Annotated in this window: 55 protein-coding genes and 1 pseudogene (1 of these 56 only partly in view); 32 read left to right on the plus strand and 24 right to left on the minus strand. The window is 71.2% G+C overall.

The genetic code is table 11. The features are described 5' to 3' along the window. From ACILSK_RS16250 to ACILSK_RS16270, 5 genes and pseudogenes are all read left to right on the plus strand, one after another. Window positions 1-219, plus strand: a pseudogene (locus ACILSK_RS16250) (hypothetical protein); the annotation flags it as partial. Beyond that, window positions 216-797: a hypothetical protein gene (locus ACILSK_RS16255; RefSeq protein WP_395728221.1), complete on the plus strand. Its 582-nt coding sequence runs from the start codon at window positions 216-218 to the stop codon at window positions 795-797. The pseudogene ACILSK_RS16250 and the gene ACILSK_RS16255, both read left to right, overlap by 4 nt. Beyond that, window positions 794-1,741: an NAD-dependent epimerase/dehydratase family protein gene (locus ACILSK_RS16260; RefSeq protein WP_395728222.1), complete on the plus strand. Its 948-nt coding sequence runs from the start codon at window positions 794-796 to the stop codon at window positions 1,739-1,741. Before ACILSK_RS16255 ends, ACILSK_RS16260 begins: the two co-directional genes overlap by 4 nt. A gap of 54 nt (window positions 1,742-1,795) precedes the next feature. Continuing rightward, window positions 1,796-2,500, plus strand: a complete 705-nt coding sequence (locus ACILSK_RS16265) for a DUF4386 domain-containing protein (RefSeq protein ID WP_395728223.1) — start codon at window positions 1,796-1,798, stop codon at window positions 2,498-2,500. Window positions 2,501-2,509: 9 nt separating this feature from the next. Next, window positions 2,510-5,068 carry a DEAD/DEAH box helicase gene (locus ACILSK_RS16270; protein ID WP_395728224.1) on the plus strand — a complete coding sequence of 853 codons (2,559 nt, stop codon included), beginning with the start codon at window positions 2,510-2,512 and terminating at the stop codon, window positions 5,066-5,068. 236 nt (window positions 5,069-5,304) lie between these two features. On the opposite strand, the gene ACILSK_RS16275 is transcribed toward ACILSK_RS16270, so the two are convergent. Beyond that, entirely contained in the window at window positions 5,305-6,276 is a 972-nt protein-coding gene (locus ACILSK_RS16275; RefSeq protein ID WP_395728225.1) for an aldo/keto reductase, read from the minus strand. 101 nt (window positions 6,277-6,377) lie between these two features. On the opposite strand from ACILSK_RS16275, the gene ACILSK_RS16280 reads away from it, so the two are divergent. After that, window positions 6,378-7,085, plus strand: coding sequence for a hypothetical protein (locus tag ACILSK_RS16280; protein WP_395728226.1), 708 nt, complete (start codon window positions 6,378-6,380; stop codon window positions 7,083-7,085). A 57-nt stretch (window positions 7,086-7,142) separates the two neighbouring features. Next, window positions 7,143-8,519 carry an amidase gene (locus tag ACILSK_RS16285; RefSeq protein WP_395728227.1) on the plus strand — a complete coding sequence of 459 codons (1,377 nt, stop codon included), beginning with the start codon at window positions 7,143-7,145 and terminating at the stop codon, window positions 8,517-8,519. Between the two features lie 35 nt (window positions 8,520-8,554). Here ACILSK_RS16285 and ACILSK_RS16290 read toward each other — a convergent pair whose 3' ends face one another. Then, window positions 8,555-8,929 carry an MmcQ/YjbR family DNA-binding protein gene (locus ACILSK_RS16290; RefSeq protein WP_395728228.1) on the minus strand — a complete coding sequence of 125 codons (375 nt, stop codon included), beginning with the start codon at window positions 8,927-8,929 and terminating at the stop codon, window positions 8,555-8,557. Then, window positions 8,929-11,241, minus strand: coding sequence for a helicase-associated domain-containing protein (locus ACILSK_RS16295; RefSeq protein WP_395728229.1), 2,313 nt, complete (start codon window positions 11,239-11,241; stop codon window positions 8,929-8,931). Before ACILSK_RS16295 ends, ACILSK_RS16290 begins: the two co-directional genes overlap by 1 nt. Before the next feature lie 95 nt (window positions 11,242-11,336). Here ACILSK_RS16295 and ACILSK_RS16300 point away from each other — a divergent pair, with 95 nt between their 5' ends. The 3 genes from ACILSK_RS16300 (at window position 11,337) to ACILSK_RS16310 (ending at window position 12,970) form a co-directional block, all read left to right on the plus strand. Continuing rightward, on the plus strand, window positions 11,337-12,095 hold the full coding sequence (locus ACILSK_RS16300; protein WP_395728230.1) for a peptidylprolyl isomerase: 759 nt from the start codon (window positions 11,337-11,339) through the stop codon (window positions 12,093-12,095). Window positions 12,096-12,233: 138 nt separating this feature from the next. Continuing rightward, the gene (locus ACILSK_RS16305; RefSeq protein WP_395728231.1) at window positions 12,234-12,410 is read left to right on the plus strand and encodes a hypothetical protein; all 177 of its coding nucleotides are present in this window, start codon (window positions 12,234-12,236) and stop codon (window positions 12,408-12,410) included. Continuing rightward, window positions 12,407-12,970 carry an NTP transferase domain-containing protein gene (locus ACILSK_RS16310; RefSeq protein ID WP_395728329.1) on the plus strand — a complete coding sequence of 188 codons (564 nt, stop codon included), beginning with the start codon at window positions 12,407-12,409 and terminating at the stop codon, window positions 12,968-12,970. The genes ACILSK_RS16305 and ACILSK_RS16310 overlap by 4 nt, the downstream gene beginning before the upstream one ends. A gap of 36 nt (window positions 12,971-13,006) precedes the next feature. Here the strand turns inward: ACILSK_RS16310 and ACILSK_RS16315 are convergent, their stop codons facing one another. Together ACILSK_RS16315 and ACILSK_RS16320 are read right to left on the minus strand one after the other, a co-directional pair. Continuing rightward, a complete protein-coding gene (locus tag ACILSK_RS16315; RefSeq protein WP_395728232.1) occupies window positions 13,007-13,198 on the minus strand; it encodes a PTS sugar transporter subunit IIA in 192 nt (63 codons plus the stop codon). Between the two features lie 225 nt (window positions 13,199-13,423). Further along, entirely contained in the window at window positions 13,424-14,950 is a 1,527-nt protein-coding gene (locus ACILSK_RS16320) for a PTS mannitol transporter subunit IICB (RefSeq protein ID WP_395728233.1), read from the minus strand. A 566-nt stretch (window positions 14,951-15,516) separates the two neighbouring features. Between ACILSK_RS16320 and ACILSK_RS16325 the strand changes: the two genes are divergently transcribed. From ACILSK_RS16325 to ACILSK_RS16345, 5 genes are all read left to right on the plus strand, one after another. Further along, the gene (locus ACILSK_RS16325) at window positions 15,517-16,500 is read left to right on the plus strand and encodes a LacI family DNA-binding transcriptional regulator (protein WP_395728330.1); all 984 of its coding nucleotides are present in this window, start codon (window positions 15,517-15,519) and stop codon (window positions 16,498-16,500) included. 101 nt (window positions 16,501-16,601) lie between these two features. Continuing rightward, the gene (gene moaC / locus ACILSK_RS16330; RefSeq protein WP_395728331.1) at window positions 16,602-17,039 is read left to right on the plus strand and encodes a cyclic pyranopterin monophosphate synthase MoaC; all 438 of its coding nucleotides are present in this window, start codon (window positions 16,602-16,604) and stop codon (window positions 17,037-17,039) included. A 2-nt stretch (window positions 17,040-17,041) separates the two neighbouring features. Continuing rightward, window positions 17,042-17,512 (plus strand): molybdenum cofactor biosynthesis protein B, encoded by a 471-nt coding sequence (locus ACILSK_RS16335; protein WP_395728332.1) that lies wholly within the window; start codon window positions 17,042-17,044, stop codon window positions 17,510-17,512. 22 nt (window positions 17,513-17,534) lie between these two features. After that, window positions 17,535-17,960, plus strand: a complete 426-nt coding sequence (locus ACILSK_RS16340) for a molybdenum cofactor biosynthesis protein MoaE (RefSeq protein WP_395728234.1) — start codon at window positions 17,535-17,537, stop codon at window positions 17,958-17,960. 25 nt (window positions 17,961-17,985) lie between these two features. Next, window positions 17,986-18,318 (plus strand): GNAT family N-acetyltransferase, encoded by a 333-nt coding sequence (locus ACILSK_RS16345; protein ID WP_395728235.1) that lies wholly within the window; start codon window positions 17,986-17,988, stop codon window positions 18,316-18,318. Between the two features lie 15 nt (window positions 18,319-18,333). Here ACILSK_RS16345 and ACILSK_RS16350 read toward each other — a convergent pair whose 3' ends face one another. Then, on the minus strand, window positions 18,334-19,185 hold the full coding sequence (locus tag ACILSK_RS16350; protein WP_395728236.1) for an alpha/beta fold hydrolase: 852 nt from the start codon (window positions 19,183-19,185) through the stop codon (window positions 18,334-18,336). Then, a complete protein-coding gene (locus ACILSK_RS16355) occupies window positions 19,182-19,334 on the minus strand; it encodes a hypothetical protein (protein ID WP_395728237.1) in 153 nt (50 codons plus the stop codon). Before ACILSK_RS16355 ends, ACILSK_RS16350 begins: the two co-directional genes overlap by 4 nt. 104 nt (window positions 19,335-19,438) lie before the next feature. On the opposite strand from ACILSK_RS16355, the gene ACILSK_RS16360 reads away from it, so the two are divergent. From ACILSK_RS16360 to ACILSK_RS16380, 5 genes are all read left to right on the plus strand, one after another. Continuing rightward, complete coding sequence (locus tag ACILSK_RS16360; protein WP_395728238.1) at window positions 19,439-21,343, plus strand: ABC transporter ATP-binding protein; 1,905 nt, start codon at window positions 19,439-19,441, stop codon at window positions 21,341-21,343. 528 nt (window positions 21,344-21,871) lie between these two features. Then, on the plus strand, window positions 21,872-24,169 hold the full coding sequence (locus ACILSK_RS16365; protein ID WP_395728239.1) for a TIM-barrel domain-containing protein: 2,298 nt from the start codon (window positions 21,872-21,874) through the stop codon (window positions 24,167-24,169). 251 nt (window positions 24,170-24,420) lie between these two features. Further along, complete coding sequence (locus tag ACILSK_RS16370) at window positions 24,421-24,825, plus strand: GntR family transcriptional regulator (RefSeq protein WP_395728333.1); 405 nt, start codon at window positions 24,421-24,423, stop codon at window positions 24,823-24,825. Continuing rightward, complete coding sequence (locus ACILSK_RS16375) at window positions 24,822-25,721, plus strand: ABC transporter ATP-binding protein (RefSeq protein ID WP_395728240.1); 900 nt, start codon at window positions 24,822-24,824, stop codon at window positions 25,719-25,721. The genes ACILSK_RS16370 and ACILSK_RS16375 overlap by 4 nt, the downstream gene beginning before the upstream one ends. A gap of 109 nt (window positions 25,722-25,830) precedes the next feature. Next, on the plus strand, window positions 25,831-26,637 hold the full coding sequence (locus tag ACILSK_RS16380; RefSeq protein ID WP_395728241.1) for an ABC transporter permease: 807 nt from the start codon (window positions 25,831-25,833) through the stop codon (window positions 26,635-26,637). Here the strand turns inward: ACILSK_RS16380 and ACILSK_RS16385 are convergent. The 3 genes from ACILSK_RS16385 to moaA all read right to left on the minus strand — a co-directional run bounded on the left by ACILSK_RS16385 (window position 26,615) and on the right by moaA (window position 29,282). Then, a complete protein-coding gene (locus tag ACILSK_RS16385) occupies window positions 26,615-27,076 on the minus strand; it encodes a hypothetical protein (RefSeq protein ID WP_395728242.1) in 462 nt (153 codons plus the stop codon). The genes ACILSK_RS16380 and ACILSK_RS16385 overlap by 23 nt on opposite strands. 840 nt (window positions 27,077-27,916) lie before the next feature. Beyond that, entirely contained in the window at window positions 27,917-28,216 is a 300-nt protein-coding gene (locus ACILSK_RS16390) for a MoaD/ThiS family protein (RefSeq protein ID WP_395728243.1), read from the minus strand. Then, window positions 28,209-29,282, minus strand: coding sequence for a GTP 3',8-cyclase MoaA (moaA, locus tag ACILSK_RS16395; RefSeq protein ID WP_395728244.1), 1,074 nt, complete (start codon window positions 29,280-29,282; stop codon window positions 28,209-28,211). The genes ACILSK_RS16390 and moaA overlap by 8 nt, the downstream gene beginning before the upstream one ends. A gap of 74 nt (window positions 29,283-29,356) precedes the next feature. Between moaA and ACILSK_RS16400 the strand changes: the two genes are divergently transcribed. Beyond that, a complete protein-coding gene (locus ACILSK_RS16400) occupies window positions 29,357-30,505 on the plus strand; it encodes an XdhC family protein (RefSeq protein ID WP_395728245.1) in 1,149 nt (382 codons plus the stop codon). Window positions 30,506-30,602: 97 nt separating this feature from the next. Here the strand turns inward: ACILSK_RS16400 and ACILSK_RS16405 are convergent, their stop codons facing one another. Next, window positions 30,603-31,109 carry a DUF1269 domain-containing protein gene (locus ACILSK_RS16405; RefSeq protein WP_395728246.1) on the minus strand — a complete coding sequence of 169 codons (507 nt, stop codon included), beginning with the start codon at window positions 31,107-31,109 and terminating at the stop codon, window positions 30,603-30,605. Window positions 31,110-31,404: 295 nt separating this feature from the next. Between ACILSK_RS16405 and ACILSK_RS16410 the strand changes: the two genes are divergently transcribed. Next, window positions 31,405-32,055 (plus strand): response regulator transcription factor, encoded by a 651-nt coding sequence (locus ACILSK_RS16410; protein WP_395728247.1) that lies wholly within the window; start codon window positions 31,405-31,407, stop codon window positions 32,053-32,055. Window positions 32,056-32,177: 122 nt separating this feature from the next. Next, entirely contained in the window at window positions 32,178-32,651 is a 474-nt protein-coding gene (locus tag ACILSK_RS16415; RefSeq protein WP_395728248.1) for a hypothetical protein, read from the plus strand. On the opposite strand, the gene ACILSK_RS16420 is transcribed toward ACILSK_RS16415, so the two are convergent. Together ACILSK_RS16420 and ACILSK_RS16425 are read right to left on the minus strand one after the other, a co-directional pair. Beyond that, a complete protein-coding gene (locus tag ACILSK_RS16420) occupies window positions 32,635-33,177 on the minus strand; it encodes a hypothetical protein (protein ID WP_395728249.1) in 543 nt (180 codons plus the stop codon). The genes ACILSK_RS16415 and ACILSK_RS16420 overlap by 17 nt on opposite strands. Beyond that, entirely contained in the window at window positions 33,174-34,169 is a 996-nt protein-coding gene (locus ACILSK_RS16425) for an LLM class F420-dependent oxidoreductase (RefSeq protein WP_395728334.1), read from the minus strand. Before ACILSK_RS16425 ends, ACILSK_RS16420 begins: the two co-directional genes overlap by 4 nt. A 158-nt stretch (window positions 34,170-34,327) precedes the next feature. Between ACILSK_RS16425 and ACILSK_RS16430 the strand changes: the two genes are divergently transcribed. Next, entirely contained in the window at window positions 34,328-34,903 is a 576-nt protein-coding gene (locus ACILSK_RS16430) for a hypothetical protein (protein ID WP_395728250.1), read from the plus strand. Window positions 34,904-34,998: 95 nt separating this feature from the next. Beyond that, a complete protein-coding gene (locus tag ACILSK_RS16435; RefSeq protein WP_395728251.1) occupies window positions 34,999-35,685 on the plus strand; it encodes a response regulator in 687 nt (228 codons plus the stop codon). 39 nt (window positions 35,686-35,724) lie between these two features. Here the strand turns inward: ACILSK_RS16435 and ACILSK_RS16440 are convergent, their stop codons facing one another. After that, entirely contained in the window at window positions 35,725-37,362 is a 1,638-nt protein-coding gene (locus tag ACILSK_RS16440; RefSeq protein WP_395728252.1) for a GAF domain-containing protein, read from the minus strand. 318 nt (window positions 37,363-37,680) lie between these two features. Here ACILSK_RS16440 and ACILSK_RS16445 point away from each other — a divergent pair, with 318 nt between their 5' ends. Next, entirely contained in the window at window positions 37,681-38,508 is an 828-nt protein-coding gene (locus tag ACILSK_RS16445; protein ID WP_395728253.1) for an HAD-IIA family hydrolase, read from the plus strand. A 7-nt stretch (window positions 38,509-38,515) separates the two neighbouring features. Here ACILSK_RS16445 and ACILSK_RS16450 read toward each other — a convergent pair whose 3' ends face one another. Further along, window positions 38,516-39,013, minus strand: coding sequence for a VanZ family protein (locus tag ACILSK_RS16450; RefSeq protein WP_395728254.1), 498 nt, complete (start codon window positions 39,011-39,013; stop codon window positions 38,516-38,518). A gap of 175 nt (window positions 39,014-39,188) precedes the next feature. Here ACILSK_RS16450 and ACILSK_RS16455 point away from each other — a divergent pair, with 175 nt between their 5' ends. Further along, window positions 39,189-39,809, plus strand: coding sequence for an HAD family hydrolase (locus tag ACILSK_RS16455; protein WP_395728255.1), 621 nt, complete (start codon window positions 39,189-39,191; stop codon window positions 39,807-39,809). Window positions 39,810-39,836: 27 nt separating this feature from the next. Here ACILSK_RS16455 and ACILSK_RS16460 read toward each other — a convergent pair whose 3' ends face one another. Continuing rightward, complete coding sequence (locus tag ACILSK_RS16460) at window positions 39,837-40,211, minus strand: VOC family protein (RefSeq protein ID WP_395728256.1); 375 nt, start codon at window positions 40,209-40,211, stop codon at window positions 39,837-39,839. Window positions 40,212-40,400: 189 nt separating this feature from the next. Next, complete coding sequence (locus tag ACILSK_RS16465; RefSeq protein ID WP_395728257.1) at window positions 40,401-40,658, minus strand: hypothetical protein; 258 nt, start codon at window positions 40,656-40,658, stop codon at window positions 40,401-40,403. 155 nt (window positions 40,659-40,813) lie between these two features. Here ACILSK_RS16465 and ACILSK_RS16470 point away from each other — a divergent pair, with 155 nt between their 5' ends. Continuing rightward, complete coding sequence (locus ACILSK_RS16470) at window positions 40,814-41,203, plus strand: cold-shock protein (RefSeq protein WP_395728258.1); 390 nt, start codon at window positions 40,814-40,816, stop codon at window positions 41,201-41,203. A 117-nt stretch (window positions 41,204-41,320) separates the two neighbouring features. Here ACILSK_RS16470 and ACILSK_RS16475 read toward each other — a convergent pair whose 3' ends face one another. Beyond that, window positions 41,321-41,908 (minus strand): DUF2771 family protein, encoded by a 588-nt coding sequence (locus tag ACILSK_RS16475; protein WP_395728259.1) that lies wholly within the window; start codon window positions 41,906-41,908, stop codon window positions 41,321-41,323. Next, window positions 41,905-43,623 carry an MFS transporter gene (locus ACILSK_RS16480; RefSeq protein WP_395728260.1) on the minus strand — a complete coding sequence of 573 codons (1,719 nt, stop codon included), beginning with the start codon at window positions 43,621-43,623 and terminating at the stop codon, window positions 41,905-41,907. Before ACILSK_RS16480 ends, ACILSK_RS16475 begins: the two co-directional genes overlap by 4 nt. Window positions 43,624-44,316: 693 nt before the next feature. Here ACILSK_RS16480 and ACILSK_RS16485 point away from each other — a divergent pair. Further along, entirely contained in the window at window positions 44,317-45,546 is a 1,230-nt protein-coding gene (locus tag ACILSK_RS16485) for a DUF3027 domain-containing protein (RefSeq protein WP_395728261.1), read from the plus strand. An 8-nt stretch (window positions 45,547-45,554) separates the two neighbouring features. After that, on the plus strand, window positions 45,555-48,563 hold the full coding sequence (locus tag ACILSK_RS16490; RefSeq protein WP_395728262.1) for a sacsin N-terminal ATP-binding-like domain-containing protein: 3,009 nt from the start codon (window positions 45,555-45,557) through the stop codon (window positions 48,561-48,563). Between the two features lie 13 nt (window positions 48,564-48,576). Here the strand turns inward: ACILSK_RS16490 and ACILSK_RS16495 are convergent, their stop codons facing one another. Continuing rightward, on the minus strand, window positions 48,577-48,873 hold the full coding sequence (locus tag ACILSK_RS16495) for a DUF2530 domain-containing protein (RefSeq protein ID WP_395728263.1): 297 nt from the start codon (window positions 48,871-48,873) through the stop codon (window positions 48,577-48,579). An 88-nt stretch (window positions 48,874-48,961) separates the two neighbouring features. Here ACILSK_RS16495 and ACILSK_RS16500 point away from each other — a divergent pair, with 88 nt between their 5' ends. Continuing rightward, window positions 48,962-49,429 carry a MarR family winged helix-turn-helix transcriptional regulator gene (locus ACILSK_RS16500; RefSeq protein WP_395728264.1) on the plus strand — a complete coding sequence of 156 codons (468 nt, stop codon included), beginning with the start codon at window positions 48,962-48,964 and terminating at the stop codon, window positions 49,427-49,429. Window positions 49,430-49,615: 186 nt separating this feature from the next. Here ACILSK_RS16500 and fabG (ACILSK_RS16505) read toward each other — a convergent pair whose 3' ends face one another. Continuing rightward, window positions 49,616-50,434, minus strand: a complete 819-nt coding sequence (gene fabG, locus ACILSK_RS16505; protein WP_395728265.1) for a 3-oxoacyl-ACP reductase FabG — start codon at window positions 50,432-50,434, stop codon at window positions 49,616-49,618. Between the two features lie 227 nt (window positions 50,435-50,661). Here fabG (ACILSK_RS16505) and ACILSK_RS16510 point away from each other — a divergent pair, with 227 nt between their 5' ends. Further along, window positions 50,662-52,623, plus strand: a complete 1,962-nt coding sequence (locus ACILSK_RS16510) for a 3-oxoacyl-[acyl-carrier-protein] synthase III C-terminal domain-containing protein (protein ID WP_395728266.1) — start codon at window positions 50,662-50,664, stop codon at window positions 52,621-52,623. A gap of 173 nt (window positions 52,624-52,796) precedes the next feature. Here the strand turns inward: ACILSK_RS16510 and ACILSK_RS16515 are convergent, their stop codons facing one another. The 3 genes from ACILSK_RS16515 to ACILSK_RS16525 all read right to left on the minus strand — a co-directional run. Then, on the minus strand, window positions 52,797-53,753 hold the full coding sequence (locus ACILSK_RS16515; protein ID WP_395728267.1) for an endonuclease domain-containing protein: 957 nt from the start codon (window positions 53,751-53,753) through the stop codon (window positions 52,797-52,799). Window positions 53,754-54,150: 397 nt separating this feature from the next. Next, window positions 54,151-54,897 (minus strand): 3-oxoacyl-ACP reductase FabG, encoded by a 747-nt coding sequence (gene fabG, locus ACILSK_RS16520; protein ID WP_395728268.1) that lies wholly within the window; start codon window positions 54,895-54,897, stop codon window positions 54,151-54,153. A 114-nt stretch (window positions 54,898-55,011) separates the two neighbouring features. Further along, window positions 55,012-55,932: the 3' portion of a PHA/PHB synthase family protein gene (locus ACILSK_RS16525; protein ID WP_395728269.1), read on the minus strand. The gene runs 891 nt beyond the window's last position; only the last 921 of its 1,812 coding nucleotides appear in the window; the start codon falls outside the window, past its right edge; it ends in the stop codon at window positions 55,012-55,014.

Here is a 55,932-nt window from a genome sequence, read left to right on the forward strand (position 1 = left end):
GCCGCGATCCTGGCCGGCCGGACAACTCCGGCGCTCGACCGGGCGCAGCGATGCGCCACCACCACCCGCGACCGCCAACTGGTCGCGCTGGCTGCCGCCCGCCTCGGCGGCGACGCCGAGTTGCTCGATGCCCTGGCCCGGGACCACCTGGCCGACTACCCCGACCACGAGCTGGCCGCCTGGATCGCGGATCCTGCGGCCACCGAGGAGCGTGCATGATGGATACTCGCGAACACCCCGATCAGGTCCGGTCCAATCGATGGATCGTCGCGGCCCGGTGGATGATCAGCTTCGTCGGCTTCCCGCTCGGCGGCCTGGCCGCCATGCTCACCGTCGGCCGGGTGGACAGCCTCACCGCCGCCCTCGCCGGCGGGCTGATCACCGGTGCGGTGCTGGGTACCGCCCAGGTCCTCGGCCTCGGCCGGCTGATGCCGAACCCGGCCGGATGGATCGCGGCCACCGCCGGTGGTCTGGCCGTTGGCCTTGGTATCGGCGCGACCGCCGTCGGTTTCGCCACCGATCTGCCATCCCTGATGATTGAGGGGGCGCTGTCCGGGCTGGCCGTCGGCGCGGCGCAGGGTGTCGTGCTCCGCCGTCGTCGACCCCGGTTCGCCCTGGTCTGGCCGCTCTACCTGGCCGTCTGCTGGGCGCTCGCCTGGGCCCTGATCACCGTCGCCGGCGTGCAGGTCGACAACCAGTTCACCGTGTTCGGCGCGATCGGCGCCGTCAGCGTCACTGCCGCCACTCTTGTCCTCCCGCTCACCCTTGTTCGCACGTCCGTCAGGAGCGCGTCATGAGCCGCCACATCGTCTTCGGCACCGGGCAGATCGGCCGGCTCGTTGTCGAGCAACTCGTTGCCGACGGTCACGACGTGATCGCCGTGAATCGCAGCGGGCGCGGCCGGATCCGCGGCGCCACGGTCGTGGGCGGGGACGCCACCGATGCCGAGTTCACCACCCGCATCACGGCCGCCGCCGATGCGGTGTACTTCTGCCTCAACGCCTCCCACTACGACCGGTGGCCGCAGGAGTTCCCGCCCATGCAGCACGGCGTGCTGGCCGGGGCCCGCGCCGCCGGTGCTCGACTGGTCGTGCTGGACAACCTGTACACCTACGGCCCGGCCAATGGCCGGGACCTGGTGGAAACCATGGCCGTGCAGCCGACCTCGGCCAAGGCAGCCACCCGGGCGGCGATGACGACCGAGTTGCTCGACGCGCACCGGGCGGGTGAGCTGCCGGTCGTCATCGGTCGGGCCTCGGACTACTTCGGTCCGGGCGCCACCCAGTCGGCCCTGGGCGACACGGTGTTCGGCACCGCGGTGACCGGACGCACGGCGCAGGTGATGGGTGACCCCGACACCTTGCACAGCTACTCCTACACCCCGGATGTGGCTGCCGCTCTGGTCACGCTCGGCACGGAACCGGCGGCGCTGGGCCACATCTGGCACCTGCCGGTGGCACCCGCGTGGACCACCCGGCAGATCGTCGATCACGTCTACGGTCTGGCCGGGCACCGGCCGAAGCTGTTTGCGGCGGGCCGTCCCACGCTCCGCGCGATCGGCGTCGTCAAGCCGATGATGCGCGAGTACCTGCACACCCTCTACCAGTTCACCGACCGGTGGGTGGTCGACGACTCGGCGTTCCGCAGCACATTCGGCGAGCCGGCTACCCCGCTGGAGTCCGCGCTGGCCAGCACCTTTGGCTGGTACGCCGATCGAGCCGCCGCGCCGGTCCCGGCCTGACCGGCCACCACCGCCACCCCGAGCCGCACCAAAGCCGAACCGAGAGAGGGAATCATGTCCGACCGCACCATTCGCCGCACCACCGCCGCGCTGCTGTTCACGGCCGCCGCCTTGGCCATCGCCGGATTCACCGCCCTCGGCTCGATCTTCGACTACCCGGCCGTGCTGAAGCATCCGGCCGCCGAGATCCTCGCCTCGTTCCGGGACCACCAGTCCGGCGTCACCACCTGGTTCGGTGTCCTGGCGGTCAGCGCCGCGCTGCTCGCCCCGGCCGGGATCCTGCTCGGCCGGCTCGCCGGCGGGTCGCTCGGCCGGATGATCGCGATCGTCGGCGTCGCCGCCGCCGTGGTGCAGGTCGTCGGCCTGTCCCGTTGGGTGCTGCTGATCCCCGGCGTCAGCGCGGACGCACTGGACCCCGCGACGGCCGCGGCCGCGGTGCAGCGATTCGAGGGGCTGCACTTCTGGCTGGGCACCATCGTCGGCGAGACGATCGGCTATGCGCTGACCGCGACCTTCACCGTGCTGGTCGTCCGGGCCGTCGCGGCACCGATCTGGGTGCGGATCCTGGGCTACGCCTCGGCGGCCCTGATCGCGACCGGCGTTCTCATCCCGCTCGAGGTCGGCATCGCGAGCCTGAGCAACTTCGCCGGCTACGTGCTGTGGTGCCTGTGGCTGATCGTGATGGCCGTGGTGCTGTGGCGAGCGGCCGCGCCGGCCCTGGCCCGGACAGCGGCCCCGGCCGTCGCCGCTCGTGGTTAGCTGAACGTCATGACCCGAGCCGCCGCCTCCGCTCCGGGGGCGGCGGCTCTGCTGGAACCGCCGCCCGGTGCCGACGCCGACCAGCTATACGACGTGTTCGCCACCTGGGCCGCGGCGCGCGGGCTGCCGCTGTACACCCACCAGGAGGAGTCACTCCTGGAGATCGTCGCCGATTCCAATGTCATCCTGGGCACCCCGACCGGCTCCGGGAAGAGCCTCGTCGCCACCGCCGCGCTGTTCAACGGACTCGCCACCGGCCGGCGTGCCTACTACACGGCGCCGATCAAGGCGCTGGTCTCGGAGAAGTTCTTCGACCTGGTCGACATCTTCGGCGCATCCGCGGTCGGCATGATCACCGGTGACTCAGCGGTCAACGCCGCCGCCCCGATCATCTGCTGCACGGCGGAGATCCTGGCCTCGGTCGCGCTGCGCGGGGGTGCGGACGCCGACGCCGGCGTCGTGGTGATGGACGAGTTCCACTACTACGGCGACCCGCAACGCGGCTGGGCCTGGCAGGTGCCGCTGCTGGAGCTTCGGCACGCCCAGTTCGTGCTGATGTCCGCGACCCTGGGTGACGTCAGGTTCTTCGCCGACGACCTGACCACGCGCACCGGCCGGTCCACCGCGGTGATCACCGACGTGCCCCGCCCGGTCCCGTTGCATTACTCCTACACGCTGGTGCCGCTCACCGAGACCCTGCAGGACCTGCTGGAGACCAAACGGGCGCCGGTCTACATCGTTCATTTCACCCAGGCCGCCGCCCTGGAACGGGCCCAGGCGCTGTCCAGCATCGCCGTCGCGTCCCGGGCGGAACGGGACGAGATCGCCGACGTCATCGGTGAATTCCGCTTCTCGCCGGGCTTCGGCCGGGCGCTGTCCCGGCTGGTCCGGCACGGCATCGGGGTGCACCACGCCGGGATGCTGCCCAAGTACCGGCGGCTGGTGGAAAAGCTCGCCCAGTCCGGCCTGCTGAAGGTCATTTGCGGCACCGACACCCTCGGCGTCGGCATCAACGTGCCCATCCGCACCGTGCTGTTCACCTCGTTGAGCAAGTACGACGGGAGGCGTACCCGGCTGCTGTCCGCGCGGGAGTTCCATCAGATCGCCGGCCGGGCCGGCCGGGCCGGCTTCGACGTCGCCGGTGACGTCGTGGTGCTGGCCCCCGAGCACGTGATCGAGAACCAACGGGCCGTGGCCAAGGCCGGTGACGATCCGGCCAAGAAGCGGAAGGTGGTCCGGCGCAAGCCGCCCGAGGGCTTCGTCAACTGGTCGGAGACCACGTTCGACAAGCTCGTCGTCGCCCAGCCGGAGCCACTGACCTCCCATTTCCGGGTGTCCCACGCGATGGTGCTCGGTGTCGTGTCGCGGCCCGGCAACGCGTTCGAGCACATGCGGGCGCTGCTCGAGGGCAGCCACGAACCACGCCCCCGGCAGCTACGACATGCGTTGCGGGCCATCGCGATCGCCAAGGGCCTCATCGCCGCCGGGGTGGTCGAGCGGCTGGACCAGCCGGACGAGACCGGCCGCCGGTACCGGCTGACCACCGACCTGCAGCTGGATTTCGCGCTCGACCAACCATTGTCGCCGCTGGCCCTGGCTGCCCTGGACATCCTCGACATCGAGTCGGACACCTACGCACTGGATGCCGTCTCGCTGATCGAGGCCACCCTGGACGGGCCGTTCCCGGTGCTGTCGGCGCAGCGGTTCAAGGCCCGCGGCGAGGCGGTCGCCGCGATGAAGGCCGACGGCATCGAGTACGAGGAACGGATGGAGCTGCTCGAGGACGTCGACTACCCCAAGCCGCTCGCCGACCTGGTCGAGGTCGCCTACGACTCCTACCGCAAGGGTCACCCGTGGATCGCCGAGTACCAGCCGGAACCGAAATCGGTCGTCCGGGACCTGTACGAGCGGGCGATGACGTTCTCCGAGTACGTCGCGTTCTACGCGCTGACCCGCTCGGAGGGGGTGGTGCTGCGGTATCTCGCCGACGCCTACCGGGCGCTGCGTCGCACGATTCCGCCGTCGGCCCGGACGGAGGACCTGACCGACATCACCTCCTGGCTCGGTGAACTCGTCCGTGGCGTCGACTCCAGCCTGCTCGACGAGTGGGAGGCGTTGGCCCATCCGGACGCCGACGAGCTGATCCTGCCCGGCAGCTCCGGCGAGGTGCGGCCGCCGCTCGCGGCCCGCGGGATCAGCGCCAACGAGCGGGGTTTCACCGTCATGGTGCGCAACGCGCTGTTCCGCCGGCTCGAGCTGCTGGCCCGGGAGGACTATGCGGCGCTGGGCGAGCTGCATGCGGCGCAGGGCTGGCGGGCCGACTCGTGGGACTCGGCGATGCGCGGCTACTGGGACGAGTACGACTCGCTGGGCATCGGGCCGGACGCCCGGTCGTCGGCGTTCGTGCTGGTTCAACGGATGTCCGAGAAGTGGCACGTGCGGCAGATCTTCGACGACCCGGCCGGCGACCGGGACTGGGGGCTGTCCGTCGAGGTCGATCTGGCCGAGTCCGACGAGGCGGGGGAGCCGGTGCTCACCGTCCTTGACCTCGGGCCGGCCACCGGCTGACGCCGGCACGGTGACTGCGGAACATCGGCAGGCCCCAGGCCTGCCGAACGTCCGCCGGATCGTGGCGCCGGTGCCGGAGACCGACGCAGTGGCGACTCCACTCCAGGCGGAGCGATTCCACTCCGTGGCGCCAAGGAGTGGAGTCGACCCAGGTGGAGTGGAATGCGGGCGCGACTCCCGGCCCGGAGCACCTCGAGCCGACGTGGCATGGGCCGGCTCCGCCCGGACCGGCGCGGTCAGGCCGGACCGGGGAAGATCGTGTCGATCTCGTCGAGGTCGGCGGCGCCGGGTGTCCAGACGGTGCCGGCCTCGGCGTTCGCCCGGATCTGCTCCGGGGTGGTCGCGCCGGCGATCACCGCCGTCACCGGTTCCTGGGCCAGCAGCCAGCCGAACGCGACCTGCAGCATCGTGACGCCGCGCTCATCGGCGAACGTCTGCAACCGTTCCAGTCGGTCCCATGGCGCGGAATCCAGCAGCTCCGGTTTGATCGCCTGCAGCCGGCTGCCGCGCGGGGCGGCGCCCCGGGTGTACTTGCCGGACAGCAGACCGTTGGCCAGCGGGTAGAACGGCAGCACGCCCAGCCCGAACTCGCGGGCCGCCGGCAGCAATTCGGCCTCCAGGCCCCGGTTGAGCAACGAGTACTCGTTCTGCGCCGAGATGAAGGGGGTCCGATGATCGACCCGGGCCTGCCACGCGGCGTCGGCGACCTGCCAACCGGCGAAGTTCGAATGCCCGACATAGCGCACCTTGCCCTCGGCCACCAGTTCGTCCAGGGCGGCCAAGGTCTCGGCGATCGGCGTCGCCGGGTCCGGCTGGTGCAGCTGGTAGAGGTCGATCCAATCCGTCTGCAGCCGGCGCAGCGAATTCTCCACCGCGCGGCGCACGTACCAGCGGGAACCGCGGGCGTCGAAGTCCGGGCCGTCGACGCCGTGCATGTCCATGCCGAACTTGGTCGCGACGATCACATCCGCCCGCCGCTTGCCCAGCGCGGCACCCAGGAGTTCCTCGCTGCGGCCCTGCGGGGTGCCGTAGATGTCCGCGACGTCGTACAAGGTGATGCCGGCGTCCAGCGCGGCGTCGATCAGGGCCTGGGTGCCCTCGAATGATTCGGTGACGGTGCCCGGCCGGCCCAGGTTGTTGCAGCCGAGACCCGTCGCGGACACGGCGAGACCGGAGGTGCCGAGCCGGCGGAGTGCTGGTTGTCCCATGTTCGCCAGGCTAACCACGACCCGCCGCGGGGAGGGCGGTGGCCGCGGGATCCCACCCCACGGAAGCGCGGTGGCGGGCCCGCTCGTGGGACGCTGGGACCGTGCAGGAACGGCCGGGCAACCCGAAAGCCGGCTGGAGTGCGCTGCGGATCGGGCCCGGAGGCGTTCCGCCCGAGCAGATCCGGCCGATCGGCCTCCCTGAACCGCCGACGCCGGCCCCACCGGGGCCCGGTGGGTTCGTCGTCCCCGACTCGTCGACGATGCCGCACGCCGTGCTCGGATCCTTCGACGACGGCAAACCGCGCCGCCGGGCGATCCTCGCGGTGACCTGCCTGGGCCTGGTGGCCCTGGCGGTGGTGATCGCCGGCCTGGTGTCGTCCGGCAGCGGCAGCACCGGAACCGCCGCCGATCTGCGGCAGGGTGACTGCCTGGCCTCGTCCGGTGGCACCACGGTGATCGCCCTGGACTGCGACGCGCCCGAGGCCGAGTTCGTCATCGCGGCCCGGTTCGACAGCACCACCGACGATCGCCGCTGTGCGGCGACGTCGTCCGACGTCGTGCTGGTCACCCGCGACAGCTCGGTGATGTGCCTGAACTATCTGGCCCGGGTCGGCGACTGCCTCTACGCCGGCAACACCGACGACATCGGCAAGGCCCCGTGCCGCACGACGGGCAGCACCCCGCGCGGACTCTTCCGGGTGATTGCCGTGCTCAGCGACACCGTCAGCGCGCAGGGATGCCCGGCCGGCACCCTCGACACGCTGGTCCACCGGGCCGATCGTGAAGTCGTCTGTTTGGGGATGCCGTGAGCGGATCCCCACGGTGGTGATGGGCGGTCTCGCTGCGCTCGTCCGACCGGGCATGCCGTGACAGCGGCGCGCGGCTGGGCCGACGAGTGGACGGCGACGGGAGTGGCCGCCGCCGTCCGGGCGGGTCGCGTCGCGCCGGACCGGCCCACCGCGCAGGCCCTGCGCCGGATCACCGAGCGCGACGGTCCGCTGGGCGCGTTCGTCCGGGTGCGCGGAGAGGCCGCCCGGCGCGAGTCCGCCGCGCTGGCCGATCGCTCCGACCTGGCCGACCTGCCCCTGGCCGGCGTGCCGGTGGCGATCAAGGACAACGTCGCCGTCGCCGGCGAACCGCTGCGGATCGGCTCTTCGGCCACCTCCGACGAACCCCAACCCCACGACCATCCGGTGGTGGCGCGGCTGCGGGCGGCCGGCGCGGTGGTCGTTGGGATCACCGCCGTCCCGGAGCTGTGCATCTTCGGCAGCACCGATACCCCGCACCGGACCACCCGGAACCCCTGGGACACCAGCCGGTCTCCGGGTGGCTCGTCCGGTGGGAGTGCGGTCGCGGTGGCCGCCGGGATGGTCCCGATCGCCCACGCCGCCGACGGGATGGGGTCGATCCGCATCCCCGCGGCGTGCTGCGGCCTGGTCGGACTGAAGCCCGGCCCGGCAGTGGTGCCGGCCGGGCTGGGCGTCGACTCCTGGCACGGCATCGCTGAGAACGGTTGCCTGGCCACCACAGTCGACGATCTGGCGCTGACGATGGCGGTGCTGGCCGGTCGCCCGCTCGGGCCCGACGCGGCTGGCGGCCCGCGCCGGATCGCGGTGGCCCTGCACTCCCCGGTGCCGTGGCTGCGCACGGCGCCGCGATGGCTGGACGCCGGCCGCCGGGTCGAGCGGTTGCTCGCCGACCTCGGGCACCGAACCGAGCCGGTGCGCCTGACGTACCCGGTGCTGCCTCCGATCACCCGCTGGCTGGGCGGGCCGGCCGCCGATGCCCGTGGCCTCGACCGGTCGCGATTGCAGCGACGCACCCGCGGGCACCTGGCCGTGGCCGGCGTGGCCCGCCATGTCTACCCCGTCCGCGACGGGCAGGCCGCCGCGGCGGAACGACGGGTGCTGGACGTCATCGGCGACGCCGATGTGGTGCTCACCCCCTCGCTGGCCCACGACCCACCGGCCGCCGTTCCGCGCAGCCGGGCCGGCTTCCTGGCCAACACGATTGCCGATGTGCGGTTCTCGCCCTACACCTCGATCTGGAACGTGCTGCGCTGGCCGGCGATGACGGTGCCCGCCGGCCGGGACAGCGCCACCGGGCTCCCGGTCGCCGTGCAATTGGCCGCGCCGCCCGGCGGGGAGATGGTGCTGCTGTCGCTCGCCAGGCAGATCGAACGACACGCGCCGTGGACCCGCACGGCGCCGCTGACCTCGGTACGCCGATCACCGTCGCTCTGATTTCGACGAATCGGGGCCCAGCGGCGAGTCCCGGATCAGGCCGGGCCGTCCCGCCGTTCGGGATCGACCGGTCGCTTCGAGCGCGGCAACCGAGCAACAACATTCTCGTACGACAGATCGATCGCCTCCAGCAGCTCGTCGTCCGGCACCGCACCACCGACGACGAAGCTGTTCCAGCCGTACCGGCCGATGTAGGCACTGACGGTGACATCGTCGGGGTAGCGATCCCGCCACTCCCGCGAATCATCCTTGGTCCGGCCGCATTTCAAGCCGATCGCGAGCCGCTCGGGCGAGCCGAAGAAGGCGAAGATCTTGTCGCCGACCTTGACGACCTCGTCGCCTTCCCACGGTTCGTCCAGCCAGGCAGCGGGTTTGGCGAGGCAGTAGGCCAGCAGCGAGGCCCGGCTCATCACACGCTCCCCCCGGCCGGCTCGGCGGCCGGCACCGGCCCCGGGGCGCCGGTCGCCGCCGCCGACCCGTCGGCGATCTGCCCCGGGTCGTCGTCCGCGACGGCCACCGAGGTGATCCGATGCAACGGGAAGTTGCGCACCTCACCCCGGGTCCGGTCGAAGGCGACGAGCTTGCCGGGGGTGACGGTGATCGGCTCCACGATCCGCCGCGCGTTGACCCCCTGGGCGTCGGCGTACCCGATCCAGGTCGGTTGCCGGTCCCGCGCCGCGGACCGCAGCTGTTCGAGCAGGTCGCCGACCGTCGCGTCGCCCATCGGCACGGCCGGGGCCGCCCGGTCGGCGCTGCGCATCCGGCTCACCAGGGCGGCCAGCTGGTCCGCCGTCGCCGTCGGCGGCTCCCGCCAGTGCTGCTGCGGCGCGGGTAGTTTCACTCGGGAGGGTTTGGCCCGCAGGTCCAGCAGCGCGCCGGAACCGTCCTCGGCGGCCGGCACCAGGCCGCCGGCCCGCAGGGTCGTCATCAGCTCCGGAATGGCTGTCGTGGAGATCGCCACGGTCGGCGCCAACCGTCGGACGTCGATGCCCATGGATGCCGCCTGCGCGATCGCCTGGTCGATCAGGGCCGGGTCGTCGCTGCGCAGGTAGGTGCTGGCCTGGCCCAGCCGCAGCGTGCCGTAGCGCCGGCCGACGTCGTCGATCAGGTACTCCAGCGCCTGCGGCACCCCGGTGATCGAGTGGGTGCGGAACAGCTCGTGCAGCTCGGCGGTCGTCACACCGAGGTCGAGCGCGCGTCGCACCGACTGAGGGGTGACCCGGTAGACGGACGCCGACCCGCTCGATTCGATGTCCGCGGCCTGTCCCAGCCGGGCGGCCAGCTCGGGCACCAGCCGGCCCGGGGCCACCACGGTCAGATCGGCCTGCACCATCACCCGGTCCACCGGCTTCGGGACGGCCGCGGTCAGGGCGTCGCGGGCCGCCGCCCAGGCCGCCTCCCGTCCGGACACCAGGGCCCGGCCGGCTGAGCTCAGGCCCCCGAACGCCACCACCCCCAGCGCCGTGGCCTCGACGATCGTTGCGTCCAGCACGGCCCGGCGCTGATCCGGCGGCCGCAGCGGGGACCGCCACGCGATCCGGTCGGCCAGCCCCGGTTCGGATAGCCCGCTGCCCGGTGGGAGCTCGGCCAGCATGCCCAGCACGAACCGCCGGTCGATCGGCCCGCGGATCCAGGACAGCTCGGGGGACAGTGCGTTCCGGATCTTGTCGGTGGCGTCCTTACTCCCGGCGCGCGCGGGATTGCGCCGCAGGTCGAGCCAGGTCGAGGCCAGGTCGGCCCAGGCCGCCTCGTCCGCCAGCTCGAGGAACCCGTCGGCCCGCTCGGTCGGCGTCCACAGCTCGGTCGCCCGGTTGCGCGGGTGCTCGGCGGCGATCAGCTCCATGGCGGCCAGCAGCTCGACGTCCAGGGCGGTGGTGCGCTCGTCCTCACCGCTCGCCTTCGCGAGCCGGCGCAGCTCACGGATGCCCAGGCCGCCCGACCGCAACGCTGGCGGGGGGTTCTGCCCGATCAGCTCCAGCAGCCGGCGAACCCGGTCGACGGCGGCGAGCGCCTGCCCGGCCGCGGTTCCGTCCACCGTCCGCACGCCGTGGTCGGTCCTCCCGGCCTCCGGCGGATGGACCCGGATCGGCCCGAGCGGCTCGTCGCCGCGGGCGGCCAGTGCGACCTCGCGGGGCAATTCCACCGTGTCGGCGTCCACCCGGCGCAACAGGCCGGCCTTGACCAGCGCCGACACCTTCCGGCCGACGGACGACCGGGGGTCGGTGGTGCCCCGTGGTATGCCGTGCGCGAGCCGGTCGACGATTCCGCGGGCCGCCGGGTCGAGGCCGGCCAAGGCCGCCCCGGCCTGCTCGACGGTGAGGGATCCCGGACCGGCCAGGCCGGCCGGCAACCCGTCGAGCACGGCCAGCACCGCGGCCGGCATCGCCACCGGGTCATGCCCCCGGACCAGGGCCAACGCCTCGAGCCGGGCGAGCGCGGCGGTCACCGCGGCGTCGGGCACCGCGGCCCCGAGCAGGGTCTGCAGCACGGATCGGGGCACGGCGCGCTTCTCCGCGTCCAGCACGGCCAACGCCTGCAACACCTGGATGTGGAAGGCGTTCAGCGACTCCATCGCCCGCCAGACCGATGGGCCGGTGTTCAGGCGCCCGGCGAGCACGGTGAGGTCGCTGGGCGCGGGCACCGTCAGGTCCGGCCGGGCGCGCAACAACGCGACCAGCTCGTGGTCGTCGCGGGCGCGCAGCCAGTCCAGGGTCGAGGGCATCACATCCACCCTATTGATCCGAGCCCGGGGATCCGACCACGGTGATCGGACGCCGAACCGGCGCCGTCCGGGCCGGGCGGTAGGGTCCTGGACCCATGAAGACCCGGGTCAGGTGGCCGCGCGCCGCGATGCCGACGATGGCGATCGTCGTCGGCCTGCTGGCGGCGTGCTCCACCCCGTCCACCTCGCCGGCCGGCGCCGGCACCCGGGCAGCCGCTTCGGCCGGTGCGACCTCGAGCGCGGGAGCCGGATACGGAACCGGCGCCTGCGCCCCGGCCGGCGGGGCCGCGACGCCGGTGCTGGAGTTCGCCGACGCCTTCGCCGACTGCCTGGACCCCGGCAAGGCGTACACGGCGACGGTCACGACCTCGGAGGGAACGGTCGTCGTCCAGCTCGACACCGCGCGCACCCCGATCGCGGCCAACAACTTCGTCAACCTGGCCCGCTCCGGCTACTTCGATGGCACGGTCCTGTTCCGCACCGAGGCGCGGACGGGCATCGTCCAGGGTGGCTCACCGCATACCCAGAACAACCGGGATCCGGGCCCGGGTTACACCATTCCCGATGAGGGGCTGCCGTTCTCGACGGCGGACTACGCGCCGGGCGTCATCGCCATGGCCAACTCCGGGCCGGACAGCGGCGGCGGCCAGTTCTTCTTCCTGTCCCGCGCGGCGGGCAGCTACCTGGGCGATCCAGGAGCCATCGGCGACAGTGCCGGCAGCTACGTGGTGTTCGGCCGGACGACCGAGGGACTCGATGTGCTCCAGGCCATTTCGGATCTGGAATCGTCGCCGGGCAGCGGCGCGCCGATCCGTCCGGTCACCATCGAGTCGGTCACGATCGCCGAATCCTGACGCCCGCGGCCACCCGGCCGATCGGTGGTGACGGGTGTCCGGTTGAGCCGGTCCGGGCGGGTGGTCCAGAATGGGGGTGGGCGCAGCCGCCCGCCGGACCAGCGCCAAGCGAGCGCACGGCCGAACCGAGGAGGACCCGTGGCCGCCAAGCGAGGCAAGGGCGTCGACCCGACCTGGCCCGAACTGCCGGATGGGGAGCACCCGCTCACCGAGTTGAGCACCGACGTGCAGGGCGCCCTCTCGCCGTTCGGCGACGTCGAGTTCCCCCTGACCAAGGTGCCGTACACGCATCCGACGACGGTCATCAACCGCTGACCTCGCGGGTCGCCGGGCTGCTGCTGGCCGCCGGCTCGGGCCGCCGGTACGGGCGGCCCAAGGCGCTGGTGGACACCGGCGACGGCCCCTGGGTGCTTCGCGCGCTGGCCGCGCTCGCCGGCCGCGACCCGATCGCCGTGGTGGTGGGTGCCGGTGCCGACGAGGTGACCTCGTTGCTGCCGGCCGGAGTCCTGACCGTGCGTAACGAGGATTTCGCGCGAGGGATGGGATCCAGTCTGCGGGCCGGCTTGCTGGCGATGCCCGACGACGTCGACGCCGCGGTGGTGATGCTGGTCGACCTGCCGGACGTGGGCGAGGCGGTCGTCGGCCGGCTCGTCGCCGCGGCCACCGGTCCGATCGGCGCGACGCTGGCGCGGGCCGGCTACGAGGGACGGCCGGGGCACCCGGTGCTGCTGGGCCGCGACCACTGGCCGGGGGTGCTGGCCTCCGCGACCGGCGACCAGGGCGCCCGCCGCTACCTCGCCGATCACGGGGCGAGACTGGTCGAGTGCGGGGACCTCGCCACGGGCACCGACGTCGATCGGCCGGGCGCGTCCTGAAAGAACGCACCCGGCCGGTCGGCCCCCTGCCCGAGGTCAGTCGTCGTTCACCGCGTTGAGCAGGTCGTAGATCTCCTGCGCGGAGCCGGCGGCGATCAGCTTGTCGACCTCGTCCATGTCCGAGAAGATGATCGCGACCTTGCCCAGGATCTCCAGGTGGCCGCCCTCGTAGCCGGCGATGCCGATGGCGAACCGGACCTCGTTGCCGTCCCTCCGGGCCGACGGCACCGGAATCGACCAGGATCTGCCCGGCCTCCCGGATCGCGTCGTCCTTGCCGGCCGCCGTTCCCGGCGTCTTGATCTGCGAGACAGAGAGGATGTCGCTCATGGTCCCGACAATGGCATAGAACCCGCGGGTGTGCAGCGGAGACCGCGGCGCCGCCAACGGGGCCGGACGTGGAGCACCCCGGGACCGGCGTCCGATCCCGGGGTGTGGTGACGACGGCCTCGTGCTCAGGTGGCGGGGGCGCCGTTGGTCTCGCGCAGCTCCTCGACGATCTCGTCGTACTTCGGGCTGCTCATGAAGTTGGACACCGAGACATGCTGCGCCGAGGGGGCTTTGTCCCGGGCCCGCGGGGTCAGGTCCTGATGGGTGACGATCAGGTCGACATCGTCGACCAGGTTCGCGATCGCCACGTTGACCACCGTGACATCGGTGAACCCGGCCTTCTTGATCTTGTTCCGGAGCACCGACGCACCCATCGCCGACGACCCCATCCCCGCATCACAGGCGAACACGATCTTGCGGATCGGCGTCGACCGGGTCGCCGCCTCCCGCGCCTCGTCGGCCTGCTCGGTACTGGCCTCGATATCGGTCAACACCCCCGACACCGACGACTTCTTCCCCTTCATACCCTCCATCTGCGCCGTCGCCGCCGCCAGATCACCGTTGTCATCGGACTTGCGGCTGGCCCGCAGGATGATCGAGGCAATCACGAAACTCGTCGTCGCCGACAACAACACCGACAACGCGACCCCGACGAAACTGCCGCCCGGCGTCTGCAGGAACACCGCGATGATCGACCCCGGCGCCGCCGGCGCCCGCAACCCCGCGTTGAAGATCGTCAACGTCAGAATGCCGACCATCCCACCGCTGATCGTGGCCAGCAACGTCAACGGCTTCATCAGCACATACGGGAAATAGATCTCATGGATCCCACCGAAGAACTGGATGATCGCCGCCGCCGGCGCCGTGCTCTTCGCCAGGCCCGTCCCGAAGATCGAGTACGCGATCAGCAGGCCGACACCCGGACCCGGATTCGCCTCCAACAGGAACAGGATCGACTGCCCCGTCTCGGCCGACTGGTTGATCCCCAACGGCGTCAACACCCCATGGTTGATCGCGTTGTTCAGGAACAACACCTTCGCCGGCTCGATGATGATGCTCGCCAACGGCAACAGACTGTGCGCGATCAGCCAGTCCACCCCACTGCCCAACGCATCCGAGATCGCCCGGAAGATCGGCCCGAACACATAGAACGAGGCCACCGCCAACCCCGCCGACAAAATGCCCGCGGAGAAGTTGTTCACCAACATCTCGAACCCGGGCTTGATCTTGCCGTCCCAGATCGCGTCGACCTTCTTCATCAGCCACGCCGCGAGCGGACCCATGATCATCGCGCCCATGAACATCGGCTCCGTGGTGCTCATGATCACGCCCATCGTCGCGACCACCGCCACCACCGCGCCGCGCACCCCGTACACCATCCGGCCGCCCTGCGCCGCGATCAGGATCGGCAACATGTACCGCACCATCGGCCCGACCAGGCCCGGGTTCGCCGCACCCGCGTCATCGACCCCGAACCCACCGATCACCGCGATCGGGAACGGCCCCTTCTCGATGAACAACGCCGTGATGAAACCCCACGCGATGAACGCCGCAATGTTCGGCATGATCATCCCGGACAGGAACGTGCCGAACTTCTGCACCGCCACCCGGCTACTACTGGTCTTGCTGGCGGGTACCGCTTCGGTACTCACAACTGATCCCCTTCCTCGGGCAGGGCGGGCCCGACTGCGGCCCGCGGGGCATGCCTGCATGGCCCACTCCCGGGACTCCCGGTTGGGCAATCGACAAGCAGGACAATGTGATCGAGACCCGCCCAGGGCGGAAGCCGGGGGTGACTCAGGTCTCAACTGCCGAGAACTGTAGGGCATGTCCCGGGGGTATGTCACCGGTGACAGAGAAATTGGTCAAAGTTTCTGTCACCGGTGACAGAGCGGTGCCTGTCATCGGTGACATACTGGCCGGGATGCGGCGGGCGGGACAGCGCCCGTCGATGCGGCGCAACCGGTTGAGGGAGCGGCAGTGAGCGAGGCGTGCCGAGCGAGCCGGGGATACCGGCAGCGGTCCGGCGCCGGGGTGGCCGAGCCGGTGAGGCCGGACCGGGGAGGATCGCGGTGAGCGAGGCTTGCCGAGCGAGCCGTTGGCCCTGGCCGCGGTTCGGTGCCGGGGCGGCCGAGCCGGTGAGGCCGGACCGGGGAGGATCGCCGACCGAGGCTTGCCGAGCGAGCCGGGGGTACCGGGAGGTGCACCAGTGAGCACGATGCGGGACGTCGCCCACCGGGCCGGGGTGAGCGCCAAGACGGTGTCCCGGGTGATGAACAACGACCGGTACGTCTCGGACGACGTGCGCGCGCGGGTGCTGCAGGCGGTCGAGGAGCTGCAGTACGTACCGAACGTGATGGCGCGAAGTTTCCGTTCCGGACAGGACACGGCGATCGGGGTGGCGGTGCCGATCCTCAACGAGTTCTTCGGCCAGGTCATCGAGTCGGTGGAACGGTTGGCCCGCGAGCGGGGGGTCGCCATGTACCTGACGTGTCTGGGTGACGATCCCGCGGCCGAGCAGCCGGCGATCGAGGCCCTGCTCAGCCGCAACGTGGTCGGTTTGCTGGTCGCACCGATCGCGGAGGACCAGTCGTATCTCAAGCCGTGGCGCGAGCGGACGTCGATGGTTTTCATGGATCGGCGCCCGCGAAAACTCACGGCGTCCTTCGTCGCGCACGACGACACCGGCGGCACCCGGCTGGCGATCAACCATCTGCTGGATCACGGGCACCGCCGGATCGCGTTCGCCGGGGATTCGCAGAGCGTGCCCACCACGGCTCGCCGCCGGACCACCTACGAGCTGACCCTGTTCGACGGTGGAGTCGGCCTCGATCCATTCCTGGTGTCCTGGAACGCCCATCGCGTGCCGGTGATGCCGCGGCTGCTGAATCTGCCGGCGCCGCCGACGGCAGTCTTCTCGGCCAGCCCGGACTGTTCGATGCCGATCGTCCGGCAGTTGCAGGCCGCGGGTCGCACCGACATCGCCCTGGTCGGCTTCGGCGACTTCGAGATGGCCGACGCGCTGACGCCGGCGGTCACCGTGGTCGAGCAGGACCCGGCCGAGCTCGGCCGGCTGGCCGCGACCCGCCTGTTCCAGCGCATCGACAACCCGGACAAACGGCTGCCCCGGCAGACCGTGGTGCCGACCGCGCTGGTCCGTCGTGGGTGCTGCCTGCGCACCCGCGTCGGCCCGGCCGCCTGAGCGCGGCGGCCCCGGCTACCATCGCGGGCGTGCCCACCCCCGAGCCGCCGACCGGTGCTCCGTCGGCGCTGACCCACGTCGATGCCACCGGCGCGGCCCGCATGGTCGACGTGTCCGGCAAGTCGGTGTCGGCCCGGCAGGCGCTGGCCACCGGCGTGCTGCGCACGACCGCCGAGGTCGCGTCGCTGTTGCGGCGCGGCGGGCTGCCCAAGGGCGATGCGCTGGCCACCGCCCGGATCGCCGGGATCATGGCGGCCAAGCGCACGCCCGACCTGGTGCCGTTGTGCCATCCGATCGCGATCTCGGGGGTGACGGTCGACCTGACGGTCGGCGAGGCCGAGGTGCGGATCGCGGCGACCGTGCGGACCGCCGACCGCACCGGCGTGGAGATGGAGGCGCTGACCGCCGTGGCGGTGGCCGGGCTCACCCTGCACGACATGGTCAAGGCGGTCGATCCGGCCGCCGTGCTCGACGCGGTGCGCGTCGAGCGCAAGGAGGGCGGCAAGACCGGCACCTGGACCCGTCCGGACGGCCGGTGACCATGACCCGAACCGCGGTGGTCATCATCGCCTCCTCCCGGGCGGCCGCCGGGGTGTACCCGGACCGGACCGGGCCGCTGATCCAGACATGGCTGCAGGAGCGAGGTTTCACGGTTGCCGGACCGGTGGTGGTGGCCGACGGGCCGGACGTGGGGGCGGCGTTGCAGGAGGCGATCGGTGCGGACCTGGTGCTGACGTCCGGCGGCACCGGCATCTCGCCGACCGACTCCACCCCGGAGGAAACGGCCCCGCTGCTGGACGTGCCGATTCCCGGTTTGGCCGCCGCCATCCGGGCCGAGGGCAGCGACAAGGTGCCCACCGCGGTGCTCTCCCGGGGGTTGGCCGGCGTCGCCGGGCACACCCTGATCGTGAACCTGCCGGGTTCCACCGGAGGCGTCCGGGACGGCCTGGCCGTGCTGGGCCAGGTGCTGGATCACGCATTGGACCAGATCCGCGGCGGTGACCACCGGTGAACACGGCATGCCGGGCGGTCCGATGACCGGGCGGGTGGGACTGACCCGGGTCACCGGCGACCCCCTCGACCCGGCGGAACACTATGCCGCGGTGCAGGATCCGGCCGCCGGCGCCACGGTGTCGTTCGCCGGGGTGGTCCGCGACCACGACCACGGCCGGGACGTCACCGAGCTCGACTATTCCGAGCATCCGACCGCCGCGGCGGTGGTCGCCGAGGTGGCCGCCGAGATCGCCGCCCGACCTGGGGTGATCGCGGTAGCCGTGTCGCACCGGGTCGGACGGTTGCGGGTGGGCGACATCGCCCTGGCCGCAGCGGCTTCCGCCGCGCACCGGCGGGAAGCGTTCACCGCCTGCATGGACCTGGTGGACGAGGTCAAGCGCCGGTTGCCGGTGTGGAAGCGTCAGGTGTTCACCGACGGCACCGACGAATGGGTCGGCTCGGCCTGAAACCCGCTATCGGAAGGAACAGTTCATGACCGCAGCGGACGAGGCGCCGATCAGCGTGACCGACAACCCGGAGCAGCGGCGCTTCGAGATTCACGTCGGTGACGCGCTGGCCGGGTTCACCGAGTACCGGCCGACGGGGGATCGATATGCGTTCGTGCACACCGAGATCGGTGACGAGTTCGGCGGTCGCGGCCTCGCCTCCCGGCTGATCAAGGACACCCTGGACGCGATGCGGGCCCGCGGCATCGCCGTGCTGCCGTACTGCCCGTTCGTCAAACGCTACATCCAGCGGCATGCCGACTACCAGGACCTGGTGCCGGCCGACGAGCGCGAGAAGTTCGAGATCCCGGCCGGCTGACCGGTCCCTTCAGCGCTACCCGGTGAGGCCGCGCAAGATGTCCGCCGTGTGGGTGTAGCCGAGAAAGTGCCCGGCGCCCGGCACCCGTTCGAGCCGGCCGTGCGGCACGGCCGCGGCCAGCGCGGCACTCCAGGCCGGCGGGACCAGATCGTCGGCGTCGCCGTGCCAGAAGGTGACCGGACCGGGGATGTCCGCCGGGGCGAACCCCCACGGGCGGACCCAGGCCCGGTACTCCTCGACCATCCCGTCGCCGCCATCCAGGGCGGCCGCGGCGGCCGCCGCGATCCCCGGGTCGGGCAGGGCCTCCAGGGTGGATGCCTCGTCGGGTTGCGCGGCCCGCAGGGTCAGGTGCGCCCATGCCGCGGGGGTGTGCCGGGCGATCCCGCCGAGCGCGCGGAAGGTGGTGGCGGCGACGTGCGGGTGGTGCCGGGCCAGCAGGGTGAGGCGCCGATCCATGGTGTTGAGTTCCCGGAAGGTGCTGTCGTCGTCGAGCGGTCGGCAGCCGGCGACCACCGCCGTCGACCGGATGCGGTCCGGCAGCAACGCCGCGCAGGCCAGCGCGTACTGGCCGCCCATCGACCAGCCGAGCACCGACGCCGTGTCCGCGCCGAGCACATCCAGCAATGCCTGGACGTCGCCGGCCCAATCGCCGGTGGTCCGCCCCGGTGCGGCACCGGATGCCCCCAGGCCCGGCCGGTCCGGCGAGACGATCCGGATGCCCAGGTCCCGGGCGACGGTATCGAACGGGGCGGCGTCCAACCCGCACACCAGGCCGCCATGGCAGTTCACGACCACCAGGCCGTCCGGCGCCCCGTAGCAGCGGTAGCCCAGCTCCCGGCCATCGCCCAGATCGAGCGCTTCGGTCACCGGATCTCCAGCGCACCGGGACGGGCCTCGCTCGGGAAGCGGCGGTCCGGGCCACCGTGCGCGGGTCCGGGGTGCCGCACGGCCACCGGGAATTCCCGGGCCGTGGCCGGCATCGACCGCATACAGTCGGCGGACATCGGCGTGCTCATCCGGCCCTCCGTTCGCCCTCGGCGCAACGGCCGCGGGAAGGCGACGGTACCGCGGCGCAGTTGTAGTCGCTGATGCCAGGAGTGCGAGTGCCAGGAGAGTGCCGATGACCAGACCCGGTGGCCGGATGGCCGGAGCCAGCGCCTGGCGAACGATGCACCAGGACAGCTCGGTGGTGGAGCACAAGCTGGCGAAGGGGACCCTGCGTCGGGTCGTGTCGTTCGCCCGGCCGTTCCGTCGCGAGCTGGCGATCTTCCTGCTGCTGACGGTGATCTCGTCGGTCATCGGCGTGCTGACTCCACTACTGGCCGGTGATGTGGTCAACGAGATCAGCGGCAACGGCACCGTGCAGGCCGTGGTCAGGATCGCGCTGATCATCGGTGGGCTGGCGGTCGTGGACGCGCTGATCTCGCTCGGCACCCGCTGGTACTCGTCGCGGATCGGCGAGGGTCTGATCTTCGACATGCGGACCAAGGTGTTCGAGCACGTGCAGCGGATGTCGCTGGCGTTCTTCACCCGCACCCAGACCGGCGCCCTGGTGAGTCGGCTCAACAACGACGTGATCGGCGCGCAGCAGGCGTTCACGTCCACCCTGTCCGGCGTGGTCGCCAACGTGATCGGGCTGATCCTCACCGCGGCCGTGATGCTGACCCTGTCCTGGCAGGTCACCGTGCTCTCGCTGATCCTGCTGCCGGTATTCGTGCTGCCGGCGCGCCGGTTCGGCCGCAAGCTGCAGCAGCTCACCCGGGAGAGCTACAACCTCAATGCGTCGATGAACACCACGACCACCGAGCGGTTCAACGTCTCCGGTGCGTTGCTGGTCGCCCTGTTCGGGCGCCCGGAGGTGGAGGCGGATTCTTTCCGCGACCGGTCCGGACGGGTCCGCGACATCGGCATCACCACCGCCATGTACGGGCGGGTCTTCATCGTCGCGCTCACCCTGGTCGCCGCGTTGGCCCAGGCCCTGACCTATGGGCTCGGCGGCGCGCTGGCGCTGAACGGGGCCATGGAGCCGGGGGCGGTCGTGTCGCTGGCGCTGCTGCTGAGCCGGCTGTACGGGCCGCTGATGGCGCTGTCGAACGTGCGGGTGGACGTGATGAGCGCGCTGGTCTCGTTCGAGCGGGTCTTCGAGGTGCTGGACCTGCAGCCGTTGATCACCGAGAAACCGGACGCCCGGACGTTGCCGATGGGGGAGCAGTCGATCGAGTTCCGGGACGTGCACTTCGCCTATCCGGGCGCCGACGAGGTGTCGCTGGCGTCCCTGGAGGACGTCGCCGTCAACGATCACAGCCCGCGGCACCCGGTCCTGCACGGCGTGAGCTTCACCGCCCGGGCCGGGGAGTTGGTGGCCCTGGTCGGTCCGTCCGGGGCGGGCAAGACGACCATCTCCCAGCTGGTGCCCCGCATCTACGACGTCGACACCGGCGCGGTGCTGGTCGGCGGCCACGACGTGCGGGACGTGACGCTGCAGTCCTTGCGGGACGCGATCGGCGTCGTCGCCCAGGATGCCCACCTGTTCCACGACACGATCCGGGCCAATCTGCTCTACGCGCGGCCCGAGGCGACCGAGGACGAGCTGATCGCGGCCCTGCGCGCGGCCCAGATCTGGGAGCTGGTTGCCCGGTTGCCCGAGGGCCTGGGCACCGTGGTCGGCGACCGGGGGCACCGGCTCTCGGGTGGGGAGAAGCAGCGGCTGGCCATCGCCCGCGTGCTGCTCAAGGCGCCGGCCGTGGTCATCCTCGACGAGGCCACCGCCCACCTGGACTCCGAGTCGGAGGTGGCGGTGCAGCGGGCGCTGGCCGAGGCGCTGCGCGGCCGCACATCGTTGGTGATCGCGCACCGGCTCTCCACCATCCGCAGTGCCGACCGGATCGTCGTGGTCGACGGCGGCCGGGTCGTGCAGTCCGGCACGCACGACGAGCTGCTGGAGCAGGGTGGGCTGTACGCGGAGCTCTACCGGACGCAGTTCCGGCACCAGGCCGACGAGGCGGGTCCGGTCCGGATCCCGTAGGCCGTCCGCGGCGGGCGCCTGATCCGGGCGAAAATGACGCGGGCTGCGCCTACCGCCCGAGCCACACCAGGACGTTGATGACGTCGCGGGCGGCTTGCAGTGCCCGGATCTCCGACGGCGTCAACAGTGGCGCGGCGGTCACCAGCAGGTCGTCGATACCTGTGGACACGTCCCTGCAGCTCTCGACCTGCCCGCCCGACAGGCGAGGTCGGTCCTCATCGCCCGGCCCGCACACCGCCACCCCCGACGAGCCCGCTTCACGTGGATACACCGTGCCCCCCTTCCTCGGAACTACTGAAGGTCAACCATGCAAACCCGAGTGACGCACATTCGATCACACGAATGGGGGCAGAAATGGGATCAAGGCCCGATTGCGCCCAGCTGGGGTATGACCCAGGTCGGAGACCCGATCGGGGCGTATCCCCGACGGATGACGGACGATCAGCACCGCCCGGGCCGCCGGATAGCGTCCCGACGACCGACAGACCTGGCCGGACGACTTCGTTGCGGCCACGGCAGGATGGATCGGTGTCCGACCACCGCCTGCCCGACCCGCTCGTGGTCCATCCCGTTGCCGATCCGGGGGCGGTCGTCCGCGGCGAGAAGTACCGGATCACCGTGCTCACCGATGGCCTGCTGCGACTGGAGTACGCCGACGACGGGGCGTTCGAGGACCGGGCGTCGGAGTTCGCGCTGCACCGGGAGCAGCCGGTGCCGCCGTTCGTCGTCCGGGACGCCGGGCATGCCCTGGAGATCGTCACCGACCGGTTGCACCTGATCTATGACCGCGGACCATTCACCACCAGCGGGCTGTCCGTCCAGGTCCGCGGCAACATCAGCAGCTACCACTCCGTGTGGCGGTACGGCGAGCCCGTCGGGGACCTCGGCGGTACCGCCCGCACCCTGGACCTGGCCGACGGTCGCATCCCGCTCGAGCCCGGGGTCGCCTCGCGGCTGGGCTTCTCCGTCATTGACGACTCGCGCAGCCTGCTCCTCGACGCCGACGGTTGGGTCGCACCCCGGCCTCCCGGGCGCACCGATCTGTATCTTTTCGCCTACGGCCACGACTACCCGGCGGCCGTCCAGGCGTTCTACGCCGTCAGCGGCCACCCGCCGGTGCTGCCCCGGTGGGCGCTGGGCAACTGGTGGAGTCGTTACCACCGGTACACCGCGGCCGAATACCGTGAGCTGATCGAACGGTTCCGCGCCGAGGGACTTCCGTTCAGCGTGAGCGTCATCGACATGGATTGGCACCTGGTCGATGTCGATCCGGCGCACGGGTCCGGGTGGACCGGCTACAGCTGGAATCGGGAGCTGTTCCCCGACCCCGCGGCGTTTCTGGAGTGGTTGCACGCCAACGGGTTACGGGTCACGTTGAACGTGCATCCGGCCGACGGGGTACGGGCCTTCGAGGATTCCTACCCGGCGATGGCCGCCGCGCTGGGCCGGGACGCGGCGGCGGCGGAGCCCATCGCATTCGACGTCACCGACCGGGATTTCCTGGCCGCCTATTTCGAGGTGCTGCACCGGGAGCTGGAGCGTGAGGGTGTGGACTTCTGGTGGCTGGACTGGCAATCCGGGCCGCACTCGCGCGTCATCGGTATCGACCCGCTGTGGATGCTCAATCACTTCCACTTCCTGGACAGCCGGCGCGGCGGTGCCGGGTTGACCTTCTCCCGCTACGCCGGACCGGGCAGTCACCGCTACCCGGTCGGCTTCTCCGGCGACGCGGTGATCAGCTGGGCGTCGCTGGATTTCCAGCCGGAGTTCACCGCCACCGCGGCCAACATCGGCTACGGATGGTGGAGTCATGACATCGGCGGTCACATGTTCGGGGCCAAGGACGACGAGCTGACCGCGCGATGGGTTCAGCTCGGCACCTTCTCGCCGATCCTGCGGCTGCATTCGGGGTCCAACCCGTTCATCCACAAGGAGCCCTGGACTCTCGAACCCGCCACCCGGGCGGTGATGACCACCTACCTGCGCCTTCGCCATCGCCTCGTCCCGTACCTGCACACGATGAACCATCTTGCGGCGCAGGGTGCCCCGATCGTCCAGCCGATGTACTGGGCGTACCCGGAACGGGACGAGGCCTATACGGTGCCCAACGAGTTCCGGTTCGGCACCGAGTTGATCGTCGCGCCGATCACCGCGCCGGCCGACCCGATCAGCCGGTTGGGCGCCACGACCGCCTGGTTGCCGCCCGGCGACTGGGCCGACATCCGTACCGGCTGGCGCTACACCGGGGACCGGACAATCGTGCTGCATCGGGAACTCGCCGACGTCCCGGTGCTCGCCCGGGCCGGCGCGATCGTCCCGCTCGATGCGGCGCAGGTGCCGGGCAACGACCCGGTGAACCCGGCGGCGCTGGAGCTCCTCGTGGTGCCGGGCGCGGCCGGGGCCTTCGACCTGATCGAGGACGACGGCCACGGCGGGACCGTGACCACCCCGATCCGGTACGACGACGCCTCCGGGACGCTGACGGTCGGGCCGGCCGTCGGCGCGGTGAGTTGCCTGCCGGCGTTGCGCAACTGGTCGGCGATGATCCCCGGCGGCCCGACCGGCCCGGCCATCTCCGCCCCGCCGGGCGAGCCGGTCACGGTGCCCCTGGGCCCGTCGCCGGAACCCGACGTCGATGCGGACCTGTTCCACCGCCTGGACCTGGCCCACCTCGACCACGAACTCAAGGTCAGTGCACTGCGGGTGTGCTCCGCCGACCGGCCGGTCGGCACCCGCCTGAGCCACCTGCACGCCATCGGTCTGCCCCGGGCGGTCGAATCGGCGCTGATCGAGGCGCTGACCGCCGCGCAGCCTTCGGCCTGCTGACGGCCCGGATGGCGAGGTCGCAGTAGTTGCCGGGCTGAGGGCGGCCGCGCCTCGCCGGACGGACCGGCGACCGCGAATCCGCATGGCTCCACGCATGTCGCCCCCGGCCCGGCGGACCACCCGGCCGGCGAGGCGTGCGCGTGCCGCGCCGCACGTGTGCGGACCGGTCTCGCGGACCCTGTTGTTCCTTGGTACATTAGTTGAGTAACGAACCACCGAAGTGATGAATCATGGGTCCTGTGGAGGTGACTGTGCTGGACGAGGGGTCGCCCCTGTTCCTGCAGATCGCCCAGCAGCTGTCCACGGACATCATCGAGGGCACGCTGGCCGAGGGGTCGCGGGTGCCGTCGACCAACGAGTTCGCCGCGTTCTACCGGATCAACCCGGCGACCGCGGCGAAGGGCATCAACCTTCTGGTCGACGACGGTGTGTTGGAGAAGCGCCGCGGCATCGGGATGTTCGTCATCGTCGGGGCCCGGGACCGGTTGATCCAGCTGCGCCGCAAGGAGTTCGCCGAGCAGTTCATCGACCCTCTGCTCGTCGAGGCCCGGCGGCTCGGCATCACCGCCGACGAGCTGGTCGATCTCATCCGGCCGGGGCCGGCAGACCACGACAGGCAGAAGCTCTCGAACGAAAAGGAAGGGGGAGCGTCATGACACCGGCAGTTGTCGTCGACCACGTCTCGCGCCGCTATCGCGGGGTCACCGCGCTGGACGATGTATCGGTCGCATTCGAGGAGGGCACCATCACCGGCCTGCTGGGCCGCAACGGGGCCGGTAAGTCCACGCTGATGCGCATCATCACCGCGCAGGAGTTCGCATCGGCGGGCACCGTCCGGGTACACGGCCGCAACCCGCTCGAGCACGACGACGTGCTCCGCACGATGTCATTCGTCAAGGAAAGCCAGCTCTACCCGGACATCAAAGTCAAACGGGTGATCGAAGCGGCATCCTGGTTCTACCCCCACTGGAACCACGAGCTCGCCGGCCGGCTGATCGAAGACTTCAACCTGCCAGTGAAGCGGCCGGTGAAGAAGGTCTCCCGCGGCATGCACTCGGCGGTCGGCATCGTCATCGGGCTGGCCTCCCGCGCCGAGATCACCCTGTTCGACGAGCCCTACCTGGGCCTGGACGCAGTGGCCCGGCAGATCTTCTACGACCGGCTGCTGGCCGACTACGCCGAGCATCCGCGCACGATCCTGCTGTCCACCCACCTGATCGACGAGGTGGCCAATCTGCTCGAGCGGGTGGTGGTCATCAAGGCGGGCCGGATCGTCGTCGACGAGCCGGCCGACGAATTGCGCGGACGCGCGGTCGTGGTGACCGGGCCGGCGGGCGCGGTCGACGACTTCACCGCCCATCGGGAGGTGCTCAGCCGGCAGGGGGTCGGCTCCATCGCCGCGGCCACCGTCACCGGACCGTTGGACGACGTCGCCCTGGCCTGGGCCCGGGAGATGAACCTGCAGATCGAATCGGTCTCGTTGCAGGAATTCGTGGTGCGCACCGCGGCGCAAGCTGCGGGCGCCGACCGCACGGAAAGGATCTCGGCATGAGCGCGGCGTGCGGAGCGGACCAAGGCGACAGCGGCTTCGCTCCCCGGAGTGGCGGCACCGAACACGGTGGCGGTGCCGGGCCGGAGAGCGACCCGATGGGAGGGACGGCATGACGGGCGGGCCGGCCGGAGGGCTCAAAGAAGCCGCGACCGGTCAACCAGGTCGGTCCGATGGCGGCCTCAACCCCGCGGCCATCGGCCGCGTCGCCCGCCTTCACCTGGTGGACCGGTACTCCTACACCTGGCTGGTCTGGGGCGTGCTCATGTTCGCCTTCGCGGTCAACCTGGTCATCTTCGCCGTGCTCCCGCTGACCCAGCCGGAAGGCAACTACACGGGTGGCCTGATCACGATCTACTTGTTCCTGCTGGTCATCGGGGTCCAATCGGCCACCAAGTTCCTGCCGTTCGCGCTGACCCTCGGGGTGAGCCGGCGCACCTACTACGTCGGCACCGTGGCCCTCGTCGTCGGCCTGTGCGCGCTGTACTCGGTGGTGCTGACCGTCCTGTGGTGGATCGAGGGGCTGACCAACGGTTGGGGGCTCCAGCTGCACTTCTTCCGCGTGCCCTGGATCCTGGACGGTCCCTGGTACCAGGTGCTGCTCACCAACTTCGTGCTGCTGTCCGTGGTCTTCCTGTTCGGCCTGTGGTCCGGGCTGATCTACCGGAGGTTCGGGCTGGTCGGTGCGGTGGTGTTCTTCGCCGCACTTACCCTGCTGCTGGTCGGCGCGGCCATCCTGATCACCTGGGCGGGGGCCTGGCCGCAGGCCGGTCGATTCCTGGTCGACCTGAACATCGTCGATGCCAGTCTGCTCGTCGCGCTGGTGGCCGTGGTGGCGGAAATGACGAAGGCCGCGACCCGAAACCCGGGTCGCGGCCTTCACCATGCTCGGCCGGTCAGGCCGGGCCGGGCACCTTGAACGGCAGCTTGGCGCCGGACGACTGCGCGGCCAGGGCCATGAAGTACGTCAACGCCGCCGTGGTGACGACAGCAGCGAAGACCCCGAAACCGGGGCCGAAGGAGAGCGTAATGCCGAAGCCCGCCAGTTCGCTCGAGTACCCGCCCGCGTAGATGAAGGTCTGGATCAAGACGCCCAGCATCAGCACGAACGACCCGGCTGCCGCGTAGGCCAGCCAGACCGGCTTCACCTGGCCGGGTTTGATCACTCCAAACAGCTCGAGGGCGTAAACGACGCCGACCGCGACGGCGAGCAGCACCGGCAGAGCCCACCACTGGTGCCAGCCGTTGAGCCAGGCGCCTGGAATATCTGATACGGACCAGAACGGTAGAAATGACACGACGAAGGTGAGCGCTGCCGACCCGAGGACACCCCAGCCCGCGATGGTGATCTTCGACATGTCGAAGCTGGGCGACGGGCCGGCCGCCGCGGGCGGATAGGCACCGGGCGCGGCGGGATAGCCCGGCGGGCCATAGGCGCCGCCCGGTGGTGGGCCCGGCTGGTAGCCCTGCGGTGGACCCTGCTGGTACCCGGGTGGGGGTCCCGGTTGATATCCGGGCGGGGGGCCCGGTTGATATCCGGGCGGCGGTCCCTGCTGGTACCCGGGCGGCGGTCCCTGCTGGTACCCGGGCGGGGGTCCCGGTTGATATCCGGGCGGGGGGCCCTGCTGGTACCCGGGCGGGGGTCCCGGTTGATATCCGGGCGGGGGTCCCGGTTGATATCCGGGCGGCGGTCCCTGCTGATAGGTCGGCTGGAACGTCGTGGGTGGCGGCTGCGCACCAGTGGGCGGTTGGCCCGCCTGGCCGCCCGACGGATCCTTGGACATGGACGGGCCGACGGTCGGAATCGGGCCGGTCGAACCGTGCCCGGTGGCGTCGGCCCGGTCGGGGCCGGGCTGCCCGGACGACGAGCGCTCGTCCGGGACGTCGCCCGAGGGCGGTGGCCCCCCGGGGGGTGATTGGGTCACGATCGGACCTCCTGGTCGATGACGATGGCCGCTGCGGACTTCCGCGCACGGCTCACTGCGACGGTAGCTCCGGCGCAGCGGGCATCGGTAGCGGACACGCGGCGACGCCGGGTGACTCCGCGTGCTCAGACCAGCAGTTTCGCCCGCCGCGCCGTGCTTCGATTGCTCCGAACGATTCAGGCCACCCTCGGGTCCGCCGCGGCCCTGCCGCTCAACCCGCCGAAGGCGTCCCCCCACTGGGTCCGGGTGGGTGCCCTGGTGGCGGCCACCGGGTCAGCCGCCGGCGAACGGTGGCAGCACGTCCAGCACCTGGCCGTCCAGCACGACGGTCCCCGGGCCGTGCACGGCGACCTCGTCGAGCAGGAACGAGCATCGGGGGAGGACCCGGCTCAGCTCCGGGTGTCGCTCGCCGGCCGTGGCGACGACGACGCCGACGCGGGTCATCAGGTCCGGTCCGCCGGCCGGCACCGACACGATCTCCTCGGTCACCCCGGCGGCCGCCCGGGCCGCGGCGAAATACCGCACGGTCACGTCCACGCTCGGGGTGCTGGCTGCCGGGTCGCGCTCAGCCACCGATCGCGCTCATCGGCCGGTCGGGTTGCAGGAAGGACGGGTCGTCGATGCCGTGGCCGGGCAGCTTGCCCCAGGTGGTGGCCCGCCACAGCTGCGCGATCTGCTCGTCCGTGCCCCCGCCGCGCAGGATCGCGCGTAGATCGGTCTCGGCCCGGGAGAACAGGCAGGTCCGGATCTGCCCGTCCGCGGTGAGCCGGGTCCGGTCGCAGTCGCCGCAGAACGGCCGGGTGACCGAGGCGATGATGCCGACGGTGGCCGGCCCACCGTTCACCCGGAACAGTTCGGCCGGGGCGCCGAGCCGGGCGCCGGGATCGGGGCTGAGGTCGAACCGGGCGGCCAGCCGTTCCTGGATCTCGTCGGCGGTGACCATGCGGTCGCGCGACCAGACGTGCCCGGCATCCAGCGGCATCTGCTCGATGAACCGGAGCTGATAGCCGTGATCGAGAGCGAACTGCAGCAGGTCCGGCGCCTCGTGGTCGTTGACGCCGCGCAACAGCACGGCATTGATCTTCACCGGGGTCAGACCCACCGCTGCGGCGGCGTCCAGGGCGGCGAGCACGTCCCGCAGCCGGCGGCGCCGGGTGATCCGCTCGAAGGTGTCCGGATCCAGGGAGTCCAGCGAGATGTTGATCCGGTCGAGGCCGGCGTCGACGAACTCGTCGGCCCGGCGGGCGAAGCCGATGCCGTTGGTGGTCAGCGACACCTCCGGCTTGGGCCGGAGGGCACCGACCCGCGCGATGATGCCGGGAAGACCCTTGCGCAGCAGTGGCTCTCCCCCGGTGAAGCGGATCTCCTGGATACCCAGCCGGTCCACCGCGACGGTGATCACCCGAACCAGTTCGTCGTCGGAGAGCAACTCGTCCGCCGGCTGCCAGTCCAGGCCCTCCGCCGGCATGCAGTACGTGCAGCGCAGGTTGCACCGGTCGGTCAGGGACACCCGCAGATCCCGACCCCGACGACCGTGCCGATCGATCAGGTACGGGGAGTCGCCCCGCCCCGACAGGTCCGGCGGGACAGGTGCGCCCGCAACACCCACGCGTGGGATACCCAGGGCAATCGCGGTCACCCAGCCAATGTAGCCAGGGCACCGCCCGCTCGGCGAATGGGTCATAGTGGTAGGGGGGTGCAAGGAGGAACGCCGTGCGTGAGGTGCTGGCCGATCTGCTCCGCTGGTGGTCCGCTGGTGAGACGGTAGGCCTCGGCACGGTGACCGGCACCTTCCGGTCCGCGCCGCGGCCGCCCGGCGCCGCGATGCTGGTCGGACCGGACGGGACCGCCGTCGGCTCGGTCTCCGGCGGGTGTGTGGAGGGCGCGGTCTACGAACTCGCGCAGTCCGTCGTCGCCACCGGGGTGCCGGTGCCGCAGCGGTACGGGGTTTCCGACGACGACGCCTTCACGGTCGGCCTGACCTGCGGCGGGATCATCGACCTGTTCGTCGAGCCGGTCTCGGTCGGCACGTTCCCGGAGTTGGGCAAACTCGCCGCGTCCATCGACGCCGGTGAACCGGTGGCGGCGGCCACCGTCATTGCCGGGCGCCCCGACCAGGTCGGACGCCACCTGATCGTCTGGACGGCCGACTCGGCCGGCGGGCTCGGCTCGGCCCGCATCGACGACGCGGTCGGCGACGACGCCCGGGGCCTGCTGGCCAGCGGGCGGACGGCAACGCTGACCTACGGTCCGGACGGTGAGCGCCGCGGGGAGGGCCTGTCCGTCTTCGTGTCCTCGTTCGCGCCCGCGCCGCGCATGCTGGTGTTCGGGGCGATCGACTTCGCCGCGGCGGTCGCCCGGGTCGGCTCGTTCCTCGGCTACCGGGTGACGGTGTGCGACGCCCGCCCGGTCTTCGCCACCGCCCGCCGGTTCCCCGACGCCGACGAGGTGATCGTGGACTGGCCGCACCGCTACCTGCGGTCGCAGGTCGACGCCGGCGCGCTCGACGGGCGCACGGTGATCTGCGTGCTCACCCATGACCCGAAGTTCGACGTGCCGGTGCTCGCCGACGCGCTGAAGCTACCGGTCGCCTACGTCGGTGCGATGGGATCCCGGGCCACGCATGTCGATCGGCTGGCCCGGCTGCGCGAGGCCGGGGTCACCGATGCGGAACTGGCCCGGCTGGCCTCGCCGATCGGGCTCGATCTTGGTGCCCGCACGCCGGAGGAGACGGCGATCTCGATCGCCGCCGAGATCGTCGCGCGCCGCTGGGACGGCGCCGGCCGGCCGCTGTCCACGACGGCGGGCACGATCCATCACGCGCATCCGGTCGTCGGGCCCGAGCCGGCACCGGTGCCGTGACCCGGCGACCCGTCCCGGCCGGACCTTGAAAACGACGAGGACCGGCGACCCCTGACGATGGCCAGAGGTCGCCGGTCCGCCGGCGTATCGGGGGGGGTCAGGACGTCGCGTTGGGCACCCCGGCATCGCCCAGGTCGTGGGCCAGTTCCTTCTCGTCCTCCTCGGACAGCGAGGTCTTCAGCAGCTTGCCGCCGAACGGACCGATCCGGTCGGCGAACTTGTCCTCGGTGATCTTCGACGCCATGATCACCACGGCCGAGTTGCCCGGCTCGAGCAGTGCGTTGACCTGCGAGCGGAACTCGTCGTTGATGCCGGACTTGCCGAGCTTGCCGAACAGTGCACCCATCAGGCCGCCCAGAGCCAGGCCGAAGAACGGGACGAAGAAGAGCAGGCCGATCAGCATGCCCCACAACGCGCCGGACGCCGCGCTCATGCCGACGATCTTCTGCGGCGTCTCGACGTGGCTCTTGCCATCGCTGTCGACGTTCACGATTGCCAGCCCCTGCAGCTCGACGACGAAGTCGCCCTGCATGGCGAGGACCTCGTTGTAGGCCGAGGTCGCCTGGTCGTGGTTGTCGTAGCCGATGACGATCAGCTCGGACATGGTTCCTCCTGCGGCGGTCGAAACGCGGGGCCGGCGCCGAGGAGTCGTGGTGACCACGCTGCGACCTCGACGTCGGGGTCGGACGAGCCGGCGGATCCGTCACGGAGCGGCGCGGCTCCCCGAATCTAAGCACAGCAGTCCTCGCCCGCCTCCTTCGATGCGGGTGAGGAATCGCCACAGGGTCTTCCGTTGCGGAACGTAGTCGTGATCTACTCTCTGTAGTCGGCGGTCGAGCAGTCACCAGGTTCGTCGGATCTGGGCGCCGTCAATTCACCTCAGGGGCGAGGGGGTCTCCATGCTGGGTGTTGCCCACGACGTGGCCGTGTGGCGAGCAGTGGCCAGGGTGATGGTGTGGGACGAGGCCGGGCCGCCCCGGGCGATCGCCCAGGTCATTGGGCAGTCGATTCCGTCGGCGACGGTTGAGACCGCCGCGGACATCGACGAGCTGGTGCATCGCTGCAGCACCGAGCGTCAGGACATCGCGTTCATCGCGGTCCGCGCGCGGGGGGAGTGCGCGCTGCCCGGGATCGAGCGGATGCGTCGGGCGTGCCCGCTCACCCGGGTCATGGCCTACGGAACGCGGCTCGACGGCGCGGCGATGGGCCGAGCGGTCGCCGCCGGCGCGGGGGGCTTCGTCATTCTGGAGCCGGACCGGGTGGCCGCGACACCGGAGATCGAGTCGATCCGGGTTCCGGCCTGGCCGCCGGCCGGCGCGCAACGGCGCCCCCTGCCGGGCCGGGCCTCGCTCACCCTCACCGTGACCGAGCGGGAACTGCAGATCCTGCGCGGAATGACCGACGGCTGCTCCAATCTGGAGATCGCCAAGCAGCTTTTCGTCTCGGAGGACACCGTCAAGACGCATGCCCGGCGGCTGTTCCGCAAGCTGGGAGCGAACGATCGGGCGCACGCCGTGGCCCTCGGGATGCGCTACGAACTGGTCGGCTGACCCCCCCGGAACCGAGTTGATCATGGGTGCGCGGCCGTTTCCAGGCATTCGGAACGGCCGGCAGGCCATGATCAACTCCGGGTGGGGGCGGGTGCGGACGCGCGCAGTGCGACGATGAGCCGATGCCCGCGCGTGAGGACGTCGCCCTGGTCGCCCGCGCCGCGATGGGCGCGACGTACTGCGTCTGGGCCGCGCACAACGCCAGCACGATCGGCCTGCTCAAGCAGATCGTGGCGATGCGCGGCGGTGCGGCGGCCGCCTCGGACGGGCCGGCCCACGATCTGCTCGTCGCGACCCGCCGCAAGCTGATCGCCGGCCGGTCCGGGGTGCCCAGCGTCGGCGCGGACCAGTCCGGCCCCCTGCGCGAGATCGGCGAACGCGAGCTGCGCGCCGTCCTGCCCCTGCTGGCCAGCCTGCCGCCGGACCAGGCCGAACAGGTGCGGGCGTGGCTGGTCGACGTGGCCATCGGGGTGGCCAGGGCCGCGCCCGACCGGACGACCGACCAACCCATCAGTGCGGGCGAGGCGATCGCGATCGAACGCGTCGGCGAGATCCTGCTCGGCCGGACGGACGAACCGGTCAGTGACGGACGTTGAGGTAGAGGATCACCAGCAACGTGGCGAGGGCGACCCAGAACGTGATGGTCAGGATCGTGCCGGTCCAGGCCAGCACGTATCCGGTGCGGCCGAGCCGTTCGAGCGCGAGCGTCCGGACCGGCGACGTCCAGCGCAGGGACCGGTAGGCGCGCACCAGGTGCAGCCGGTCCTGCCAGATCCGCAGCGGCCGTTTGACGATGTCCGGGCCGATCACCGAGCCCGTCGTCTGCCGGCTCAGCGGGTAGGCCAGCAGGAGTGCGGCGATCCCCATCCCGAAGCGCAGCAGCACCCCGAACGCGGCGATCGCCAGCGGCGACACCAACGCCCGGAACGCCTGCATCGGCGAGGCGATGGCCGGGAGCGACTCGAAGTGATTCCCGACGGTCAGCACGAAGTACATCAGCCCGATGACGAACAACGCCGGCGCGGCACCACGGAGCACCCCGACCGCGATCAGGGCCAGCGGGTCGAACCGGCCCGGCCGCAGCGCCGAATTCGGATCGAACGAGACGAGGGGTGGGGTCACCGGTCTCCGGCCAGGGCCGGGATCACCTGCGATTCGAACAGCTCCAGGCTCGAGATGTCGCCGGCCAGGTCGGGGAAGTAGGTGATCGCGTACGTCATGCCCAGGGCCCGGAGTTCGGACAGCTTCTCGACGATCTGTTCCGGCGTGCCGACGCCGGGCATCCCCCGGAAGGCGCGGAGCTGCCCGGCGGCCTTCTCCGCGCCGACCAGGCGGGTGTATCTGTCTTGCAGGCGATCCAGCTTGTCGGCGACCTCGCGCTCGTCCCGGCCGATGATCACGTTGTAGTTGGCCGAGCGGGTGATCGACTCGTAGTCCCGGCCCACCCGGCGGCAGTGATCGGCCAGCACCGCCGACTTGTGCGCGAAACCCGCTGGCGTGCCGTCGAAGTTGGTGTACTGCGCGTACTGCGCAGCGATCCGCAGGGTGACCTGCTCGCCGCCACCGGCGATCCACAACGGGATCCCGCCGTCCTGCAGTGGCAACGGGCGGACGATGGCACCGTCCACCTGGTAGATCCGCCCGTTCAGCGTGGCCACCCCGTCCCGCCAGGCCTGCCGCATGATCTGCACGCCCTCGTCCAGGGCGCGCAGCCGCTCCCGGGCCGGCGGGAAACCGTAGCCGTAGGCGCGCCATTCGTGTTCGTACCAGCCGGCGCCGATGCCCATCTCCACCCGACCGCCGGAGATGACGTCGACGGTCGCGGCGACCTTGGCCAGGTAGGCCGGATTCCGGTATGCCATGCACGTGCACATCTGACCCAACCGGATCCGGGACGTGCTCGCCGCGAACGCCGCCATCAGCGCCCAGGCCTCGTGTGTCGGTTCTTCCGACGGCGTCGGCGTGGTGTGGAAATGGTCGTAGACCCAGATCGACTCCCAGGGGCCCGCTTCCGCCCGCCGGGCGAGCCGGGACATGATCGCCCATTGCTCCGCCGGGTCGATGCCGACCAGATCGAACCGCCAGCCCTGCGGGATGAAGACCCCGAACCTCATCGTCATGACGGCCCACCGTACGCCGCGCGGCGTGCCGAATGGATGCCGACGTCCCGTCAGGTCAGGACCTTCGGCCCAGGTGCCGGGCAGCGGGCCGGACGAACATATGAAACGTCCGATACCGCGTCGGGATCGGAAGTCTTGAGGAGATGACCACCATGGCCACCAGCACTACCGGCCACGCCCCGGTCCAGGAAACCGAGGCCACGACCGTCACGATCACCTCCGGTGGCGCCATCGCCATCGCATTGCTTCGCCTGTCCGTCGGCTTCGTCTTTCTCTGGGCGTTCCTCGACAAGTTCTTCGGGCTCGGCTACTCCACCGCGAGTGAGCGGGCCTGGATCCACGGTGGTTCACCGACCAAGGGCTTCCTGTCCCACGTCGACGTCGGCCCCCTCCAGTCCGCGTTCAACTCGATCGCGGGTACCTGGTGGGCGGACACCCTGTTCATGCTCGGACTGCTGGGTGTCGGCCTGGCCGTCATCCTGGGCGTGTTCATGAACGTCTCGGCGATCGCCGGAACGCTGATGATGGTGCTGATGTGGGCCGCCGAATGGCCGCTTGCCCAGTTCACCGCCACCGGTGACCCGAGCGGTTCGACGAACCCGTTCATGGACTACCACTTGATCTACGCGCTGGTGCTGATCGTGCTTGCAGTCATCGGGGCCGGACGCTACTTCGGAATCGCGCCGTGGTGGGCACGCGTGACCGGTGGCAAGGCCTGGATGCGGTAGGCACTTGATCGCGGATTCCCGCGTAGATCAACCGAACTCCCGCCGCCCCGAACGTTCGGGCGGCGGGAGTTCGTCATTTCCGTACCGTAGTGACCATGACTGGGGAGAGCACCGTGGGCACCTCCGCACCCGAGCAGGCGGACAAGAAGATCACCGTCTACCTGCTCGACGACCATGAGATCGTCCGGCTCGGCCTGAAGGATCTGCTGGAGAGCGACGGTGACATCGAGGTGATCGGGGAGTCGGGGTCGGTGTCGCACGCCATGGCCCAGATCCCGGCCCTGCGCCCGCAGGTGGCGGTGCTCGACGGCCGGCTGCCGGACGGCTCCGGCATCGACGTGTGCCGGGAGGTCCGGTCCCGCGACCCCAACATCCGGGCGCTGATCCTGACCTCGTTCGACGACGACGAGGCGCTGTTCGCGGCGATCATGGCCGGCGCCGCCGGGTACGTCCTGAAACAGATCCGGGGCAGCGACCTGGTCGACTCGGTCCGCCGGGTCGCCGCCGGCCAGTCCCTGCTCGACCCCGCGGTCACCGCGCGGGTGCTCGAGCGGGTCCGCAAGGGTCCCGAGCTGGACCCGGCGCTGGCCCCGCTCACCGAACAGGAACGCCGGGTGCTCGCCCTGATCGGCGAGGGCATGACGAACCGGCAGATCGCCGAGTCGATGTTCCTGGCCGAGAAGACGATCAAGAACTACGTGTCGAGCCTGCTGGCCAAGCTGGGCCTGCAGCGCCGCACCCAGGCCGCGCTCTTCGCCGCGAAGCACCTGCCCGACAGCTGACCCGCCCGGGGAGCGGGCGGTCGGTGCTCCGCCGGCGCGTCAGCCGACCGGCACCCGCCAGACCAGGCGGGTGCCGCCGGCCGGCCCCGGCCGCAGGGTGCAGGTCCCGCCGAGCACGTCGGCCCGGGCCCGCATGTTCGGCAGGCCGTTGCCCGGGGTGGCCGCCGCGCCCGTCGCCGGGACGATGCCCCGCCCGTCGTCCTCCACCACCAGCACCACCGTGGGCTGCCCGGCCGGCAAGTCGGAACCGTCCGCACCATCCGAGCCGTCCCCGCCGTCCAGCGACACGGTCACCGACGCGTTGCTCGCCCGGGCGTGCCGGCCGACGTTCGACAGCGCCTCCCGCAGCACCGCCAGCAGATGGGTGCGCACCTGCTCGGGGACCACCGCGTTCAGCGGTCCGCTCAGGGTGACCGACGGGCGGAACCCCAGGGAGGGCAGCAGGTCGTCGACCGCGGTCTGCACGTCGTCATACAGGTCGTCGGCGCGGTCCGGGTTGGCCAACTCGAAGATGGTCCGGCGGATGTCCTTGATGGTCTGGTCGAGCTGGTCGACGGCGGCGTTGACCCGATCGGCGATCCGGCCCGGGCCGGCGAGCCGGGCGGTGCTCTCCAACGTGAGACCCACCGCGAACAGCCGCTGGATGACCAGGTCGTGCAGATCCCGGCCGATCCGGTCGCGGTCCTCGTACACGGCCAGCCGGGCCCGGTCGTCCTGGGCGAGCGCCACCTCCAGGATGAGGGCGACCTGGTCGGCGAACCCTTGGGCGGACTCGACGGTCGAGTCGTGCACCCGATCCATCCGGTCCGGCGACCAGTGCAGCCAGAGCACTCCGCTGATCCGGCCGCCACCCCCGACCCGCACCAGCATGTCGCCGCCACGACGCGGCGGCACCGGCTCCCCGGTCCGCCAGACGATCTCGGTGCGCGGGTCGAACGACGGATCGACCATCGGGTCGCCGGCGGTGACCGCCACCCGCAGGCCGCCGGACGGGACCTCGAGCAGCAGGACCGCCCCGTCGGCCTCGCCGGCCGCCAGGGCCATGTGCGCGATCACCTCGCTCGGTCGCCGGTCGCCCTGCTCACCCAGGACCACCCGGCTGACCTCGGCCGCGGCCTCCAACCAGCGGCGACGCCGGGACAGTCGCTCGTAAAGCCGGGCGTTCTCGATGATCACCCCGGCGGCCGCCGCGAACGCGACCACCAGCTCGGCGTCCTCGTCGGTGAACGGCCCGCCGCCGGCCCGCTCGGTCAGGTACAGGTTCCCGAACACCCGCGAGCCGATGCGAATGGGGGCACCCAGGAAGGTGTGCATCGCCGGATGGTTGGCCGGGAACCCGTACGACAGCGGATGGGTGGTCAGGTCGTCGATCCGCAGCGGCTCGGGGTTGTCGATGAGCACACCGAGCACTCCGTGCCCGGTCGGCGGGTTGCCGATCAGGGACCGTTCGACGGGGCTGATGCCGTGCGTGACGAACTCGCGCAGGGTGCGGACCTCCCCCCCGTCGTCGGCCTCGTCCAGGACGCCCAGGGCGCCGTACCGGGCCCCGGACAGCTCGGTGGCGGCGTCGATGATCCGTTGCAGCGTGACGTCCAGGTCCAGATCCGCCGCGATCGAACCGACCGTCTCCAGCACCGTGCGCAGCGACGGAGAGTCGCCCGGGCCCAGGCGGGACATGCCCGGCGCCGCGTCGGGGCGGCTCGCCGGCTCGCCCGCCGCGGGGCCGTCGCCGACATTCGCATCCTGATTATTCGCTCGGCAAGCCTCGCTCATGCTCGACGCCGCCTCGGGGCGGCTCGCCGGCTCGCCCGCCGTGGGGCCGTCGCCGACATTCGCATCTTGATTCTCGCTCGGCAAGCCTCGCTCACCGGGATCCTTTCGATCGGTGGGGCAGGGTGGCCCGGCAAGCTTCCCGCAGACCCGCCGCGGCGCGCGAGGGCAGGACAGGCCCGGGTTCGTCGCCCGCCGCGCGGTCCCGTCCGGGCGCGCGGGATCATGGTGCCCGTGACTGTCACCCAGAGTCCCACGCCCTGGTCCTATCTCATGGACATGGACGGCGTCCTCGTCCACGAGGAACACATCATCCCCGGCGCGGACAAGTTCATCGCCGAACTGACCGCCCGCGACGCCAACTTCATCGTCGTCACGAACAATCCCATCTACACCCGCCGTGACCTGCGGGCCCGGCTGCGGGCGACCGGCCTGGACATCCCGGAGGAACGGATCTGGACATCGGCGCTGGCCACCGCCCAGTTCCTGCATAACCAGCGACCCGGCGGCTCCGCGTTCGTGATCGGCGAGGTCGGGCTGACGACGGCCATGCACGAGGCCGGGTACGTGCTGACCGACCGCAACCCCGACTATGTGGTGCTGGGGGAGACTCGCAACTACTCGTTCGAGCAGATCACCACGGCAATCAGATTGATCGGTGCCGGTTCCCGGTTCGTCGCCACCAATCCCGATCCGACCGGGCCGAGCCGAGCCGGCGTGCTGCCCGCCGCGGGCGCGGTGGCGGCGCTCATCGAGAAGGCGACCGGCCGCACGCCCTACTTCGTCGGCAAGCCGAACCCGTTGATGATGCGGTCGGCGATGCGCGCGATCGGTGCCCACTCGGAGAACACGCTGATGATCGGCGACCGGATGGACACCGACGTGATCGCCGGGTTGGAATCCGGGATGCCGACCGTGCTGGTGATGACCGGCATCTCCACCCTGGAGACGGTGGCCCAGTACCCGTTCCGGCCGACGATGGCCATCAACTCCGTTGCCGATCTGATCGGGAACACCGAAGACCCGTTCAAGGTGATCGCCCCGGTCTGGTAACCGAGGGTCAGCGGTAGACCGGGGCCGGTGCGGGAATCACCCGGTTGCCCCGCCGGGCCCGGCGCAGCACGGCAGCCACCACCGCGGCGGCCAGCAGATAGCCGAGCAGCGCCCCGAGCGTGTTGGAGATCACGTCGCGGACGGTGCCGTAGCGCAGCGGCAGCGCCATTGCCTGAACCGTCTCGATGCCGGCCGAGGCGACCGCGGCGGCCGGTACCACCAGCCAGCGGTGCCGGGAAAGCGCCAGCGCGCCGAAAAATCCGACCGGCATGAACATGACGATGTTCGAAGCGAACTCGACCCGGCCGAAGGTGATCCAGCCCGGGATGCCGTAGGCGTGCCCGTGGCGCAGGAACTCGCGCAACCAGCTTTGACCGTCCGGGTCCGGCGGCCCGGGCCACAGCGTGATGACGGCGATGATCAGTGCGAAGGTGGCCAGGGCGACGGCGGAGAGCACGCGCAGCCGGCGTAGGGTCGGCTCGGCGGAGGCGGGCCGGCTGAGCATCACGTCATCGTAGCGACCGCCCGCCACCGGGCGGAAACTCTTTCGGAGCAACGACCTTGCGCGAGGTGTCGGCCGGGACGGCGTGAGCTGACGTCCCGTAACATCTCGGTCACCGTCCGGCCTCAGGCTGGCCGATCCGGGTCTGACGCCCGGATCGGGCACTTACCCTCATCCGGTGACATTCACCGTCGGGTTCGACCTCGACATGACGTTGATCGATCCCCGCGCGGGGATCGTCGAGGTCTTCGACGTGCTCGCGGCCGAGACCGGTATACCGCTCGACGGTCGTGCCTTCGCCACCCGGCTGGGCCCCCCGCTGCAGCACGAGTTGGCGCGTTACCGGCTGGACGATGCGACCGTCCGGCACCTGGTCCGCCGGTATCACGAACTGACCCCGCAGCTCGCCGTTCCGCGCACGGTGGCGCTCCCGGGAGCCGCCGAGGCGGTTCGTGCAGTCGTCGATCGGGGCGGCCGGGCCGTGGTGGTGACCGGAAAGTTCGCGGTCAACGCGGCCGCCCACCTGAACGCGCTCGGCATCGAGGTGTCCGCCGTCATCGGCGAGGTCTGGAGCACCGGTAAGGCGCCCGCGCTGCGGGAGCTGGGGGCCGAGGTCTACGTCGGCGATCACATCGGCGATGTCACCGCCGCCCGGGCCGCCGACGCGATGGCGGTGGGGGTGGCCACCGGCCCGGTGGGCGCGGAAGACCTGGCGGCGGCCGGCGCGGACGTGGTGCTGCCCGACCTCACCGGCTTTCCAGCCTGGCTGGCGTCCTATCTGGTCGCGACGGTGCACTGACCCGGCCGGCCCGGTCCCCGGGGGTGATCAGCTCCGGTGACCGACCAGGCCGAGCAGATTGCCCTCGGAATCCCGGATGAACGCCTGCGACTCGACCGTCCAGTGCCCGCCGAACAGGCCTTCGGTGTCGGTGAAGATGTCGTGCGGCGCGGACACGATTTCCACCCCGGCATGCTTGAGGTGCTCGATCTGCTGGTCCAGCCCGTCGACTCGCAGGTAGAGCAGCGCGGGCGGGGCCGCCTCCTCGAGCAACAGCCGGGTACCGCCGAGATCGACGAACACCAGGGGGCCGAACCGGGCGATCAGCGGCAGGCCAAGCGTCTCTGTGTAAAAGGTGGTGGCCCGGTCCAGGTCCTCCACGTGCTGCGCCACCTGAACCATCAGCGGATCCTTGCCGCTCATCACAACACCACCCTCCCGGGTCGCCTCGCACGCTCGGCGGCCCCGGTGCGGCCGGCGTGATGACGGTGCCGATGATTCGCTCGGCGAGCCTCGCTCATCACACCGCCCTCCCTGGTCGCCTCGCACGCTCGGCGGCCCCGGTGCGGCCGGCGTGATGACGGTGCCGATGATTCGCTCGGCGAGCCTCGCTCATCGCGCGAGCCCGCCACCGGCCGACATCGCAACGGCCCGGTGCCGGCTGGACCGCCGCGCCTGCCGGAACAGTCCGAGCAGGGCTAGACCGAAGCCGACCGGCGCGAGCATTGCCCCGAGGTTCAGCCAGAGCGGCAGGTCGTGGGCGCCGGCGGCGAACATGCCGAAGATGGCGGCAATCGCAACTAACCCCAGGGCAAAGACCAACACTCCGACGCGGACGAGGGCGGGGGCACCTCCGGGCGGCTTCGACATGGAGCCAGGATAGGGCGACGGTTACTCTCCGCGCGCGGTCCCTGGCTGTGGGCCTGGGCACTCCCGCGCGCCGGTAAGCTGGCGAGCCGGTGCTTTCCGCGATGTGTGGCACCCCGGGCGGACGGTTCCGCCCCCGATCAGGACAGGTGAGTTGGGTGCCGAGCGGCAAGATCAAGTGGTACGACGCCGACAAGGGTTTCGGCTTTATTGCGCAGGACGGCGGCGGGGACGACGTGCACGTCCGGTCGTCGGCGTTGCCGGCCGGGGTGGCCGCGCTCAAGCCCGGCCAGAAGGTCGAGTACGGGGTCGCCGACGGCCGGCGCGGCCCGCAGGCGCTGCAGGTCAAGTTGCTGACCACGCCGCCGTCCGTGGTCGCGGCAACGCGACGACCGGCCGAGGAACTGCACGGCCTGGTTGACGACATGATCAAGCTGCTCGAATCGAAGGCACTCCCCGACCTGCGCCGCGGCCGTTACCCGGATCGCGCGCTCGGCGGCCGCATCGCGCAGGTGCTGCGGGCCGTCGCGGACGACTTCGACGCCTGACCGGGTCGGCTCCCGAACAGGCCGATCGGACCGCCGCCTTCCGAGTTGATCATGGCGTTGTCTGCGCGACACGCCGGCGACACGCCGTTCGTGTCGCAGACAACGCCATGATCAACTTCATTGGGCGGCGGTGGTGTCCGCCGGGATGACGGGGTCGATCAGCAAGGCCCACCCCTGGGTCGAGGTGAAGTCGACCCCGCTGGCCAGCGCCGCGGTGAGTTCGAACCCGCTGAGCACCTCCACCGAGAGCAACTGGTCGTCTCGGCTCAATGGTTCGAGGGTGTAGGCGAGGCGTCCGTCGTTGAACACCTGGCTGCGCGCGTCCCACTGCTCGCCGGCGGCATTGCGGTACGTGAAATACACCAGCCAGGGCTGGTCGGCGACGGCCGCGGGGACGTTGATCTGCACTGGCTGACCCCGCCCCACGCTCAGCGTCGGCGATTCGCCGGCGAGGCACCCGACTTCCTGCGAGGTGACGGTGACCTCGACCGTGCACCAACGGGTCGGCGGGGTATTCACCGCGGCCCGGTTGGCGTAGAAGGTGATCTCGGGCAACGGCGCGGTGCAGGCGGTCAGCATCAGGCACAGGGCGGCGCCGGCGAGCGAGGCGCGGAGCCTTCGTCGGGGCAGGCGGGGCCGGCGGGAGCGGTGCCGCCCGGTGCCGAGGTCCGGACGAGTGGTGCGGTCGTGTCCGAGAACGTTCACGGGTCCCTTGTTTTCTTCCGGCGGGACCCGGCGTCCCGCGGCGGCGGCTTCGGCCCGGACGGGCTGGTCGGGGGGATCGGCCCGGCGGGGTTCCAGCCGCCGGGCGGGTACCCGGCCCCGGGTCCGTAGGTCGGCGTCCCGGAGCCGGCGGGCGGGGACCAGGTCGGGTAGCCCGGCGGCGCCGAGCCCGCGGGTCCGCCCGGCGGCGGGTAGGCGCTCGGCCCGGTCGACCACGGCGGCTGCCCGATGGCGGTCGACCCGGAGGTCCAGCTGGTCGGTGGCGGATACCCGGGCGCAGGCGGAGCGCCGGTCGGCGAGTACCCGGGCGCGGTCGGGCCGGCGGCCGGCGTGGTCGGTGCCGTGTCGGCCGCGGCCGACTTGCGGAATCGGCCGGTGATCCTGGCGTAGTGCAGCCAGGGAAACAGGGACCGGCCGCGGCGCACGAACCAGCTCTGCGCGAGGCCGACGGCGAGCAGCACGGTGATCACGGCGAAGCCGATCGTGTACACGCTGTCGTGACCGAAGGTCCAGACCCCGCCGAGCAGCAGGCCGACGACGCCGCCGAACACCCAGGAGAGCTGCAGCGCGGTCTCGCTGACCCCGAACGCCGATGCCCGGCTGGCCTCGGGCAGTTCGTGCTGGATCACCGAGTCGAGGCAGACCTTGGCCAGCGCCGACGCCGTCGATCCGACGAGCCCGACGATCGCCGCCGTGATCAGGCCGGGAATGAGGGCGGCGATCAACGTGGTCAGCACGACCGCGGCCAGGGACGAGATGGAGACCAGGTCGGGCTTGTTCAGCGGCAGTCGCGCGCCGATCGCGTTGCCCACGAACCCGCCGATGCCGGCGGCCACGCCGACCACGCCGAGCAGCAGCAACTGGGTGAACGCGCTCGCCTCGGCGTACTCGCTCTTGATCACGAACGCGACGAACAGGGCGAGGAACCCGGTCTCGATCCGGATGCTGCCGTTGGCCCACAGCGTGGTCGTCACCGACAGCGGGAAGGCCTTCCGCCGGCGCGCACCCACCGCGTCGACCGGCACCTCCCCCGCCGTCGATTCCACCCAGGCCGGGATCCGCAGGCAGAGCCAGCCGCCCACGATGCTGAGCACCGCGGTGAAGGTCAGCGCACCGGTGCTACCGAAGCCCCAGGACAACGCGGCGGCCAGCGCGCCGGCGACGCCCCCGGCAATCAGGCCGAAGACGGTCAACCGGGAATTCGTCTTGACGAGGGTGATGTCCGGTGGCAGCACCCGTGGGGTGACCGCCGCCTTGAGCACGCCGAACGACTTGGACAGCACCAGCATCCCGAGGGCGCAGGGGTACAGCACCCACGAGTCGAAATTGACCGCCATCACGATCGCCAGCACGGCACGGGCGAAGCTGGACGCGGCCAGCGCGATCCGCCGTCCGTGTTGCAGCTTGTCCAGGGCCGGGCCGATCAGCGGGGCGATCACCGCGAACGGGGCCACCGTGATCAACAGGTACAGCAGCACCTTGCCGGTGGACTCCGCCTTGGCCGCGGCGAAGAACAGCGTGTTGGCCAGTGCGACGGCCAGCGCGGCATCGACGGCGTAGTTGCCCATCACCGCGTAGGTGAGGGAGGTCAACCCGGACCGGTCGGCGCCGTCGGCGGTGGCCGCGCGTTGGAAGATCCGGACGCCCCTGGTGGTCAGCTCCCGGCTGCGGAACGCGGCGACCCGGGTGACCGTCAACTTCTTGGGTCCGGTTCGGGGTCGGCGGCCGGCACCCGGCTGATCGGGGTTCGGCGTGGCCCCGGTCGGGTCGGGCGGCCCGGTCCGGTCGGCCGCCGGGTTCGGACCCTGACCCGAAAGTGGGCCGGCGTCGCGGCCGGGCGCGAACGGCTCCTGATACGGCGGCAGATGGCTGCCCCGTGGGGCTTGTTGATAGCCCGGATCTCCGCCCTGCGGCGGTGCCGGGCCGGACGGAGTCCACGGCGGGGGGGCCGAGCGGTTCGACCCGGCGTCCGGCGCCGCGGACGGGTGGGAGCCGCGGGGGCCCGGCGGTGGATACGAATCCCCGGCGTGCGACGGCGGCGCGTCCGGCGTGCCGGGCGGCGGATAGGGATACGGGTACGCGCCGGGCGACGTCCGGCGCGGCAACTGGGACGTGGGTTGCTCGCCCACGCCGCCGGTCCAGCCCGCGCCGGGTGGCTCCGTGGGCCGGCCGGCGGTCTGATCCGGCCGCTGATCCGCCCGCCGATCGCCGCGCGGGTCCGGCCACTGACCAGGCCCGGAAGCGGCGGCTTCCGGGCTCGGATCCGGGTCGGACGCAGGCATTCATCCATCCTGCCGCATCGGTGCGACACCGAACCCGCAGCCGGGCCGGGCCGACCCCGTCGGTGACGCGGTGCCGGGGTGGCCGCCGGGTGCGGCATCATGGCCGATGTGAATCCCGTCGTGCCCGACACCGCAGGACCGGACAGCTCGACCACCCATCCGGCCGCGCCGGTCTCGGAGCCGGTGGCGCTGGCCGACGACCTCATCGAACTGGCCCGTGCCGCCGCGGCCGAGGAAGCCGGCGACGAACGAGTGGGTGACTATCTCGGCGCCTGGTCCGAGGACAGCGTCGCCACCAGTGCCCGTTTCGCCGCGGCCGACCGGGGATACCGCGGGTGGTACTGGCTGGTCACGGTGGCAATCGTGGAGCCTGCCCATCCGACGATCAGCGAGGTCGTCCTGTTGCCCGGCGACGGCGCCCTGCTCGCGCCGGCCTGGGTGCCGTGGGATCAACGCGTCCGCGCCGGCGATCTCGGCCCCGGCGACCTGTTGCCGCCCCCGGAGGACGACGAGCGCCTGGTGCCGGGCTATCTCGACTCGGACGATCCCGCGGTCCGGGAGGTGGACTACGAGTTCGGCTTCGGACGGGTGCGGGTGCTCGGCCGCGAGGGTCGGGACGAGGCCGCGCAGCGGTGGCACGACGGGTCCTTCGGACCGTCGGATCCGATGGCGAAGCAGGCGCCCGCGTCCTGCGGCACCTGCGGCTTCTACGTCCGGCTCGAGGGCCTGCTCGGCCAGGCGTTCGGCGCGTGCAGCAACGAGTTCTCCCCGGCCGACGGGCGGGTGGTCGACGCCGCCTACGGGTGCGGCGCGCACTCCGAGGTGGTCGTCGACGCACCACTGATCTCGGCGAGTACCGCGACCGTCATGGACGAGGTGACCCTGGACGTGCACCGCCGGCCGACGGCGGCGACACCGGCCTCGGTCGACCCCGCGCTCGAGGACCCGGCCGCGCCAGCGGCGGCCCAGGGTCCGGGGGACGCGGGTGCGGCCGCGCCGAACCCCGACGACGAGGTGGGCCGACCGACGCCGGCCGAACCCGAGGGCGAGTCAGCAGTGGGCGACGCCGCCTTGAGGTCCGAGGTCGGGGTTGCCGAGGTCGGGGTCCCGGAGGTCGGGGTTCCGGAGGTCGGGGTTGCCGAGGTCGCGGCTCCGGAGGTCGGGGTTGCCGAGGTCGCGGCTCCGGAGGTCGGGGTTGCCGAGGTCGAGGGTCCGGAGGTCGCGGCCGATGAGACCGCCACCTCCGAGCCGACGTCCGTCGTGCTCGAGCCGCCGGCGGATCCGGTTGCTCCACCGGCGCCGGACGAGTCCGGCGCCGAGCCCCTGCCGCAGTCCTGACCCGCGGGGTGACCGTCACCGACCCCTTCGGCACGGCCGACCTGCGACGGGTCGTGCTCGCCGCGTGGGCCGCGTCGCCGACCCGGTTCCGGGAGGACGCCAACGCGGAGGACCTGCTGGCCGCCGGTGGGTACGCGGGCCGGGCCCTGGTCGAGTTGGCCGCGAACGGTGTCGACGCCGCCGTCGCCGACGGGGTGCCGGCGCGTCTGCGGATCCGGCTGGTCGACGACGAGTTGCGGCTCGCCAACACCGGCGCCCCGCTGACCGCGGCCGGGGTCGGCGCGCTGGCCACGCTGCGGGCGTCGGCGAAGCGCGACGCGACCGGGTCGATCGGCTTCTTCGGCGTCGGCTTCACCTCGGTCGTCGACTGGACGTCGGCGCCGCGGGTGGTGTCCGTCCCGGGCGGTATCCGATTCGACGAGGCGGCCACCCGGCAGGCGGTGCAGGACGCCGGCGTTGCGGCGCTGAGCGACGAACTCGCCCGGCGGAACGGTCACGTGCCGGTGCTGCGGCTGCCCTGGCCCACCGGCCCGGACGAGCCGCCCCCGCCGGCCGGCTATGCGACCGAGGTGCGGCTCCCGCTGCACCCGTCCGCCCGGGCCGAGGTCAGGGCGCTGTTGGAGGACCGGGAGACGTTCGCCGACCTGTTCTGGGCGTTGCCCGCCCTGGTCGAGATCGATCTGCCGGACGGAGTCATCCGCCGGCGGACCGACACCGGCGGCATCGTGACGCTCGAACGGAGTGGATCGGCCGGCGGCCAGGAGGCCAGGTATCGGGTGGTCAGTCGCTCGGGGGAGCTGCCCGCGCACCTGATGGCCGGCCGGCCGGTCGAGCAGCGTGGGCGCACCCGCTTCGCGCTGAGCTGGGTGCTGCCGCTGGACACCGATCCGGCTCCGGATGGGCCTGCCCGGCCGTTCACGATCGGCGCCCCCGTTCCGACGGACGAGCCGACGACCCTGCCGGCCCGGTTGGTCGGCACCCTGCCCGTCGACGACACCCGGCGACGGTTGGCGCCCGGGCCGCTGGCCGACTGGCTGCTCGAGGCGGCCGCCGACGGGTATCTGGACCTGTTCGACGACACCGATCCCGGGGAGCGCTGGCGGCTGCTCCCGGCCGCCGGATTCCCGGCCGGTCCGGTCGATGCGTCCCTGCGGGCGGCCATCGGCGCCCGCGCGGAGGCGACCGCGTTCCTGCGCAGCGCGACCGGTGATCCGGTGACGCCCGGCCAGGCTTCGCACCTGCCCGGGCTCGACGACGAGGGGGCCGTGGTGATCGGCCAGGCCATCCCCGGTCTGCTGGGCCCGATCCCACCGGCGGCGGCCGCCGCGTTGCGGCCGCTGGGCCTGCGCACGCTGGACTGGTCGCAGGTCGGCCCCGCGCTGGCCGGACTGGACCGGACGCCCGGCTTCTGGCGGCAGGTTTATCGCGCCGCTGCCGACGCGCATCCGGCGCCGCGCGCGGACGACCTGGCCGACGTGCCGGTCCCGCTGGTCGGCGGGCGGCGCGCGGTGGGCGCCCGCGGCTGCCTGCTCCCCGGGGTCGCGGGCTCCGGTGGTGAGATCGGAGCCGAGCTGGCTCGTCGGATCGGCGAGGCGGTGCCCGAGCTGCGGGTGGTGCACCCGGATGCCGTGCATCCGTTGCTCACCCGGCTGGGCGCTGCCCCGGCCGGCGCATCGGAGGTGCTGGCCGACCCGGCGCTGGCCGGGCGGGTCGGGGCCCTGCGCGAGGAGTTCGAGGACGACGACGTCGACGTCGACGAGGTGGCGGCCCTCGGCCGGATCGTCCTGGACCTGCTGGCGGCCGGCGGCGATCCGGACGGCGCGGCCGCCCCGATGCTCGCCGACCTGCTGCTGACCGACTCCGGCGACGATCCATGGCCGGCGTCGGAACTGCTGGTGCCCGATGCCGCGCTGGCCGACCTGCTGGCCGACGACGTCGAGCGGGCGACGGTGGGGACGTCCTGGTTGCGGGCGTACGGCCGTGATCTGCTTGTCCGCGCCGGCGTCCGGGACGGGGTCCCGGTCGTCGCCGTCGCCGACCCTGTCCCGGATCCGATCGCCGGCCGGCTGCCCGACCTCGACGAATGGTTCGAACAGCACCCGTTCGCCGCCGATGAACCGTTCCTCGCGCTCGCCGATCTGGACCTGATCGACGACTCCCGGTGGGCGACCGCGCTGCAGCAGATCGCGCGGGATCCGCGGGCGCGGGAGTGCCTTCGACCGACCGCGCACGGCCCGTCGTACACCGGCTGGTGGCTTCGACGGCACGCGCTGATCGGCGGCCGCCCGCCTGGCCACTGGCGGCTGCCGCGGGCCGCCGATCTGGACGGCCTGTACGACCCGTTGCCCGTCGACCTGGACGCCACGGTCGCGCGGTGGATCGGGGTGTGTGCGGACCTGCCCGCGGCGGCCGCCGAACCCGCCGACCTGCTCGACCGGCTCACCGACCCGGACCGCACGGTGCCGGCGGCACGGGTCGCCGAACTGACCGCGGTGCTGGTCGCCGCCCTGGACGGGGCCGACCTTCGCCTCCCGTCCACGGTGCGGACCATCACCGGCGCGGTGGTCGACGCCGACACGGCGTGGGTCCTGGATCGGCCGTGGTGGGCGCAGACCGAGGACGCCGGCCGGCTGGTGCCGGGGGGCGCCGATCCGAGTGGGGTGTCCAGGGTGCTGGATCTGCCGGTGGTGTCCGCCGACGGTCCCGGGACCGTCAGGGTGCAGGGCCCGGCGCCGGCGGAGGCCGACGGGCGTTGGCGGCGAGCGGCCGCGGCGGCCGGGGTGGACCCCGATTCGGTTCTGTTGACGGTGGCCACCACCGTGTGGGTGGCGGTCGGTGATCGGCCGGAGCGGCCCGTGCCGTGGTGGTGCGTCGACGGCCGCTTCTACGCGGACGGGTCGGCGCCGGCGCTGGGCCGGGTGGCGGCATGGTCCGCCGGCCGCTGGTCCCGGCGCCACCTGGCCGTCGCGGCGGCCGCCCTGGATCACCCGGCGCTGGCCGAGGCCGGTTTGGACTGACCCACCCGCGGAATCAGAACCGCTCGTTCAACGCCATCTGGTTGGCGCTGCGCCGGCCCAGCCGGGCCGCCCGGCGCTGCCAGCCGTAGACGGACAGGCCCAAGAGGCCAAGAATGAACCCGGCCACGCAGGTCCACAGCCAGATCATCGCCCCGTTGGCCTGCAGATCCGGAATGAAGAACAGCAGCACCACCAGGGCGGCGAACCAGATGATCGTGCCGGGGATCGCGATGTGCCAGACGCCGGTCGTGACCGGGGGCAGCGGCGGTGGTTCGTAGCCGTCGTCGGATGCCGAATCGGGGGCTGCCACACGAACGATCGTAGGCGCGTCACGGGGCCGTCCAGCACTGTCCGAAACATCCCGTTTCTTCGGCGAGGGTTGAGTTAGGCTCGACGGTGTGCCGGACAATGATTCACTCGCCAGTGAGCTGCGGTTATCAGTGCACCGCCTGACCAGGCGGCTCCGGCAGCAGACGCCGACCGACGGGCTGACGCTCACCCAGTTGTCCGCGCTCGCCGTGATCTGGCGGGAGGGTCCGCTCACCGCCGGAGACCTGGCGGCCAAGGAGCAGGTTCGCCCCCCGTCGATCACCCGCGTACTGACCGGACTCGAGGCACTCGGACTCGTGCAGCGCACCGACAACCCGCGGGACGGCCGCCAGGTGCTGGTCCGGATCACCCCCGAGGGCGACCGGCGACTGGTCGAGTACGTGCGGGTTCGGGAGCTGTGGCTGGAGCGGCGGCTGGCCGCGATGACGCAGGCCGAGCGGGACGTGCTCGCCCAGGCCAGCGAGCTGCTCGACCGGCTGGCGGCCCAACCGGAGGATGACCACGAGAGCGAATCCCGCGCCGCTGTCGCCGGGTAGCCGTCCCCTTTCACGTTCCCGGCCCATTTGCCGCGCGGATCATCAACGCCCGCGCGGATCAACACGCCTCGTTTGTGCCTGCTGGGACGGGAGTGGCCGGTTTCATCCGCGCGGCTGTCCACCGGTCCAGCGCGGCTGTCCACCGGTCCAGCGAGGGGTGCCGCGTCGGCGGACGGTCGGCCCGCCCTACATGTCCATGCCGCCGTTGACGCCCCACACCTGGCCGGTGATGTACCCGGACGTGTCGGCGGCGAGGAAGTGCACCACCCGGGCGATCTCCTCCGGCCGGGCGAACCGGCGCAGCGGGATCTTGTCCATGATCCGGTCGATGACCTTCTGCGGCACGGTGTCGACCATGTCGGTCTCGACGTAGCCGGGCGTGATGGTGTTGACGGTGATCCCGATCGGGTTGTCGTCGAGCTTGCCGGCCCTCTGCAGCATGAACGCCGCCTCGCGGGCCAGCGTCTTGGTCAATCCGAACAGGCCGGACTTGGACGCCGCGTAGTTCGCCTGCCCGATGTTGCCGACCTCGCCGATGATCGACGAGACGTTGATGATCCGGCCGGTGCCCCGCTCGACCATGCCCTTGAGCGCCTCCTGGGAGAGGAAGAACGCGCCCGACAGGTTGACCGCCAGCACCTTCTCCCAGTCCGAGTCGGTCAGGTTCAGGACCGTCTTGTCGATGGTGATGCCGGCGTTGTTGATCAGGATGTCGAGCGACCCGTGTTCGGCGATCACCTCCCGAACGACGCGTCGGCAGTCGTCACCGACGCCGATGTTGCCCTGGTGGATCGAGCCGGTGACGCCTTCGGTCTTGATCTGGTCCAGGAATTCCTTCGCGTGCTCGGCGTCGCGGCCGTAGCCGGCCGCGACGGTGGCGCCCTGGTTGGCCAGGCTGCGACTGATGGCCGCGCCGATCCCCCGGGTGCCGCCGGTCACCAAGGCGACCCGGCCGGCCAGTTTCGTGCCGAAGCCGGCCGTGCCGGCGGCCTGCGGTGCAGTCATGGGGTCATCCTCCGGGTCGGCCGGTGCTCGGGCGTCACCGCGGATTGTTGCCCACGCGGACGCTCACGGCGCGGCTACCGAATGTGACGTGCTCCGTCACGGCCGGATGTCATCCGGTGGGAGAGCGCTTGACCACGGGTTGCGGGAGGATGGGCGACGGGTTTTCCGGTTACGGAAACTGCGCCAGTAGCACGTCACGTGAGTCGTCAGCGGCAAAGGAGCACGGCATGCAGCCGTTCGTCATCAATCGGCATGATCGGTTGGTCTTCCCGTCCAACTTCATTCCCGACCTCGATTTCTCGGTGATCGCGTCGGAGAAGCAGCTCGATCAGGTCATCCGCCGGGATTTCGAGACCAAGGCACCGTCCGGCACCGAGATCGGCGAGCGGATCGCGAACGGCCACTACAAGGACCGCACCCACCTGATGCGGGATGTCGCGCTGAACCTGTTCTGGGTCAACCGGTTCGCCATGACCATGTACGAGAAGGTGCCGACCCGCTGGCGGGACGTGCCGCGCAGCCGCAGCAACGTCTTCCTGCCCGTGGTGGTGCCGTGGCAGGACAAGGAGTCCAAGGTCGGCGCCGTCGCGCAGGCCTGGGCCGACCTGCCGTCGGCCGGCGACGCCGAGACCGAGCAGAAGATCTGGGACACGCTGTTCGACATCTTCAGCAACCGGTTGCACCATGCCAGCGCGCTGGTCGCGGTGCAGCCGACCGTCGCGCAGGCCCTCGAGGACCCGAGCCAGCTGACCTGGGTGCTGGGCAACTACGACCCGGATTTCCCGGCCTTCTCCTTCGCCGACATCGTTGACGTCCAGGAGGAGGTGGCCGAGCTCGAGGCCCTGCGTCGCTGGTCCATGGTGCTGCACAACCAGTACCTGTGGGACCGGTCCGCGGTACGGCTGGCCACCCTGAGCGAGCTGCAGCCGGACGACGTGGTGGTCGTCCTCAAGCCCAAGACCAGCGAGGTCGAGCGGTTCATCGGGGCCGTCAAGGGTGCCCCGCGAGCGAACATCAGCCCTCGCGTCGCCTCCCTGCAGCCGGAGATCGAAACCAAGCAGCCCATCCGGCCGTACCCGGCGATCGATATCCGCAAGCAGTTCAAGGTGCTGCCCAAGATCGAGGCGCTCGCCGTGGTCCGCGGCGAGATCCTTTGCTCCAACGACGATCTGATCCGCAACACGGCCTACTGCTGGTCGCCGATGACGGCCGACGAGATCAGCGACAAGACCGGCATCGAGACCCGCATGTACTCCAAGCGGGGTCTGGACGAGCTCGCCCTGGACGCCGCCAAGGCCGCCCTGGAGAGGTCCGGCCGGCAGCCCGAGGAGATCGGCGCGGTCATCTTCTGCTCCTGCACCAACCCGCGGACGATGCCGTCGATGGGCACCTGGCTGTCGGGTCAGCTCGGCATGCACCAGACGCACATGTCGGCCGACATCACCGCCGCCTGCGCCGGCCTGCCCTATGGCCTGTCCGAGGCCATCCGGCTGCTGCAGGAGGTCAACCGGCCGGTGCTGCTGGTCACCGGGGAGAAGTTCTCCGACAAGATCGGCACCGTCCGGCCGTCCCGGATGATCTTCGGTGACGGCGCCGCGGCGTTCGTCATCGCGCCGGCGGCGGAGGGCCAGGACACCGACATCGACCTGATGAACTCCTACGCCGGCGGTCCGGTCAGTCAGGTGAACTCCATCATCTGGCCGAATGCCGCGTTCGACAACAACATCACCGTGTTCGGCCCCGAGGTCAAGGCCCTGGCCGGCCGCTACCTGGCCCAGATGATCAACGAGCTGGAGAACACCGCGGACCCGCTGGGCGAGAAGAAGTCCGCCTGGGACATGGTCGAGCTGGTCGTGCCGCACCAGGCCAACAAGACCATGGTCATCCAGCTGGCGGAGAAGGCGGGCCTGTCGCCCGACCTGATCTACTTCGACATCGAGCGGGCCGGCAACACCTCGGCGGCCAGCATCCCGATCGCCATCGCCGACGCGGTCGCGGACGGCGTGATCAGCACGCCGACCAAGATCTTCGCGCCGGGCTTCGGTGCCGGGTCGGTCGGTGGCTACACCGTCATGACGATCGACCCGGCCGTGGTCGTGTCCGGCGTCGAGGAGGTCGCGATCGTCGAGGCGGTCCGGTCCGATCCCGGCGAGACCGGCTCCGACTCCGCGGCCGTCGCATTCGGCTGAGGTCGCGCGCCCGAAGCGCTCGCCAGACAGGCCCGCCCCGCCCCGTGCGGGGCGGGCCGGTGGCGTCCGGCCGGGCCGCCCCGTGACCCCGCCGCCCCGTGACCCCGCCGACTCGCCAGATATGCAGGTTCAGCGCCGTCCGGAACCTGCATATCTGGCGAGTCGGCGCACCCTCAGGCCCGGACCCAGCCGCCGTCGATGAGCGCCCGCTGCACTCGGTTGACCGCATCCTGCGGGTCCCGGAACAGGGATCGGGCGCCGACCCGCACGACCCGCCATCCGAGCGCGGCCAGATCGTCGAGCCGGCCGAGGTCGCGGTCGAACTGACGGGTATCGGTGCGGTGCTGGTCGCCGTCGTACTCCACGATGACCCGGAACTCCCGGAACAGCAGATCGACCCGCGCCAGCTCGGCGCCGAATCGATCGAACAGCCGGACGTTGAGCTCGGGTTCCGGAAACCCGGCCTCCACGAGCAGCAACCGCAGCAGGGTCTCCGGCCGGGACTCGGCGCCCAGGCGGATCCGCTCCAGTGCGTGAGCAGCTCGTCGCTTGCCCCGAACCCGGTACAGCGCAACACGTTTGCGCAGCGCATCGATCGTGGCGAGCGGGCGCGGCGGCCCGGCACGCGCGATCACCGGCTCGAGGATCATCGCGTCGCCGACCGCCACCAGGTCGGGCTCGCTCAGCAACATGCCGAGATGGCAGAACAACGTCGGCAGATCGATGGTCGGGAGACCGTCGATCTCGATCCGATGGGCGTTCCAGTCGTTGATCTGGCGTCCGATCACGCCGGCCCGGTTCGTCGGTTGGCCCGGATACCAGAGCATGGTGTGCAGGCATTCGTCGTGCAGGTGATCGAGCGGCAACGGCAGGCCCCACAACCGCGCGGCGGTGATTCCGCCGAAGAAGGTGCCGTCAGGTGTGACCCGCAGCAGCGCGCGGCAGCGCACGCGCAGGGCGTCATCGGCCGGCAACTGTCGCCAGTCGCCGGGCCCGCCGGCCATGGCGCGCACTCCGTGGAACATCGGCACTATGTCCGGTCCGGACATCCGTCCGCGCTTCAGCGAATGGTCGAAGGTCGCGAACGGCTGATTCTGCAGCCAGTCCGGGAGTTCCTGACGGGGAGCCATGCCCCATCGTGACGGGTCCGCGGACCCCTCCACGGAGTTGTCCACAAACGATCCACAACCCCTCGGTCGCGGACGCCCTGGCCGCGCCGCGCCGTCCGGATCCCTCCGCCCGGCCTCACCCCCGCCCTTGCCCCCGACCACCCCCACCCGCGGCCCTCACCCCACCCGCCCTCTTGTCGCGCCGACTCGCCAGAAATGCACGTTCAGCGCCGTCAGGAACCTGCATATCTGGCGAGTCGGCGGGGTCACGGGGCGGCGGGGTCACGGGGCGGCGGGGTCACGGGGCGGCGGGGTCACGGCGCGGGCGCACGGACGTGGCGCAGGAGTCAGCTCCGGGTCGAACGACGAAGGCCCCGCCCGGAACGATCCCGGGCGGGGCCTTGGTGTCGAATGCGGACTACATGTCCAGGCCGCCGTTGACGTCGATGATGTGGCCGGTGACGAACGCGGCGTCATCGGAACACAGGTAGGCGACGGCGCCGGCGATGTCCTCGGGCTGGCCGGCCCGACCCAGCGGGTTCTCGGCCATCTTGGCCTGGGCGGCTGCCGGCATCGCCTTGGTCATCGCGGTCTCGATGAAGCCGGGGCGGATGCCGTTGACGGTGGTGCCGAACCGGGCCAGCTCGGTCGCGCCGGAGCGGACCAGGCCGACGACGCCGGCCTTGGCGGCGATGTAGTTCATCTGGCCCAGGTTGCCCATCTTGGCGACCACCGAGGAGATCAGCACGACGCGGCCCGGGCCCTCGGTGCGCAGCCACGGGGCGGAGGCCCGCAGACCTTCGAAGACGCCGGTCAGGTTGACCTTGATAACCAGGTCCCAGTCGTCGTCGGTCAGCTTGTGGAACATCTTGTCCCGGGTGATGCCGGCGTTGCCGATGTAGGTGTCCAGACCGCCCATCGCGTCGGCGGCCGACTGCCACGCCTCGCGCAGCTGCACCCGGTCGGTGACGTCACACTTGAAGCCGTACACGGGGGTGCCGGTTTCCGCCGTGATCCTCTCCGCGGTCTCCTTGGCGCCGGCCTCGTTCATGTCCAGCAGGCTGACGGAGATGCCTTCGCTCGCGAGCCGCGTGCCGATGACGGCACCCAGGCCCTGGGCTCCGCCGGTGATGATCGCCTTGGACACGCTGTACTTGGCAGACACGTGCTTGTTACCTGACTTTCTGAGTCGGAAGAATGGACGCAGTGACGGTGCGCCTCGGAAGGCCGGGGCGAGATGAGAATAGTGCCCCGGCCCGTGGAAGGGCTTGGTGAACGGCTACTTACCGAAGACGTACGTCCCCGGAGCGTCACTCAGCGGGGGGTGCGATTCGCTCCCCATGGGTGGCGGGGTGATCTTGCCGCCGGCCCGCTGGGAGATCCAGGTCGCCCAGTCCTCCCACCAGGTGATCGGCTTCATGGTGGCCGCGGCCAGCCATTCGTCCGGGTTCTCGGGGAGTTCGTCCAGGTCCGCGGCCCAATGCTTGGACTTGGGGTTGGGCGGGTTGACGATCCCGGCGATGTGGCCGGAGTTGGACAGGACGAACCGCACGTTCCCGGTGGGGATCAGGGCGCCCTTGTACGAGCTGCGCCAGGGTGCGATGTGGTCCTGCTCGGCGGCCAGGAAGTAGAGGTCCTGGTCGACGGACTTCATGTTCAGCGTCTCACCGGCGATCTCCATCACACCGCGGGCCAGCTGATTCTTCAGGTAGCACGAGCGCAGGTAGAACGCGTGCATGACGGCCGGCATGCGGGTGGAATCGGCATTCCAGGTGAGCAGGTCGAACGCGGGCGGTTCCTCCCCCTTCATCCAATTGTTCACCACGTAATTCCAGATGAGGTCGTTGCCCCGCATCAGGTTGAACGTCTTGGCCATGTTGTCGGCCGGCAGGAAGCCGGTCTGATTCATCTGCTGCTCGAGCTTGCTGACACTGACCTCGTCGGTGAACACGCCCAGCGCGCCCGGCTGGGAGAAGTCGGTCAGCGTGTTCAGGAAGGTCGCATTGTTGATCCGGTCCTTGCCGATCGCATCCAGATAGGTCAGCGAGATCATGGTCAGGGTGCCGCCCAGACACAACCCGAGCAGGTTCACCTTCTGCTGGCCGGTGATCTCCTCGATCACGTCGAGCGCGGTGAGCGGGCCGTTCAGCAGGTAGTCGTTCATGCCGACCGACCGCATCGACTCGTCCGGATTGCGGTA

It is taken from the genome of Nakamurella sp., from assembly GCF_044224575.1.
Taxonomy (GTDB): Bacteria; Actinomycetota; Actinomycetes; order Mycobacteriales; family Nakamurellaceae; genus Nakamurella.

Excerpts from the sequence above, each read along its gene's own strand:
- ACILSK_RS16340 (WP_395728234.1), top strand. The coding sequence starts at position 17,535 with ATGACCGGGCGGGTGGGACTGACCCGGGTCACCGGCGACCCCCTCGAC.
- ACILSK_RS16255 (WP_395728221.1), top strand. The coding sequence starts at position 216 with ATGATGGATACTCGCGAACACCCCGATCAGGTCCGGTCCAATCGATGG.
- ACILSK_RS16445 (WP_395728253.1), top strand. The coding sequence starts at position 37,681 with ATGGTGCCCGTGACTGTCACCCAGAGTCCCACGCCCTGGTCCTATCTC.
- ACILSK_RS16300 (WP_395728230.1), top strand. The coding sequence starts at position 11,337 with ATGAAGACCCGGGTCAGGTGGCCGCGCGCCGCGATGCCGACGATGGCG.
- ACILSK_RS16265 (WP_395728223.1), top strand. The coding sequence starts at position 1,796 with ATGTCCGACCGCACCATTCGCCGCACCACCGCCGCGCTGCTGTTCACG.
- moaC (WP_395728331.1), top strand. The coding sequence starts at position 16,602 with ATGGTCGACGTGTCCGGCAAGTCGGTGTCGGCCCGGCAGGCGCTGGCC.
- ACILSK_RS16405 (WP_395728246.1), bottom strand. The coding sequence starts at position 31,109 with ATGTCCGAGCTGATCGTCATCGGCTACGACAACCACGACCAGGCGACC.
- ACILSK_RS16270 (WP_395728224.1), top strand. The coding sequence starts at position 2,510 with ATGACCCGAGCCGCCGCCTCCGCTCCGGGGGCGGCGGCTCTGCTGGAA.
- ACILSK_RS16290 (WP_395728228.1), bottom strand. The coding sequence starts at position 8,929 with ATGAGCCGGGCCTCGCTGCTGGCCTACTGCCTCGCCAAACCCGCTGCC.
- ACILSK_RS16425 (WP_395728334.1), bottom strand. The coding sequence starts at position 34,169 with ATGAGGTTCGGGGTCTTCATCCCGCAGGGCTGGCGGTTCGATCTGGTC.
- ACILSK_RS16355 (WP_395728237.1), bottom strand. The coding sequence starts at position 19,334 with ATGAGCACGCCGATGTCCGCCGACTGTATGCGGTCGATGCCGGCCACG.
- ACILSK_RS16295 (WP_395728229.1), bottom strand. The coding sequence starts at position 11,241 with ATGCCCTCGACCCTGGACTGGCTGCGCGCCCGCGACGACCACGAGCTG.
- ACILSK_RS16440 (WP_395728252.1), bottom strand. The coding sequence starts at position 37,362 with ATGTCCCGCCTGGGCCCGGGCGACTCTCCGTCGCTGCGCACGGTGCTG.
- ACILSK_RS16380 (WP_395728241.1), top strand. The coding sequence starts at position 25,831 with ATGACGGGCGGGCCGGCCGGAGGGCTCAAAGAAGCCGCGACCGGTCAA.
- fabG (WP_395728265.1), bottom strand. The coding sequence starts at position 50,434 with ATGACTGCACCGCAGGCCGCCGGCACGGCCGGCTTCGGCACGAAACTG.
- ACILSK_RS16385 (WP_395728242.1), bottom strand. The coding sequence starts at position 27,076 with ATGTCGAAGATCACCATCGCGGGCTGGGGTGTCCTCGGGTCGGCAGCG.
- ACILSK_RS16410 (WP_395728247.1), top strand. The coding sequence starts at position 31,405 with ATGCTGGGTGTTGCCCACGACGTGGCCGTGTGGCGAGCAGTGGCCAGG.
- ACILSK_RS16360 (WP_395728238.1), top strand. The coding sequence starts at position 19,439 with ATGACCAGACCCGGTGGCCGGATGGCCGGAGCCAGCGCCTGGCGAACG.
- ACILSK_RS16450 (WP_395728254.1), bottom strand. The coding sequence starts at position 39,013 with ATGCTCAGCCGGCCCGCCTCCGCCGAGCCGACCCTACGCCGGCTGCGC.
- ACILSK_RS16275 (WP_395728225.1), bottom strand. The coding sequence starts at position 6,276 with ATGGGACAACCAGCACTCCGCCGGCTCGGCACCTCCGGTCTCGCCGTG.
- ACILSK_RS16375 (WP_395728240.1), top strand. The coding sequence starts at position 24,822 with ATGACACCGGCAGTTGTCGTCGACCACGTCTCGCGCCGCTATCGCGGG.
- ACILSK_RS16435 (WP_395728251.1), top strand. The coding sequence starts at position 34,999 with ATGACTGGGGAGAGCACCGTGGGCACCTCCGCACCCGAGCAGGCGGAC.
- ACILSK_RS16345 (WP_395728235.1), top strand. The coding sequence starts at position 17,986 with ATGACCGCAGCGGACGAGGCGCCGATCAGCGTGACCGACAACCCGGAG.
- ACILSK_RS16465 (WP_395728257.1), bottom strand. The coding sequence starts at position 40,658 with ATGTCGAAGCCGCCCGGAGGTGCCCCCGCCCTCGTCCGCGTCGGAGTG.
- ACILSK_RS16460 (WP_395728256.1), bottom strand. The coding sequence starts at position 40,211 with ATGAGCGGCAAGGATCCGCTGATGGTTCAGGTGGCGCAGCACGTGGAG.
- ACILSK_RS16260 (WP_395728222.1), top strand. The coding sequence starts at position 794 with ATGAGCCGCCACATCGTCTTCGGCACCGGGCAGATCGGCCGGCTCGTT.
- ACILSK_RS16325 (WP_395728330.1), top strand. The coding sequence starts at position 15,517 with ATGCGGGACGTCGCCCACCGGGCCGGGGTGAGCGCCAAGACGGTGTCC.
- ACILSK_RS16510 (WP_395728266.1), top strand. The coding sequence starts at position 50,662 with ATGCAGCCGTTCGTCATCAATCGGCATGATCGGTTGGTCTTCCCGTCC.
- ACILSK_RS16415 (WP_395728248.1), top strand. The coding sequence starts at position 32,178 with ATGCCCGCGCGTGAGGACGTCGCCCTGGTCGCCCGCGCCGCGATGGGC.
- ACILSK_RS16335 (WP_395728332.1), top strand. The coding sequence starts at position 17,042 with ATGACCCGAACCGCGGTGGTCATCATCGCCTCCTCCCGGGCGGCCGCC.
- ACILSK_RS16515 (WP_395728267.1), bottom strand. The coding sequence starts at position 53,753 with ATGGCTCCCCGTCAGGAACTCCCGGACTGGCTGCAGAATCAGCCGTTC.
- ACILSK_RS16430 (WP_395728250.1), top strand. The coding sequence starts at position 34,328 with ATGGCCACCAGCACTACCGGCCACGCCCCGGTCCAGGAAACCGAGGCC.